We start from the raw sequence: 55658 nt of genomic DNA, 5'->3' as shown, positions 1-55658 counted from the left end.
ACGGTGAGGGCGGACAGGCCCATGGACACGCCGATCGCCTTGTTCGACTGGCCCTCCGCGACCAGCCGCAGCACCTCGACCTCGCGTCCGGACAGCTCCCGGTAGCCGCCCGGGTGGCTCGGGGCACCCGGGGGGCGGCGGTGCATACGGGCGGCGGCACCGAGGGGAGCGGCGCCGGGACGGGTGGGGAGCCCGATGTTGGTACGGGTGCCGGTGACGACGTAGCCCTTGACGCCGCCGGCCAGCGCGTTGCGGACCGCGCCGATGTCGTCGGCGGCGGAGAGTGCCAGTCCGTTGGGCCAGCCCGCGGCCCGGGTCTCGGACAGCAGGGTGAGGCCGGAGCCGTCGGGGAGGTGGACGTCGGCGACGCAGATGTCGCGCGGGTTGCCGATGCGGGGACGAGCCTCCGCGATGGACGAGGCTTCGATGACATCGCGCACGCCGAGCGCCCACAGATGGCGGGTGACGGTGGAGCGGACGCGCGGGTCGGCCACGACCACCATGGCGGTCGGCTTGTTCGGGCGGTAGGCGACCAGGCTTGCGGGTTGCTCAAGGAGAACGGACACCAGGCCTCCTGGGTGGGGGACGGGGCCGGCTTGTGGGGATGAAGCCGGGACGAACCGTGCTTTCAAGGTCACAGTCGTCTTCGGCAGCAAACTCGTCCGCCTTTAGGGAGTGATCACGATCTAGTGAGTAACAATCCGTGCGCTTCGGACACACGATCGATCAACCGAAGATCGAGTCGGTTCGAGCCAGTGCGATTCGAGTGCGGAAAGTGGCCGTATCGACAAAGAGATGGTCAATACGGCGTTTCACGACGACCCCTTGGCGGGATTGCGGAACGGCGCAGGTCTCCGGACGGGCTGCGGACGCGGATACGGATGCGGATCGGCGCAAGCCCCCGGGCAGGCCGCGCACGCGGATCGGTGCCCCTCCCCGGGCAGGCCGCGGACGCGGACCGGGGCAGGCCGCTCGGCATGTCGCGTGCGCGGATCGATCGCGGCCCCTCGGCGGAACCGCGAGATGGGCGTGGCGGGCGCCCGCTCAGCGGGACTGCGGGCCCCGGCGCTGCGGCAGCGTCACCACGGACGCGTCCCCGGGACCGGCCGGCGGCAGGCCCGCGACCTGCGCCAGCAGATCGCACCAGGAGGCCAGGTGCGCGGCGGTGTCCGGCACCCCGCCCAGGCCCTCACGAGGCGTCCACGAGGCGCGGATCTCGATCTGCGAGGCCGCGGGCCGCTCCGCCAGCCCGCCGAAATAGTGCGAACCCGCCCGCGTGATCGTGCCGCTCGGCTCGCCGTAGGCCAGCCCGCGGGCCTGGAGCGCCCCGGTCAGCCACGACCAGCACACCTCCGGCAGCAGCGGATCGGCCGCCATCTCCGGCTCCAGCTCCGCCCGCACCAGCGTCACCAGCCGGAACGTGCCCTGCCAGGCGTCATGCCCGTCCGGGTCGTGCAGCAGCACCAGACGCCCGTCGGCCAGCTCCTGCTCGCCGTCGACCACCACCGCCTCCAGCGCGTACGCGTACGGGGCGAGCCGCTGCGGGGCGGGCGTCGGCTCCACCTCGACCTGCGGCCGCGGCCGCGCCGCCCGCAGCGCGTCGACCGCGGCCCGGAACGCCGGCGGCAGCCCGCCGCCCGCCCGCGCCTGAGCGGTGTCCTCCGCGTCGTCCATTCCGTCAGCGCCGTCCGACAGTCGTCCCTGAGCCGCAGCCATGCGGGGAAGAGTAAGGGGAAGCGGGCCGTCGCGCAGGGCAAGACACCCCGCGCCACCCCTCCCCGGTGTCATGCGAGACTTGCCCCGTGACCGCGAACGACACCTCCACGGGCCAGGGGCCCGCAGCCACGTACGACAGCGCGTTCCTCAAGGCGTGCCGGCGCGAACCCGTGCCGCACACCCCCGTGTGGTTCATGCGCCAGGCCGGCCGCTCCCTGCCCGAGTACCGCAAGGTGCGCGAGGGCGTGCCCATGCTGGAGTCCTGCATGCGGCCCGAACTGGTCACCGAGATCACCCTCCAGCCGGTGCGCCGGCACGACGTGGACGCGGCGATCTACTTCAGCGACATCGTCGTCCCGCTCAAGGCCATCGGTCTCGACCTGGACATCAAGCCCGGTGTCGGCCCGGTCGTCGAGCAGCCCATCCGCACCCGCGCCGACCTGGCCCGGCTGCGCGACCTCGCCCCCGAGGACGTGCCGTACGTCACCGAGGCCATCGGCATGCTCACCCGCGAGCTGGGCGCCACCCCGCTGATCGGCTTCGCGGGCGCGCCCTTCACCCTGGCGAGCTACCTGGTCGAGGGCGGCCCCTCGCGGACGTACGAGAACGCCAAGGCGATGATGTACGGCGACCCCGAGCTGTGGGCCGACCTGCTGGACCGCCTCGCCGACATCACGGCCGCCTTCCTGAAGGTGCAGATCGAGGCCGGCGCCAGCGCCGTCCAGCTCTTCGACTCCTGGGCCGGCGCGCTGGCCCCGGCGGACTACCGGCGCTCGGTCATGCCGGCCTCCGCGAAGGTCTTCGACGCGGTCGCCGGGTACGGCGTCCCGCGCATCCACTTCGGCGTCGGCACCGGCGAGCTGCTGAAGCTCCTGGGCGAGGCCGGCGCGGACGTCGTCGGTGTCGACTGGCGCGTCCCGCTGGACGAGGCCGCCCGCCGCGTCGGCCCCGGCAAGGCCCTCCAGGGCAACCTGGACCCGACCGTGCTGTTCACCGACAAGGACACCGTCGAGGCCAAGGCCCAGGAGGTGCTCGACGCCGCCGCCGGGCTGGAGGGGCACGTCTTCAACCTCGGTCACGGCGTCATGCCGAACACCGACCCGGACGCGCTGACCCGGCTCACGGAGTACGTCCACACCGCGACCGCGCGCTGACTCACCAGGTGTGACGGGGCCGCGCCCGCCTGCCGAACAGCAGGCCGGGCGGCTCCGGCGGCGGTGGCGTGCCGGGCTTGAGCGGCCAGGCGAGCAGCATGCCCGCCACGAAGCCGACCACGTGCGCCGCGTACGCCACCGTGCCCGCGCCGGACACGCCGAGCCCGGAGGAGTACACCGCCTGGAGCCCGAACCAGAACCCGAGCACCAGCCAGGCGGGCAGCCGCAGCGGCAGGAAGACCAGGAACGGCACCAGCACCCACACCCTGGCCCGCGGATACAGCACCAGATAGGCGCCGAGCACCCCGGCGATCGCCCCGGACGCGCCGATCAGCGGGTCCGCGGAGGCGTCGTTGAGCAGCGCGAAGCCGTACCCGGCCGCGTAGCCGCACACCACGTAGAAGAGGAAGAAGCGGATGTGGCCCATCCGGTCCTCGACGTTGTTGCCGAAGATCAGCAGGAACAGCATGTTCCCCAGCAGGTGCGGCCAGCCGCCGTGCAGGAACATCGCCGTGAACACCGACAGCGGCGGCGACTTGTCGTAACCGGGCGGCGCCACCACGCAGCCCGGCCCTTGCGGGCCCAGGCCGACCTCCCCGGTCGGCACCAGCCGGGGCAGCCGATCGTGGATCAGCTCCCGGGGCACCGCCGCGTAGCGGTCCAGGAACGCCTGGAGATCGCACAGCTGCGCCAGCTTGGTGCCGCCGGTCACGGAACCGGCCATGCCGGGCATGGTGACGAACACCAGCACATTGGCGGCGATGAGCGCGTACGTCACCCAGGGGGTGCGGCGCACCGGGTTGACGTCATGGACGGGGATGACCACACACAAGTAGTGCCCGCGATCCGACCCGCCTATCAGCGCGTCCGCCGTCGGTGGAGCCCACCGCCGCGGGTCAGCCCGACCGCACCTTCGAGGCGGCCTTCCGCGCGGCCACCAGCACCGGGTCCCACACCGGTGAGAACGGCGGGGCGTACCCCAGGTCCAGGGCCGTCATCTCCTCCACGGTCATCCGCGCGGTGAGCGCCACCGCCGCGATGTCCACCCGCTTCGCCGCCCCCTCCCGGCCGACGATCTGCACGCCCAGCAGCCGTCCCGTACGGGCCTCGGCGAGCATCTTCACCGTCATGGGGGCGGCCCCCGGGTAGTAGCCGGCGCGGCTGGTCGACTCGATGGTGACCGTCTCGTACCGCAGGCCCACCCGGCGGGCGTCCTTCTCCCGCAGGCCGGTGCGGGCGATCTCCAGGTCGCACACCTTGCTCACCGCCGTGCCGACGACCCCCGGGAAGGTGGCGTAGCCGCCGCCCGCGTTGGTGCCGATGACCTGGCCGTGCTTGTTGGCGTGGGTGCCGAGCGGAACGTACTGCTGCTGCCCGGAGACCAGGTTCAGCACCTCCACGCAGTCGCCGCCCGCCCAGATGTCCTCCTGCCCGCGCACCCGCATCGCCAGATCGGTGAGCAGCCCGCCGTGGGCGCCGAGCGGCAGCCCGGCCGCCCGGGCGAGGGCGGTCTCCGGGCGGACGCCGATGCCGAGGACCACCACGTCCGCCGGGAACTCGGCGTCCCGCGTGGCCACCGCCCGCACCCGGCCGTCCCGTCCGGTGCGCACCTCGGTCACCTCGGCGTCGTCGACCATGGTGATGCCGAGGCCCTCCATGGCCCGGTGCACGAGCCGGCCCATGTCCGGATCCAGCGTCGACATCGGCTCCTGGCCCCGGTTGACGACCGTCACCTCGAAACCCCGGCGGATCAGCGCCTCGGCCATCTCGACACCGATGTAGCCGGCGCCCACGACCACGGCCCTGCGGCCCCGCGTACCGGCCAGGGTGTCCAGCAGCGCCTGGCCGTCGTCGAGCGTCTGCACCCCGTGTACCCCGGGCGCGTCCACGCCGGGCAGGTCCGGGCGGACCGGCCGGGCACCGGTGGCGATGACCAGCTTGTCGTACGACGTCCAGTACTCGGCGCCGGAATCGACGTCACGCGCGCGTACCCGCTGCCCGGCCACGTCGATCTCCGTGACCTCCGTGCGCATGCGCAGGTCGATGTCCCGCGCGCGGTGCTCCTTTGCCGTCCGGGCGATCAGCCGGTCCCGCTCCGGGACCTGACCGCCCACCCAGTACGGGATGCCGCACGCCGAGAAGGAGGTGAAGTGGCCGCGCTCGAACGCCACGATCTCCAGCTCCCCGGGGCCCCGCAGCCGCCGCGCCTGCGAGGCCGCGGACATGCCCGCGGCGTCGCCCCCGATCACGACCAGCCGTTGTCTGCCGCCAGCGATGCTCATGGGAACACGCTACGGGGCACGGCGGGTCCGGCCCCTGTCGGCCCCCGCCGGCCGGACGCCGGGCCCCGGCCGGAGTGTCAGTGGGGTCTGAGAGAGTGGGGGACATGAGCACAACGGGTAGGGGCCTGGGGCACGTCGTCGTCATCGGGGCCGGCATCGCCGGGCTGGCCGCCGCGCACCGGCTGCTGGCGCGCGGCGCGCGCGTGACGGTGCTGGAGGCCGGCGACCGGGTCGGCGGCAAGCTGCTGCCCGGCGAGATCGCCGGCGTCCGCGTCGACCTCGGTGCCGAGTCCATGCTGGCCCGCCGCCCGGAGGCGGTGACCCTCGCGCGCGAGGCGGGCCTCGGCGCGGCGCTCCAGCCGCCGGCCACCGCGACCGCCTCGATCTGGACCCGGGGCGCCCTGCGGCCCATGCCCAAGGGCCATGTGATGGGCGTGCCCGGCACCGCCGCCGCGCTCTCCGGCGTCCTCTCCGCCGAGGGCCTGGCCCGCATCGAGCGCGACGCCGACCTGCCCCGCACCGAGATCGGCGACGACGTCGCCGTCGGCGAGTACGTGGCGGCACGGCTCGGCCGCGAGGTCGTCGACCGCCTGGTGGAACCGCTGCTGGGCGGGGTGTACGCGGGCGACGCCTACCGCATCTCGATGCGCTCGGCCGTCCCGCAGCTCTTCCAGGCCGCCCGCGCCCACACCTCCCTCACCGAGGGCGTCCGCGAGATCCAGGCGAAGGCCGCCGCGAACCAGCAGTCCGGGCCGGTCTTCATGGGCATCGCCGGCGGCGTCGGGCGGCTGCCGCTCGCGGTCGCCGAGTCGGTGCGCGCCCGCGGCGGCGAGATCCTCACCAACGCCCCCGCCCACGCGCTGCGCCGGGAGCCGGACGGCTGGCGGATCACCGCGGGCGAGCGCGTGCTGCGCGCCGACGCGGTCGTGGTCGCCGTACCCGCCCCGGCCGCCGCCCGGCTGCTGCGCGCCGAGGCCCCGGGGGCCGCCGCCGAGCTGGCCGCCGTCGAGTACGCCTCCATGGCCCTGGTCACCCTCGCCTACCGGCGCGCCGACGCGCGCCTGCCCGAGGGCAGCGGCTTCCTCGTGCCGCCCGTCGACGGCCGCACCATCAAGGCGTCCACCTTCGCCTCCCGCAAGTGGGGCTGGATCGCCGAGGAGGACCCGGACGTGCTGGTCCTGCGCACCTCCGTGGGCCGGCACGGCGAGACGGAGATCCTCGGCCGGGACGACGCCGGCCTGGTGGAGGTCTCCCGGCACGACCTGCGGGAGGCCACCGGCCTGGACGCCGTCCCGCTGGAGACCAGGGTCACCCGCTGGACCGACGGCCTGCCCCAGTACCCCGTCGGGCACCACGCGCGCGTGGCCCGCGTCCGCGAGCACGTCGCCAAGCTCCCGGGGCTCGCGGTGTGCGGCGCCCAGTACGACGGCGTCGGCATCCCGGCCTGCGTCGCGAGCGCCTACGCCGCGGTGGACCAGCTGGAGGGCGACGACAGGGGCGTCCGGGACCTGGCGGCCCACCCGGTGCAGAGCCTGCACGGCGGAGCGGGAGAATAGGGACCATGAGTGACGACGCCCCCATCACCGAGTCCGGCAGGATCCCGAACAAGGGCAAGCTGGCCAAGGACCTCAACGAGGTCATCCGCTACACCCTGTGGTCGGTCTTCAAGCTGAAGGACGCCCTGCCGGAGGACCGTGCGGGTTACGCCGACGAGGTCCAGGAGCTGTTCGACCAGCTCGCCGCCAAGGACGTCACGGTCCGCGGCACCTACGACGTCTCCGGTCTGCGCGCCGACGCCGACCTCATGATCTGGTGGCACGCCGAGACCAGCGACCAGCTCCAGGAGGCGTACAACCTCTTCCGCCGCACCAAGCTGGGCCGCGCGCTGGAGCCGGTCTGGTCGAACATGGCGCTGCACCGCCCGGCCGAGTTCAACCGCTCGCACATCCCGGCCTTCCTCGCCGACGAGACGCCCCGGAACTACGTCAGCGTCTACCCGTTCGTGCGCTCCTACGACTGGTACCTGCTGCCCGACGAGGACCGCCGCCGGATGCTCGCCGACCACGGCAAGATGGCCCGCGGCTACCCGGACGTGCGCGCCAACACGGTCGCCTCGTTCTCCCTCGGCGACTACGAGTGGATCCTCGCCTTCGAGGCCGACGAGCTGTACCGCATCGTCGACCTCATGCGCCACCTGCGCGCCTCCGAGGCCCGCATGCACGTCCGGGAGGAAGTCCCCTTCTTCACGGGCCGCCGCAAGGACATCGGCGACCTGGTGGCGGGGCTGGCGTAAGCCGCCCCGAAGGGGCGCGGGGAACGGCGCGAGCAACCGGGACGTCCCGCACCCGCCCGACGGGCATGACAGGGCATCCCACTAGGCGCCCTTGCCCGGCCGGGCCTCCGGAGGCCGGCGTGGCGCGCAGGACGCGTGCCGGGCCGGCACCCGGCCCTCCAGCAGGTACGCGTACAGGTGCCCGTTGACGCAGGCGTTGGGCCCGCCCGCGATCCCGTGCGTGCCCGCGTCCCGCTCCGTCACCAGCACCGACCCGGCCAGCCGCCGGTTCATCGACAGCGCCCCCTGGTACGGCGCCGCGGCATCCCGCTCGGCCGCCAGGATCAGCACCGGCGGCAGCTCGCCCGGCCCGGTCCGCACGTCCAGCGGCTGCTGCCGGGGTGCCGGCCAGTAGGCGCACGGCAGGTTCGTCCAGGCGTTGTCCCAGGTCTCGAAGGGCGCCACCCGGGCGAGGCGGGTGTTGTCGCGGTCCCACACCGCCCAGTCCGTCGGCCAGGGGGCGTCGTTGCACTCGACGGCGGTGTACACGGCCGACGCGTTCTCCGCCCCGGCGGCCGTCTCCGGGCGCGGCGCGGCCAGCCGGACCAGCGGCCCCGGGTCGCCGTGCAGATAGGCCGACAGGGCCGCGGCCCGGCTCGGCCAGTAGTCCTCGTAGTACCCGGCGGTCAGGAACGCGTTCTGCAGCTGGCCGGGGCCCACCTTCCCGCCCGCCGCCTTCCCGGCCAGCCGCTCGCGCGCGGTGTCGTAGGCGCGCTGCACCCGCGCGGAGGTGGTGCCGAGCCGGTACACGTCGTCGTGCCGGGCGATCCAGTCCCGGAAGTCCGCCCAGCGGTCCTCGAACGCCGCCGACTGCTCCAGGTTGCTGCGGTACCAGATCTTCTCCGGGTCCGGGTCCACCGGCGCGTCCAGCACCATGCGCCGCACGTGGGAGGGGAACATCGCCGCGTACAGCGCGCCGAAGTAGGTGCCGTACGAGGCGCCCATGAAGGTCAGCCGGTCCTCGCCCAGCGCGGCCCGCAGCACGTCCAGGTCCCGGGCGTTGTTCAGCGAGGTGTAGTGGCGCAGTCGGCTCCCGGACCGCTGGGCGCAGCCGCGCGCGTACGCCCGCGCCTGTGCGACGCGCTCCCGCTTGTACGCCTCCGACGGGTGCGTCGGTGCCTCGGTGGGGGCCTTGAAGAAGCGTTTGGGGTCCTCGCAGGACAGCGGCGCCGAGCGGCCCACCCCGCGCGGGGCGTAGCCGACCAGGTCGTAGACGGCGGCGATCCGCTGCCAGCCCGGAACCGTGCCGATCAGCGGGAAGTACATGCCGGAGGCGCCGGGGCCGCCCGGGTTGAAGACCAGGGCGCCCTGCCGGGGGAGCTTGCGCTTGCTGTTGTGCGGGTCCTTCTGGGTGGCCCGGGCCCGGCTGACGGTCAGCTCGATCCGCTTGCCGTCCGGGTGGGCGTAGTCCAGCGGGACGCTCACCGTGCCGCACCGCACACCGGTGGGCGTGCCCGGCACCTCGGCCGCCGGGCACGGGCCGAAGTCGATCCCGGCCGCCTGGGCGCGGGCCGCGGCCACCGCGGTGCCGCGCGACTCGGCCGCGCCGGGGGCGGCAGGGGCATGCGGGGCGGCATGCGGGGCGTGAAGGGCATGAGGCGCCTGCGGGATCCCGGGGGTGCCGGGGGTGCCGGGGGTGCCGCCCGCCGGGGCCGCGGCCAGGGTGGTCAGCAGCAAGGACCCGGCGGCCGAGCAGAGGGCGGCAGCTTTCATCGCGTAATCCCTTCGGCGCGCGGCGGCGGTGGCACGGCTGCCACGGCCCGGCGCGAACACAAGGGATATTTGGTACGCCCGTGGGGGAAGGCAAGGACCGCCCGGCCGGTGTCGGCGTCAATGCCCCCTGTGCGCCCCCGGCGCCTGCCGGGCCGCCAAGCCCCGGATGCTCCCGGTCACTCGCGCAGCGGCTGGTCGCGGTGGGTGAAGGCCGCGCGCAGCTCCGGTTCGCCGATCGCGCGGATGCCCCGTATGGCCACGGAGGTGAGGAACGAGCGCTCGTCCCCGGCCGGCTTGCCGGTCAGCGCGCGCAGCAGCCGCTGCCCGGCGGGGGAGGCCCAGGGCGAGTAGGGGTGCGCTTCGAACCGGGCGATGGCCAGGCTGCCCAGCGTCAGGATGAGGGGCAGCGCGAACCACGCGCCCACCAGCGGGCGCGGTGCCCCGGTGTCGCCGGGCAGCAGCACGGCCGTGCCGCCGAGTGCCGCCACGGCGAGCGCGGCGGCGCGCACGTGCCGGACGGCGGACGCCACCGTGTCCGAGCACTCGGGTACCGCGAGCCCCGCGTGCACCAGGCCGTCGGCCAGGCGGCGCACGGCCTCCGCGTCGGCCGCCCGCGTCCGCACCGGGGCGATCCGCGACTGCCCCCCGGGCCCTATGGCCCCTATGACGGACTGTTCGATCTCGTCGCGGCCCCGCGGGTCCACCACCGTGGCCCAGCCGGTGTGCGCGAGCAGCAGCCGGCGCTGGCGGGCCATGGAGACGAGGGCCACATCGGCGACCCGCGAGGGCCCGCCGGAGAGGAACGCCGCCTCGTACAGCGTCAGATCGCGGTCGGAGACCGTCGGCGCGTCGGGTACGTACGGCGCGTCGGATGCGTCCGGCGCGTCCGACGCGTCCGTGCGTACGGCCGCCAGGCAGAGGCGAGCGCAGGCCGTACCGGCGAAAGCCCAGGCCAGGAAGAGGAGAAGGACCCAGAACATGAGCTGTTTGTATGTCAGGAGTCTGGGTACGCACCATGCTCTGTTCACTATCCGGACGCACCGTTGCCGGTACGTGACGTTCCGTTTTCCTCGCTGGTCAGGAGCCGTGACGCCGCAGTACCCGCCCCAACAGCCCCCGTTTCCGGGGCGCCGGGCCCGCTCGGTCCAGCCACCACTCCCGCAGGGCGCGGCGGGCGCGGGCGTCCTCCGGCCGGCCCAGTTTCAACAGGTGACCGGCGAAGTCCAGCGCGTCCTGCCGGTAGCCGCCCCGCATCGGACGCCGACGCGCGTACTCCAGGAACGCCTCCCGATACCCCGCCCCCAGGATCACCGGCAGTTCGGGCGCCACCTTCGCCACCACGCCCGCCCGCTTCGCCGCGAGCGCCCGCGCCTGCACCCCCATCCGGACACGGTCGAACCCCTCCGGCACCGGCGTCCCCGCCACCAGCGCCGACAGTACGGCGGTCTGCGCCACCCCGAGCCGTTCGCGCACACCGGCCACCGGCCGCGCCAGGACCTTGACGCCCCCCGCCCCGGCACCGGCGGCGCCCCTCACCGGAGCACGCTCCGCCGCCCGCTCCCCGGCGAGCTCGCGCCCGGCCGACACCGCCTCCCGGATGTCCGCCAACTCCCGCTCCAGTTCCGCCGGTTCCGGGAAGTTCTCGTCCCGCTCCAGCAGTACTCCCGGCGGTGCGACCCGGGTGGCGAGGCCGGTCAGGATGTCGAGCACCGGGCGGGGCACGGGGTGCGCGTGGCTGTCGTGCCAGACGCCGTCGCGCTCGAATCCGCCCGCGACATGGACGTAGGCGATCGCCTCCACCGGCAGCGCGGCCAGCGCCTCGGCGGGGTCCTCGCCCCGGTTGACGTGGTTGGTGTGCAGGTTGGCCACGTCGATCAGCAGCCGTACCCCGGTCCGTTCGACCAGCTCGGACAGGAACTGTCCCTCCGTCAGCTCCTCGCCCGGCCAGGAGAACAGCGCGGCGATGTTCTCCAGGGCCAGCGGCACCGGCAGCGCGTCCTGGGCGATGCGGACGTTCTCGCACAGTACGTCCAGCGCGTCCCGGGTGCGCGGCACGGGCAGCAGATGACCGGCCTCCAGCCGGGGGGACGCGGTGAGTTCGCCGCCCGCCCGGACGAAGGCGATGTGCTCGGTGACCAGCGGGGACGCGAGGGCCTCCGCGCGCTCGGCGAGCGCCGACAGCCGCCTGGCGTCGGGCCGGTCCGCGCCGCCGAGGCCGAGGGAGACGCCGTGCGGGACCACCGTCACACCGCGCTCGCGCAGCCGCAGCAGGGAGTGGGGGAGATGGCCGGGGCAGACGTTCTCCGCCACGACCTCCACCCAGTCGATGCCCGCCATCGCCTCCACGGCGTCCGCGATCTCCGGCCGCCACCCGATCCCGCTCCCCAGCCGCATGACACCTCCCCCTCCTCGGCCCGCGCTTCGTACGTCGAGTGAGGGGGATATGGCCCCACCAACCGCCCACGAACCCCGGCCCTGAGGCGTTCAGAGCAACATTTGAGGTTCGGGCGGCCGGGACGGGACGAGCGGACACACCTGGCGCCGCCGGCCCGGCCGGACCGAGCCGACAGCCGGGTACCGAACCGAGAAGAGCCTGCCCCCGAATCCGCCATCGGCGTTCCCTCGGGCGGCGGGGGCGATTCACGGTGCCGGGCGGCGACCGACTGCCAGTAGGTGGGAGCTTGCGGCGAGCAGCTCTGGATAGGGCTCCGCCATGCGCGCGGCCGTGAGGGCGGACTCGAACAGGGGCGTATCGCGGAAGTCGTCGCCGGTGTTCCGTTCGGCCGCCGCGAGCATCGACCAGGCCGGTCCCTCGACTCCGTAGACCTCGGCGCCCTCGAATCCGGCCGAGGCCACCTCGTCGCGCAGTTGCTCCCCGCTGTGGAAGTACGCGGCGGTGAACGCCTTCTTACCGTCGTGGACTTGGCTGCCCAGGATGCTGCCGATGCTCCCTTGGATCGCTTCCTTGTGGAGGTGCGCGAAGGCTGCGTGCTCGAAGAGGCTGGCGTACCGATTGATACCGGCCGCTGCGAGCAGTCCGCCCGGCTTGAGCACTCGGCGTGCCTCGGCGAGGGCTTGGCGCCGTTCCGCGGCGTCGATGAGGTGATACAGGGGACCGAGGAGCAGAACGACGTCATATGACGAGTCGTCGGCGGTGAGGCGGCGGGCGTCGCCCAGTTCGACGGTGGCACCGGTGCTCTCGGCTTGCTCGATGTGGCGCTGGATCGGGTCGACGAGATGCAGCGAGTAACCCTCCTCGACGAGCCAGCGTGCGTGGGCGCCTGGCCCGCCGCCTACGTCCAGGATCCGGGCCGGTGGTGAGGGAAGGTGGCGGTGCAGCAGTTCCTGGGTGCGCACCATCTCCAGCTGACCGTCCGCTGTCGCGGTCAGCCGGTCCGCCTCGTCGATGGTCTCGGTGTAGAACCTCACGATCTCCGGCGCTAGCTCGGGAAGTGTCATAGGGGGCATTCTGTTCCCGCAAGGTGGACCAGTCCAGTGATCGGAAAGACACCCATGCCGTTGCTGAAGTACGAGCAGATCGCCGACGATCTCCGCACCCGGATCGCGGCCGGCGAGTTCGGTCCAGGTGAACTGCTGCCGTCGGGCCGTGACCTGGCCGAACAGTGGCAGGTATCCAGGGCCACCGTGGTGAAGGCGTACGAGGTGCTGAGGGCCGACGGTCTGGTCGTCGCCCGGCAGGGCTCCGGGTTCACGGTCGTGGACACGCCGGTCGCGCGACCGGCAGGCCGCCGTCGTGCGGGCTCCAGTCGCGTCGCGGGCGGCGCACCGTACCGTCGGCTGGGCATGCCGGACCGGCTCACGCCACCGCCGCACATCGCTGACGCCCTCGGCTTGGGACCGAGTGAGACGGCGTTGCGGCGCATGAGGCTGGTGCTGCTCGACGACGGCTCGCCCGGAACCATCGTCACGGCCTGGTTCCCGCCCGCCGTCGCCGACGTGGCACCCCGTCTTGCGTTGCCCGGGCCCATCGCCGAAGGCACCACGCACTACGTACGCCGGGAGACCGGTCGTTCGCCCGCCGAAGGCGTCGACACCACCACGGTCCGGCTGGCCAGCGACGAGGAGGCCCGCTTGCTCGAGGTGGAACAGCCGGCTGCCGTGGCCGTGGTGCTGCACATCGCCTATGACATGGAGCATCTTCCGTTGGTGTGCGAGGAAGGCGTCACGCCGTCGCACGTCTACGAGGAAACCGATACATACCCGATGAGGTAGTAACTCGCCCTGGTGGCTTGACTGGACCGGTCCACCGGTCCAGTCTCTTCGTTGTGCCGGGCAGATGTGCCGCGAAAGCGGCCGTGCTGTGCCCGGCTGTCCGCACACGAAGCCCGGCGACCGCTGCCACGGTCCCGGGCGCGGCCAACGCCACCGAGGAGCGTCGACATGACGAACGGTACTGCCCGTCCCCAACTCAGCGCACGGGGCAGCGGGATGACGATGCATGTGTACACCGTGGACCGGTACGGCACGGTCGTCCAGGACCGCGGTACGGTCACCGTGGTGATCGGTGACGGGCCGCCACCCCTCACCCTGAACACCGCCTTCCCGCCGTGCGCCTGCCCGCGCCATCGCTCGGGGCCGGCGGTGGGTTCGGGGACGGCACGATGAAGTCCCGTGTCGGGGAGGTGCCGCCCCGATGACGGTGCGAATTCCCGAGGAGCTGGCACGGCTGCACCGGCTTGTCTCCTGGTTCGAGGTACCCCGGCGGCTACCGGCGGCGGCCCTGGCCGGCGAGGCGTGCGTCTGGTGCGCCGACCCGGCGGACGCCGTCGCCGTGGAACTGGTCCCGTCGGCCGTTCTTCCGCGACTGGCCTGCCTGCGCTGCTACTTGTCCCGACTCGCCTGGTACATCACCTGGTACGACTGGCACGCGCACGTCGAGGTGTGCGCAGCCTGCCAGCGGCGCCGGATCTGCCACGTCGGTCACGGCCGTCGCGTCCTGCACGAGCGGACGGCGCTCCCGATCGACAAGAAGCCCCGGTGTGTCGCCTGCCCCGCCCCGCTGCTGGCGACGGAACTCGTGGCACCCGTGCGCTGGGAGGGCAGCTCCAGGTTCCACCTCGGGTACGCCCACCTCCGGTGCGTCACCGAAAGGTTGAGCGCCTGAGGACATCGGTCCGGGAGGGCGGGGCGTCGCGTGCCTCCGTCCTCCCGGTGCTGGCGGCCGGACGCCGGCCGTTTCGGGGCTGTTCGGTTGGGCCTACGGTTCGAGGTTTCGTGTGAAGGTCGTCGAGGTGTCGGCGGGGCGCATGATCCTGAAGTTGTCCGTGTACGAATCGTCCTTGCACGTCACCGTGGCCACGGCGTCCCGGCCCTTCCTGGCGATGTTCTTGAAGGTCACCGAGTACCTGTTGTTGCTGGTCACGGTCCCGCTGTCGTCGGTCTGGGCTTCCTTGCTCGTGGTGATCGTCACGCTGACGGGAGAGGCGTCGTTCTCGCAGTCGGCGACCCTGCCGGTGACCGTGACCGTCGCCTTGTTCGGGTCGGCGGCCGCCGGACCCGCTGCTGCGAGCGAGGTGAGGCCGGTCAGGGGGAGCACTGCCGCGGTGGCGAGAATCGCGAGGCGATTGCGCATGACTTCTTCTATGCCTTCTCCTGGGGTGTCTGCGTACAAGCGGATGCCTGTGATACGAGCGGGATACGCAGAGGGGTTCGTCCGGCAGCCAAGGGGTGCGGCGAAACGCCGTGCCGACCGAGTGGCTTGCCCCTCCCACGGTCCTTGCTCCGGCCACGGCGGACAAGAGGTGCAAGCACCCACCCGGCACGGGGCGCGGGCGGGACTACCCACCGCGCAGTACCCGCCCGACGGAACGGCGGTTCACGGCCGCCGCAGCGCCGGGTGGTCCGCCACCACCGTGCAGGAGCCCGGTGCGATCTCCGTGTAACCGGCGTCGCGCACCAGGGGGAGTCCGGCGGCCGTCAGCCCGGGCCAGTCGGCGGGGGCGGCGGTGCGGACGGACAGCGGGAAGCCCGCCTCGCGCCACGCGGTGCGCTCCGCGTCGGACAGCGCCCACCAGGCCAGCTGGGCGCCGTGCCCGGCCTGGGCCATCGCCTTGCCCGCCGACATCTCCAGATCCGGGTTGAGCCACAGCACCGGGTGCGCCGGATCGGCGGCACCGGGGGCCTCCGGGTCGTCCAGCTCGGTGCCCGACACCTGGAGCTTCGCCAGGTCCTTGGGCCAGCCGTCCAGCGGGATCGGCGGGAACACCCGGACCTCGGCCGACCTGCCGGTCAGCGTGATCCCGGGCAGTGCCTCGGCGCGCCGCCACTCGGCGCCCCGGGCCCGCCGGACCACCTTGCGGATCCGCGCGTCCTCCCAGTTCCGCACCGCCTCGGCCCACTCCCCGTCGCCGTGCGCCCGCTCGTCGGAGAGCAGGACGAGCACGGCCCGGGCGGCCGTCCGCAGCGCGTCGGTCCGCGCGGGCGGGGCGCCGCGCTCGATGCGTACGACGAGCGGCAGCACGTACTGCGGCGCCTCGTCACGGGGGTCGGACCCGGCGCGGAACGGGCGGGCACTGGAGGGGGCGGGATCGTGGTTCACGAGAGCCCAGCCTACGAACCCGCCGACGCGCCGATCAACGCGCGGTCCCCGGTGCGTCCCGGGACCCGTCGAAACCCGGGGCAGGGTCGAAGAAGCCGCTGCCGCCGGGCGAGAATGACCTCCATGAGTCAAGGCCGTGAGCTGTGCCTGACCGCCGTGGGCCGTCGCTACGGCGTGCGCGGGCCCTGGGTGTTGCGCGGGGTGGACCTCGTCGTCGCGCCCGGCGCCCTCGTCCGGATCGAGGGGGCGAACGGCAGCGGGAAGTCCACGCTGCTGCGGCTGCTCGCCCGGCTCGACGTGCCCTCCGAGGGCCGTGTCACCGGCCGGCCGCGCACGGCGTACGTGCCCGAGCGGTTCCCCTCCGCCCTGCCCTTCACTGCCGCCGGCTATCTGACCCACCTCGGCACCCTCCACGGCCTCGGCCGCAAGGCCGCCGCCCGCGCCGCGCACGCCTGGCTGGAGCGGTTCGGCGCGGGCCCGTACGCCGGCACCCCGATGGCGCGGCTGTCCAAGGGCGGCAGCCAGAAGGTCGCCGTCGCCCAGGCCCTGCTCGGCGACCCGGAGCTGCTGGTGCTGGACGAGGCGTGGACCGGGCTGGACGGGCCGGCGCGGGCCGAGCTGGACCGGGCGGTGGCCGAGCGCACGGCCGCCGGGGGCTCGGTGGTGTTCGTGGACCACGACCCGCGCCGGCTCGCCGGTGCGGCGGACGCGGTCCACACGGTGGCCGACGGCGCCCTGCGGCGCCGTACCGGGGGCGCCGGCCCGGCGGTGGACGGGCCGGTCACCGTCGTCGTCGTACAGGGCCCGCCGGACGGGCGGCTGCCCCCGGAGGCGGTACGGGCCGCCGTCGCCGTGGCGGAGACGGCTCCCGGCGGTCACCGCCTCACCGTCCCCGCCCCCCACTCCGACCTCGTACTGCGCGCCCTGCTCACGGCCCGCCCGCCCTGGCACGTGGTGCGCGTCGAACCCGCCGGCGCCCCGCCCCCCGACCCCGGAAGCCGCCCATGACCGCCTTGCTGCGCTACCAGGCCGACCTGCTGCTGCGCTCCCAGCGCTGGCTGCCCCCGGTGCTCCTCTACGCCGCCTTCCTGGCCGTCGGCGTGCGCGGCGGACAGCCGGTGCTGGACTCGCTCGGCTACACCGCCGCCGCCCTGCTGCCGGTGGCCGCCTGGCTGGTACGGATCTGTGCCACCGGCGAGCCTCCCGCGGCCCGGGCGTGCGTCGCCGCCGCGCGCGGCCCCGCCCGGGCGCACCTCGCCTGCCTGCTGACCGCGCTGCTCGCGGCCGCGCTGCTGGGCGTGGCCGCCGTCGTGGTGGTGACGCTGATCAGCGATCCCGCGAGCACCGGCCACCGGGTGCGCGTCCCGCCGGCGCGGGCGCTGGCCGCCGGGCTGCCGGCCGCGCTCGTCTGCGCCCTGCTCGGCACCGCCGTCGGCGCGCTCACCGGCCCGCCGGTGCTGCGCTCCACCGGGCGCGCGGTGCCCGCGATGCTGCTCGGCGCGCTGCTCGCGGTGGTCGCCTCCGGCTCCCCGGCGCGGGCCGCCGTCAGCGGTCTGGTCACCGGCTCGCACAGCGGGCGGGCGCCGGTGCCGCTGCTGCCGCTGGCGGGCGCGGCCCTGCTCGCGGCAGCCGCCTGCGCCGCCGCTGCCTGGCTCACCGGTCGCCGGTCACCCTGAGCAGGCCGTGCGCTGGGCCTCCTGCCACTCGCACACCGGGCACAGCGTGATGCCCTTGTACGACTCCGGGTACTCGGTCGGCTCCTGGCACAGCACGCAGTCCGCGTACGGCGGGCCGTCGGCCTTGGGGGGCCGGGCCGCCTCGGCGATGGTGCAGTAGTCCTCGTCGCTCATGCCTTCAGCGTAGGACGGCGGTTGTCGGCGTGGGTCAACGGCCGGTGCCGGTCTCGCCGATCAGCTCGGAGACCTTCACGAACCGGTAGCCGCGCTCGCGCAGCTCCGGTACGACCGTACGGACCACCTGCTCGGTGGTCGGGGCGGCGCTGCGGGTGCAGTGCAGTACGACCACCGAGCCCGGCCGCACCCCGTCGAGCACCTGCCGGGCCACCGCGTCGGCGTCCGTGGCGAACGCGTCACCGCTGACCACGTCCCACTGCACGGCGGTCACCCCGAGCCCGCTGAGCGCGCGCAGCGCCTGCTGGTCGTAACAGCCGCCGGGGAAGCGGAAGTACGGCATGGGGTGCGGCACGCCGGCCGCGCGCAGGGAGGCGTACGCCCGCTCGACGTCCGCCCGCATCGCGGCGGCGTCCACGGTCGGCAGGCCGTAGCAGTCGGCGGTGAAGGCGTAGTGGCTCCAGGAGTGGTTGGCCACCTCGAAGCGCGGGTCGCGGCCCAGGTCGCGGGCCTCGGCCGGGTACTGCTCGGCCCAGCTGCCGGTCATGAAGACCGTCGCCGGCACCTTCAGCTCGCGCAGTGCCCGGATCAGTCCCGGGTTGTCGAAGCGCTCGCCGGAGGCCGCGCGGGACCCTTGGTCGGCGGTCATGTCGGCGTCGAAGGTGAGCGCGACCGTCTTGCCCCGGGTGCGCGGGCCGTGCTCGAAGACCGGGGTCAGCCCGCCGGGGCCAGGTGCGAGCACCGGGGTACGGGCGGGCGCGGGGGAACGGGAGGCGGGGGCGGCGGGGTGCTCCTGGTCCGCGGTGCCGCAGGCGGTGAGCGCCGCGCCGAGGAGGCAGAGGGCGGTGAGTCGACGTGCTGGTGGGATCACCCCACGAAGGTAAGGCTTATTGTCCGTTTATATGTCTATATGTGTTCGGCGTCGCAGTGGTCTCACCCGCCCGGCGGGCCGCCCCCCGCCGGTCAGTCCAGCTCCCGCCGCTCCAGCGGCTTGACCGCCGGGCCCTGGAGCACCGAACCGTCCACCGCGAACCGGGAGCCGTGGCAGGGGCACTCCCAGGCACGCTCGGCGCGGTTGAACGAAACCAGACAGCCGAGGTGGGTGCAGCGGGCCGACACCGCGTGCAGGGCGCCCTCCTCGTCGCGGTGCACGGCGAGCCGCTCGCCGCCGGAGCGGACCAGCGTGCCGTCGCCGGGCGCCAGGTCCGCCACCGAGCCCGGCGCCTTCAGCCGGTCGCCGACGAAGTGCCGGGCCACCTCCGCCTGCGTCTTCAGCAGCGACGGCGCCTCCCGGACCACCGACTTCAGCCGGCGCGGGTCGTACAGCTCCCGCCACAGGCAGTCCCGGCCGGTGATCAGCGCGGTGAGCAGCAGCCCGGCCATGATCCCGTTGCTCAGGCCCCAGCCGCCGAAGCCGGTGGCGACATAGGTGTGCCGGGCGGCCGGATGGAACGGGCCGACCAGCGGGACGGTGTCGGTGGACTCGTTGTCCTGGGTGGCCCAGGCGTGGTCCAGGCTCACCCCGGGGAAGTGCGTCTCCGCCCAGGCGGCGAGCCGGTCGAACCCGGCCCGCGGATCGCCGGTGCCGGGCGTGAAGTGCTCCCCGGTGACCACGAGCAGCCGCCGCCCGTCCGGGCCGTAGGGGGCGGTGCGCACCGAGCGGGTGTTCTCGTCCGGGGTGATGTACATGCCGTCCGGATCCGGGCCGTCGCCCAGCGGCCCGGCCACCACCAGCTCCCGGCGCGGGGAGAGCCGGGTGAACAGCAGCGCCCGGTCGAACAACGGGTAGTGGGTGGCGATCACCACGTCCCGGGCGGTCACCACGGGGCCCGCCTCGGTGGTCAGCCGGCACGGCTCGCCCTCCGTCAGCCCGGTCACCCGCGTGTGCTCGTACACCCGGCCGCCGAGCCGCAGCAGATCGGCGGTGAGCGCCCGCAGGTACTTGACCGGATGGAACTGCGCCTGCCCGGTCACCCGCACCGCGCCCGCCACCGGGAACGGCAGGCCGGTCTCCGTGGTGAACGACGCGGGCAGCCCCGCCTGCCGGGCGGCGTCCGCCTCCGCGCGCACCTCGTCCACCCGCGACGGGTCCCGGACGTAGGTGTAGGCGTCCCGGGTCTCCCACTCGCAGTCGATGCCCAGCTCCGCCACCAGCTCCGCCGCGTGCTCGATCGCCTCCGACTGCGAACGGGCGTACAGCCGGGCGCCGTCCGGGCCCCGGGTGCGCCGCAGCCGGTCGTAGACCAGGGTGTGCTGGGCGGTCAGCTTGGCGGTGGTGTAGCCGGTGACCCCGGCCACCGCCCGCCCGGCCTCCAGCACCGCCACGCGACGCCCGGCCCGGGCCAGCGCGTGGGCGGTGCTCAGCCCGGCGATGCCCGCGCCGACGACGGCCACGTCCACCTCGAGATCCGCGTCCAGGGCGGGGTGGTCGGGCCCGGGCGCGGTGTGCAACCAGTACGAATCGGTGACCTTCCGCTGCTCACGCATGCCCGCCGAGTACCCCGGCCGCCCCGGCTCACATCAGAGGCGGGGGCCGGTCGGCGGTCACGTGACCTGCGGCGTGCTGTCGGTGCTGGTCAAAGGGGTCTGCGGCGGGTCACCTGTGTCGATGACAGGGGCCTGCGGTGGGCCACCGGCGCCGGTCACAGGGACCTGTAGCGGGCCGCCGGTGTCGGTCACAGGGACCTGTGGCGGGCCGCCGGAGTCGGGCGTCGGAAGCCGGGAGGTGCCGTCGGTGTGCCGCTCCGGTCCGCCACCGGTGCCCTGCTCCGGTCCGCCGTCGGTGTGCCGGGGCGTGGCGCCCCGGTCCTGGTCCGGCGGGGAGGGCCGGCCGCCGCGTTCCAGGAAGTGCAGCAGTTCCACCGGGATCGGCAGCACGAGCGTGGAGTTCTTCTCGGCCGCCACCGCCATCACCGTCTGGAGCAGCCGCAGTTGGAGCGCGGTCGGCGTCTCCGCCATCTGCTGGGCGGCCTCGGCGAGCTTCTTCGACGCCTGGAGCTCGGCGTCGGCGTTGATGATCCGGGCCCGGCGCTCCCGGTCCGCCTCGGCCTGGCGGGCCATCGACCGCTTCATCGTGTCCGGCAGGGACACGTCCTTGATCTCCACCCGGTCGACCTGGATGCCCCAGCCCACCGCCGGGCTGTCGATCATCAGCTCCAGTCCCTGGTTGAGCTTCTCGCGGTCGGAGAGCAGGTCGTCCAGGTCGCTCTTGCCGATGATCGACCGCAGGGACGTCTGCGCCATCTGCGACACCGCGAACTTGTAGTCCTCGACCTTCACCAGGGCGCTCGTCGCGTCGATCACCCGGAAGTAGACCACCGCGTCCACCCGGACGGTGACGTTGTCCCGGGTGATGCCCTCCTGGGCCGGCACCGGCAGCGTCACGATCTGCATGTTGACCTTCTGCAGCCGGTCCACGAAGGGAATGACCAGGTTCAGGCCCGGCGGCCGTACGTCCCCGCTGACCCGGCCGAGCCGGAACAGCACCCCGCGTTCGTACTGCTTGATCACTCGAACCGCCGCCGCCAGATACACGACACCGGCGGAGCCCGCCGCCGCGACGGCCACCAGCAGGTCCTCGACCATGGCGACCTCCTCGCCCAGAGGTCGGTTTTGTCTGCTGTTGCCACGATAGGCCCGTGGGGCCGGGAAGCCGAGAGGTTACGGCGTCCCGGCCCCACGGGAGGGCTGTCAGGCGGCCGTGACCAGCTTCACCGGGTCGGTCCCGGCCGTGCTGTGCCGCGCCGCCCAGTTGTCCATGGCCATGCGGCAGGCGTGGTCCACGTGGTGCAGCCCGGACAGGTCGAGCCGGACCGGACGGTCCTGGGGCAGCGACTCCAGGCTGTCCAGGATCTTCGGCAGCCGCAGGAAGGTGGCGTTGCCCGTCAGGCGCGCCTCTATCGGCCCCGTGCCCTCGTCCACGACGTCCAGCTTGACGTGCGAGGCCTCCCAGGCGGACTTCGCCACCGCCAGCGCCAGACCGATGAGCACGCCCTCGAACATGCTGACGGCGACGATGGAGACGGCGGTGACGGCGAGGACCACCGCCTCCCCCCGGTGCTCGCGCCACAGCGAGCCCAGCGACCGCACGGGGATCAGCTTGGCACCCGCGTGGATCAGGATGCCCGCGAGGGCCGGGATCGGGATGTAGGCGAGCACGTCGGGCAGCAGCGCCGCGAACAGCAGCAGCCACGCGCCGTGCAGCACCCGGGACGCCTTCGTACGGGCACCCGCCTGGACGTTGGCCGCGCTGCGCACGATCACCGCGGTCATCGGCAGCGCGCCGAGCGCACCGCACACCATGTTGCCGGTGCCCTGGGCGATGAGCTCCTTGTTGTACTCGGTGCGCGGCCCGGTGTGCAGCCGGTCCACGGCCGCCGCGCTGAACAGGGACTCGGCGGACGCGATCAGGGTGAACGCGACGACCGTGCCCAGCAGTCCGATGCCGGCGAGTTCGCCGAAGGCGCTCAGCGGCGGCGGCTGGACGGAACCGAGCAGGCCCTGCACCTCGACCGTGGCGACGGGCATGTCCAGCGCGAACACGGCCAGCGTGGCGAGCCCCACCGCGGCGAGCGGGCCGGGCACCGTGCGCACCTTCTCCGGCGCGTGCTTCCACAGCAGCAGCACCGCGATGGTGCCCGCGGCCACCGCCAGGGAGGACAGCGCGCCGGTGTCACCGAAGGAGTCCACGAGCGTGGCGGGCAGTTCGGCGATCTTGTCCAGACCGGAGTCGGGGGCCTTGGCCGCCATCGCCGGGTAGAGCTGCCCGGCGATGATCACCAGGCCGATGCCGGCCAGCATCCCCTCCACGACGGAGACGGAGATGGCACGGAAGTACCGGCCCAGCCGCAGCAGGCCCATGGCTATCTGGATGGCGCCGGAGGCGAGCACGATCACGCCGAGCACCGGCAGGCCGAACTCCTGCACCGCCTCGTAGACGAGCACGGTCATACCGGCGGCCGGCCCGGACACCTGGAGGCTGCTGCCGCGCATGAATCCGGTGATGAGTCCGCCCACGATGCCGGTGACCAGGCCGAGTTCGGCCGGTGCCCCGGAGGCGACGGACACGCCCACGCACAGCGGGACGGCGACCAGGAAGACGACGAGCGAGGCGGCGAAGTCCTGCTTCAGGTGCGGGTAACGGGGTGTGAGGGTGCGGTTGTCGGTCATGGGCGGACTCACAGGGCCTCGAAACTGTCGGTCTGCTGGCGGTGCGTCCGTACCGTGCCGGTGTGCACCTCGTAGTACCAGGCGTGCAGGCCCAGTTCGCCCTCGGCCACCTTCCGCTCGACGCAGGGGTACGAGCGGAGCCGCAGCAGCTGGGTGAGGACATGGCTCTGCACGCCCTCGGCGACCTCCGGGTCCTCGGCCTTGCCGGACGGGCGCGGGGTGGCCGAGACCAGCCAGTCGCGCACGGCCGGCACGGCGGTGAGGTCGTCACCGCGCACCAGCGCGCCGACGGCGCCGCAGTGCGAGTGGCCGCAGACCACGATGTCCCGGACGCCGAGCACTTCCACGGCGTACTCGATGGTGGCCGCCTCGCTGGTGGGGTGCTCGGAGGCGTAGGGCGGGACGATGTTGCCCGCGGTGCGCAGCTCGAACAGTTCGCCGGGGCGGGCGCCCGTGATGAGGGCGGGGACGACCCGGGAATCGGAGCAGGTGATGAACAGGACCTGCGGGGACTGGCCTTCGGCGAGCTTGGCGAACTCCTCAGGGCGTTGTCCGAACGTACGGGCGTTGTCGATGAGGGGCTGCATGTGTGTGGGTTCCTCCTGGCGCGCCTGCCTGGCGCGTCGGACTCGAACGATGGTCGTGGGGGGTGAGAGCGCGTGGCGCCCGCCTCTCAGCAGCGGAAGACCTGAAGCGCTGCCGGATTGTGGGCTCTGGTGGCTCTCGGGGAAGAGTGGCGCGTTCCGTCGGGCGGTCCCGACGGGGCCTCTCCGGCCCCCCGGCCGGAGTCGAGGATGCTCTCTTCGGGCCATCCGGCCGCCGGGCCGCGATGCCGGTCGCGAAGGTGCGGGGTGCCCACGGGCGCGTCCGGGCCGCCGGGTGCGCGGACGGTGTCCGCTCCGGCGCGCGCCGACAGCGCGGAGGGAACAATTCCGGTCTCCGCCTTGAGCAAAGTCTGGCCGAACGTGTGCGCGGATGCGAAGTTTTCGGCGCCCGCGCGCAGTTGGAGCGCGAGCAGCACCGAGGCGAGGGCGGCCAGCAGACCGCGTACGGCTGTACTGCGGAACATGAGCCCCCCCTCCGCCTTGTTCATGTTTCTAGTACGGACCAAGTCTTGGTCAACTGATGGTCAAGAAACACCTTAGCCTGGCAAAGACCTTTGCTGGGTTAACTGGAAGTTAACGGGCTGAGAGAGCGTAAAAAACGCGGGTCAAGTGGCGTGAAGTAGCCCTTGACCCGCGTTAGTTGATGGATTATTGGATGACGCCGACTACGAGTCGGTCAGCCCCTTCGCGTCCCGGGCCAGCGCGGTGAGCCGGGAGATGGCGCGGAAGTACTTCTTGCGGTAACCGCCGTTCAGCATCTCCTCGCTGAACAGCCGGTCGAACGGCAGCCCCGAGGCCAGCACCGGGACCTCGCGGTCGTAGAGCCGGTCGGCGAGGACCACCAGCCGCAGCGCCGTCGACTGGTCCGGCACCGGCCGCACGCCGGTCAGGCACACCGCCCGCACCCCGTCGGTCAGCGCGCCGTACCGGCTCGGGTGCACCCTGGCCAGGTGCTCCAGCAGGCTCGGGAAGTCGTCCAGCGAGGCGCCCTCGGTGGTGAACGCCGTCTTCGTGACCTCCTCGTCGGAGAAGGGCGCCGGTGCCTCGGGCAGCCCGCGGTGGCGGTAGTCCTCGCCGTCGATGCGCAGGGTGCGGAAGTGGGCCGACAGGCCCTGGATCTCGCGCAGGAAGTCGGCGGCGGCGAAGCGTCCCTCGCCCAGCTTGCCGGGCAGCGTGTTGGAGGTGGCGGCGAGCGCCACGCCCGCCTCGACCAGCTTGCCGAGCAGCGACGACACCAGGACCGTGTCGCCGGGGTCGTCCAGCTCGAACTCGTCGATGCACAGCAGGCTGTGCCCGGACAGCGTGCGCACCGTCTGCTGGAAGCCGAGCGCGCCGACCAGGTTGGTCAGCTCCACGAAGGTGCCGAACGCCTTGCGGGACGGCTCCGCCGGGGCGGCGTGCCACAGGGAGGCCAGCAGGTGGGTCTTGCCGACGCCGTAGCCGCCGTCCAGGTACACCCCGCGCGGGCCGGCCGGGGTCTTGGGCGCCTTGGCCCTGCCGAACCCGAAGAAGCCGCGCCGGCCGGTGCCGGACGCGCTCGGCCCGCCCAGACCGGCGGCGAAGCCCTCCAGGACCCGGACGGCCTCCGTCTGGCTGGGCTGGTTCGGGTCCGGGAGGTACGTGGCGAAGCGCACCGAGTCGAAACGCGGCGGCGGCACCATCTCGGCGACCAGCCGGTCCGCGGGCACGTGCGGCTCGCGGGCGCACAGGGAGAGGGGGCCCGCGTCGGTCAGGGGGCCGGAACCGGGGGCGGTGCTGGAGGAGGACACGGTCATCCATGCTAAGCGCCGTGTCACACTGCACGAATGCGACGCCTCTTCCCTGTGACCGAAGAAACAGCAGCCCAGGCCCGCACCGACGGGGGAGCGCCGGCCGCCCCGGGGCGGGCCGCGGACCGGGAGTGGGGCCTCGCCGAACTGGCCGCCGCCTATGCCTACCCGGATCCCGGGCCGGGCGCCCCGCGCCCCTGGCTGCGGGCCAACATGGTCTCCTCCCTCGACGGCGCCGCCCAGCACGAGGGCCACTCCAAGCCCATTTCCAGCGCCGCCGACATGCGGATCTTCGGCACCCTGCGGGCGCTCGCGGACGTCGTGCTCGTCGGTGCCGAAACGGTACGGCAGGAGGGGTACCGCCCCGCCCGGGCGCGCGCCGAGTTCGCCGGGGCGCGCGCGGCCGCCGGACAGGCCCCGGTCCCGGCGATCGCGATCGTCAGCGCCAGCCTGGACCTGGACTTCACGCTGCCCCTGTTCACCTCGCCCCTGGTCCCCACGCTGATCCTCACCGGAGCCGCCGCCGCGCCCGACCGGGTCGCCGCCGCCGAGAAGGCCGGCGCCCGGGTGCTGACCGCCGGGGAGGGCATGGGCGTGGAGCCCGCCCGCGCGGTCGAGGCCCTCGCCGGCCTCGGACACACCCGGCTGCTCACCGAGGGCGGCCCCCGGCTGCTCGGCCAGCTGATCGCCGCGGAGGCGCTGGACGAGCTGTGCCTGACCGTCTCGCCGACGCTGACGGCGGGCGGCGCGCAGCGCATCGCCGGGGGGCCGTCGGTCGCCGTTCCGCACCGGTTCGAACTCGTGTCCCTGCTGGAGGAGGACGGATTCCTCTTCGGGCGCTACCGTCGGCCTTGATATCGACGGAATCATCCGTTCCGGTTAGCTTCCGGCGGGCAGACTTAATGCGGCAGTACCCGTGCGATCACGGGGAAGGATGGTTTCCGCAGGGGCCCTGCCGGGCCCTCTAAGGAGAAGAGGCGCCTGGTGTTCACAAGCGTTCTGATGATCGAGAAGGCCCTGACGTCCGCCGACGTGGAGTTCGTCACCACCTTGCACGGAGACGAGCCCGTCTCCTTCCACGTGCTGCTCCAGCCGCGCGGCGAGCAGGCGGACCGGCTGCTGCGGGCCATCGACGACATCGCGCTCGGCGAACTCGACGAGGCGGTGCGGGAGGGCGAGACCCCGGAGGGCCACGAGGCGCGCAGCGTGGGGCGGCAGGCCCTCGACGTGTCGCTCCAGGCGCTGCGCTCCGCGGGGAGCGAGGCGGCGGGGCGGCTGGTCGAGGACCACCCGCTGGACGCGCTGAAGGCGCTGGTCGCCGAGGTGGACGCGGACGAGGTGATCGTGCTGACCGATCCGCACTACGTGGAGGAGTTCTTCCACCGGGACTGGGCCTCGCGGGCGCGGCACAAGGTGGGGGTGCCGGTGCTGAAGCTGTTCTCCCACAGCAAGGCATAGGCGCGGGGGCCGTCGCGCGCGGGCCGCGGGTCCCTCGTGGCCGAGCCCGCCCTCCCGCGCCCCTTGCGGGGCGACCGGTGCTCCAGCGCATAGGCTAGCCCTGCTCTAGCTCGTACCGTCTCTGGGGAGAAACGCATGGCACCCGGCCTTCCTACCGCCATGGACCGACCGCACTTCATCGGCATCGGCGGCGCCGGGATGTCCGGAATCGCGAAGATCCTGGCCCAGCGCGGGGCCCGGGTGGCCGGCAGCGACGCCAAGGAGTCGGCGACCGCCGAGGCACTCCGGGCGCTGGGCGCCACCGTGCGCATCGGACACGCCGCCGAGCACCTCGCCGACGACGCGAGCTGTGTCGTGGTGTCGTCGGCGATCCGCGCGGACAACCCGGAGCTGCTCCGCGCCGCCGAGCTGGGCATCCCGGTGGTGCACCGCTCCGACGCGCTGGCCGCGCTGATGACGGGGCTGCGGCCGATCGCCGTGGCCGGCACCCACGGCAAGACCACCACCACCTCCATGCTGGCGGTCTCCCTGACCGAGCTGGGCCTGAAGCCGTCGTACGCCATCGGCGGCGACCTGGACGCGCCCGGCTCCAACGCGCTGCACGGCGAGGGCGACATCTTCGTCGCCGAGGCGGACGAATCGGACCGCAGCTTCCACAAGTACGCGCCCGAGGTCGCCATCGTCCTCAACGTCGAGCTGGACCACCACGCCCACTACGCCTCCATCGACGAGATCCACGAGTCCTTCGAGACCTTCGTGGACCGGATCACCGAGGGCGGCACCCTGGTCGTCTCCGCCGACCACGAGGGCGCCCGGGAGCTGACCCGGCGGGTGCGCGGCCGCGCGGTGCGGGTGGTGACCTACGGCGAGGCCGAGGACGCCGACGTGCGCGTGCTGTCGATCGTCCCGCAGGGGCTCAAGAGCCGGGTGACGGTGGTGCTGGACGGGCGGGAGCTGACCTTCGCCGTCTCCGTACCGGGCCGCCACTACGCGCTCAACGCGGTCGCCGCGCTCACCGCCGGCGCCGCCCTCGGCATCCCGGCCGCCGAGCTGGCGCCCGCGCTCGCCGCCTACACCGGCGTCAAGCGCCGCCTCCAGCTCAAGGGCGAGGCGGCCGGCGTCCAGGTGATCGACTCCTACGCCCACCACCCGACCGAGATGACGGCCGACCTGGAGGCCATGCGCGGCGCCGCCGGCGACGCCCGGATCCTCGTCGTCTTCCAGCCGCACCTGTTCTCCCGCACCCAGGAGCTGGGCAAGGAGATGGGCCAGGCGCTGGCCCTCGCCGACGCCTCGGTGGTGCTGGACATCTACCCGGCCCGCGAGGACCCGATCCCGGGCGTCACCAGCGAGCTGATCATCGAGTCCGCGCGCGCGGCCGGCGCCGACGTGACGGCCGTCCACGACAAGGCGGACATCCCGGCGGTGATCGCGGGAATGGCGAAGCCCGGTGATCTCGTTCTCACCATGGGCGCGGGCGACGTGACCGACCTGGGCCCGCTGATCCTGGACCGACTCGCGCAGTGACAAGGGGCTGAGAGCTGATGGCGTACGACGTCGAGAAGCCGGACGAGCAGTGGCGTGCGGAGCTGACCCCGGCCGAGTACGCCGTGCTGCGCCGGGCCGCCACCGAGCCGGCCTTCACCGGTGAGTACACGGACACCAAGACCAAGGGGGTGTACTCCTGCCGGGCCTGCGGCGCGGACCTGTTCACCTCCGAGACCAAGTTCGAGTCGCACTGCGGCTGGCCGTCCTTCTACGATCCGAAGGACTCCGACGCCGTGGAGCTGGTCGAGGACCGCTCCCACGGCATGGTCCGCACCGAGGTGCGGTGTGCCCGCTGCGGCTCCCACCTGGGGCACGTCTTCGCGGGCGAGGGCTACCCGACGCCCACCGACCAGCGGTACTGCATCAACTCGATCTCGCTGCGGCTGACGTCCGCGGAGGACTGAGGGCGCGTGGCGGCCCCGGCCCCGGCCGACCGGGGCCGGGCGGAGCCACCGCCGCCGGTCCCGGCCGCGACGCGCCGTTTTCCCGCCAAGGTGTCGCGACACTCGCGGTCTAGACTCTCCCCGCATCAGCCCAGAGCGGACGGACCGAAGGGTACGCGGCGTTTTGATACGGATAGATGCAGTCACCAAGCGGTACCCGGACGGCACGGTCGCGGTCGACCGGCTGTCGCTGGAGATACCGGACCGCGCGATCACCGTCCTCGTCGGGCCGTCCGGCTGCGGCAAGACGACGACCCTGCGGATGATCAACCGGATGGTGGAGCCCACCGAGGGCAGCATCCTCCTCGACGGTCAGGACATCCGGCGGCAGCCGGTCAACACCCTGCGCCGTTCGATGGGTTACGTCATCCAGAACGCCGGTCTCTTCCCGCACCGCACCATCCTCGACAACATCGCCACCGTGCCCCGGCTGCTCGGCCGGAGCAGGCGGCAGGCCCGGGAGCGGGCCGCCGAGCTGATGGAGCGGGTCGGACTCGACCCGGCGCTCGCGCGGCGGTACCCGTACCAGCTCTCCGGCGGCCAGCAGCAGCGCGTCGGCGTGGCCCGCGCGCTCGCCGCCGATCCGCCGGTGCTGCTGATGGACGAGCCGTTCTCCGCCGTCGACCCGGTCGTCCGCAAGCAGCTCCAGGACGAACTCCTGCGCATCCAGGAGGAACTGGGCAAGACCATCGTCTTCGTCACGCACGACATCGACGAGGCGATCAAGCTCGGCACCCGGGTCGCCGTCCTGCGCACCGGCGGCCGGCTCGCCCAGTACGCCCCGCCGGCCGAACTGCTCAGCGCGCCCGCCGACGCCTTCGTGGAGGACTTCCTCGGCGCCGACCGGGGCATCCGCCGGCTCTCCTTCTTCCCGTCCGCCGGGCTGGAGTTGCAGACCGCGCCCCTGGTGCCGGCCGACGCCGACGCGGGCACGCTCGCCGCCCGGGCCGGTGCCGCCCCGTACCTCCTCGTCACCGACCCCGACGGCAGGCCGCTCGGCTGGAGCGAGCCCGGCCGGCTCACCGCCGGCGCCGTCGACCGGGACGAACTCCTCGACTACGGGCGGCCGTTCGTGCCCGGCACCGACTCGCTGCGGGCCGCGCTGGACGGGGCCGTGCTCTCGCCGACCGGCTGGGCGGTCGCGGTGGACGGCGAGGGGCGCGCCGTCGGTGTCGTGTCCCAGCAGGTCATCGGCGAGGCGATCCGGGCCGCCCACGGCCGCGTGGCCGAGCGCGCCGGGGAGGCGGCCGGACGATGAGCGGCTTCTTCGACCTCCCGAGCGACCTCGGGCAGAGCTGGCTCGGTCTCGTCGGGCTGCACCTGCGCGAGGCCCTGCTGCCGGTGCTGGCCGGGCTGCTCGTCTCGCTGCCCGTGGCGCAGCTGTGCGTGCGCTTCCGCTGGATCTACCCGCCCGTCCTCGGCATCGCCACGATCCTCTACGCCATTCCCTCGCTCGCCTTCTTCGTGGTCCTCATCGACTACTTCGGCCAGAGCGAGACCACGGTGATGATCCCGCTCGCGCTCTACAGCCTGGTGGTGCTGGTACCGGCGATCGTGGACGGCGTCCGCTCGGTGCCGCCGGAGACCCTGGCCGCCGCCCAGGCCATGGGCTTCGGCGCCGTACGCCGGTACTTCCAGGTCCAGCTGCCCCTCGCCGTGCCCGCCATCATCGCCGGCCTGCGGGTGGCGACCGTCTCCAGCATCTCCCTGGTCAGCGTCGGCATGCTCATCGGCAACCAGGGCGCCCTCGGCAACATGCTCTACGCCGCCCAGACCTACGGCCGCCCCGCCCTGGCCGTGAACGCGGTGCTGACCATCGGGGTGCTGGGCATGCTCGCCGACGCCGCGCTGGTCCTCCTCCGTCTCCTGCTCACCCCCTGGATGCCGCGGAAGGGGGCCCGCCGGTGAACGTCCTCGACTTCGCGCGCGCCTTCTTCGCCGACAGCGCCCACTGGCACGGCTACGACGGCATCCCCACCCGGTTCGCCGAGCACATCGGGTACTGCCTCGAAGCCCTGGCGATCGCCGCCGCGATCGGTCTGCCCGTCGGCCTGCTCACCGGGCACACCGGCCGGGGCGGCAACGCCCTGGCGCTCCTCGCCACCGCCGGGCGGGCCCTTCCCAGCTTCGGCCTGCTGGTGCTGATGTTCATCTGGATCGGCCTGGGACTGCTGCCGGTGATGATCCCGCTGGTCGTGCTCGCCGTCCCGCCGATCCTGGTGACCACCTACGAGGCGGTCCGCTCCGTCGACCCCTCCCCGGTGGACGCCGCCCGGGGCATGGGGATGCCCGAGGCGCGGGTGCTGTTCCAGGTGGAGGTGCCGGTCGCGCTCCCGCTGATCCTGAGCGGCCTGCGCACGGCGGCCGTCCAGATCGTCTCCACCGCCACCATCGCCGCCTACGTCAGCCTGGGCGGCCTCGGCCGGTACATCATCGACGGCCTCTACCAGAAGGACTACGCGAAGGTCGTCGGCGGTGCCGCCTTGGTCGCCGGGCTCGCCCTGGTGACCCTGGCCGTGTTCTGGGCGGTGTCCCGGCTCACGGTGTCCCCGGGAGTGCGCCGGAGCGGCCGGGCCTGACGGCCGCCGCGACGACGCGCGCGGAACGGCGGCTGTTTCCGGCCGGGGGCACTTGACTGACCGAGAAGCGGCTGGCTTGGATCGACGGGTGACTTCAACGACCCATATCAGCAGGTCCATCCGGGGGAGCAGAGGCGCGGCGGTGGTCGCCCTGACGGCGACGGCTCTGCTGGCGGGCTGTTCCTCCAGCACGGACAAGGCCGACAACCCCCTCGTCGGCGGCAAGGCGGACGGCGACAGCGTGGTCGTCGGCTCCAACAACTTCCCCGAGAGCACCCTGCTCGCCGACATCTACGGCGAGGCCCTCAAGGCCAAGGGGATCAAGGTCACGTACAAGCCGAACATCGGCAGCCGCGAGACCACCTACGGCCTGATCAAGAACGGCTCCCTCACGGTGATGCCCGAGTTCAACGGCGCCCTGCTGGCTCACCTCGACAAGAAGGCCACTCCGAAGACGCTCGAGGAGACCCAGGCCGCCATCAACGCCAAGCTGGACTCCCAGCTCACCCTGCTCGACCCGGCGCCGGCGCAGTCCAAGGACTCCGTCACGGTGAACGCGGCCACCGCCGAGAAGTACCACCTCACGGACAAGTCCTCCATCGCCGACCTGAAGGACATCGCGGGGGACCTGGTCATCGGCGGCTCGCCGGAGTTCCAGGCCCGGCAGCAGGGACTGGAGGGCCTGAAGTCCGTCTACGGCCTGGAGTTCAAGTCCTTCAAGGCGCTGGACAGCGGGGGCCCGCTGACGCTGGCGGCGCTGAAGAAGAACGCCGTCCAGGTCGCGGACGTCTTCACCACGGACCCGAACATCACCAAGGAGAAGTTCGTCGTCCTGCGGGACCCGAAGAACCTCTTCGGCTTCCAGAACGTCCAGCCGCTGGTCCGCAAGGGCGCGCTGCCCGAGAAGGGCGCCGACGCGCTCAACGCGGTCTCCGCGAAGCTCGACACCAAGACCCTGCTGGAACTGGACACCCAGGTTCAGGCGGAGAAGAAGGACCCGCTGGACGTCGCCCGAGCGTGGCTGAAGTCCGCCGGGCTCGTCTGACCCACCGGCAGCCCATGGCGCCCGCCGCGGGTGTCCCCGTACCCGGGGGCACCCGCGGCGGGTTTCCGGCCTGTGCTCAGAGGTCGAACTCGTGCGGCGGCAGGTCCAGCGCGTAGCACGCCTCACGCACCACGGCCTGCTCGCTCTTGTCGAAGTCGCCGTCCGCGCCGCCGATGACGATGCCGATCTGCACGACGGCCCGCGCCTCCGCGGGCTTCTTCTTCGCCTTGGCGATCTCCTGGAGCACGCTCACCTTGCCGAAGGCGAAGTCGGCCGTCAGCTTGTTCAGGTTGTCCTCGAAACGGCGCCGCAGGTCGTCCGCCGGGAAGTTCTGCAACACCTCGTTGCTGGCGATGAGCTGGGCCACCCGCTGCCGCTCCGAGGGATCCACCGTCCCGTCGGCGGCGGCCACCAGCGCGCACATCGCCATGCTCGCATCGCGGAACGCGCCGCTCTTCAGGTCGTTCTTCTTCGCCACCAACTGGGTCTGCATCTGCGACGCCGACTCCTTGATGCGGTCCCACAGGGCCATGTCCACTCCTCGCAACAGCCGTGGGGTGCCCTCGCGGCACCCCACGGAATTTCTACAGCACTGTAGAAACTAGCGGACCGGCCGGGAAGTTCCGCGGACCCCCACCGAGTCCGCGGCGACAGTGGGCACGCTCGCAGTTGTACAGTTGCGCAATGCGGCAACTGTCCGTGCCGCAGGCCGAGACGAAGAAGGGGCCGTCATGTTCCGTAACGCCATCGAGCCCTGGCATCTGCTGGTCGTCGCGCTCGTGTTCGTCGTGCTGTTCGGTCACCGGAAGCTGCCCGACACCGCCCGGGCGCTGGGGAAGTCCGTGCGGATCCTCAAGAGCGAGGCCCGGGCGATGAGGGACGGCAACGGTACGGGCGGCTCCGCCGGCTGAGGTCAGGCCTCGTCCGCGTCCTCCTCCTCGCCCTCGAAGAAGTCCCCGATCTCGTCCACGGCCTCGGCGGCCACCATGCCGCCGACCACGCCCACGGCGAGGCCCGCCGCGCCCGCCGCCACCGCCGTGCCCAGGCCCGGACCGGAGTGGTGGCCGGACCCGGGCACGCCGTCGTGGCCGTATGCCGTGTGACCGCCGTGGCCGTACGCCGCGTGGCTGCCGTAGGCGTCGTGGTGCTCGGTCATCCGGCGGATCCAGCCGTCCACCTCGGCCTGCCAGTCCAGGGCCGGCGCGTCCTCGTGGCGCACCGTGAACCGGGTCAGCGCGTCGTGTCCCGCGGAGAACAGTCCACCGCGCTTGTCCGCCTCCAGCACGACCTCGACGCCGGCGGGGGCGGCGAGGAAGGTCAGCTCCAGCTCGTTCATCGCGTGCGCGTACTGCGGGGCCGGGGTCAGCTCGATCTCCTGGTAGAACGGCAACCGCTGGCCCGTACCGCCGATGTGGCCGTACTCCAGGTCGGCCGAGCGGAAGCCGAAGCCCAGGCGGCCGAAGGCCTCCAGCACCGCCTCCTGCACGGGCAGGGGACCGACGGCCAGCGGGTCCAGGTCGCCCTTGTCCCGGGCGCCCGCCACCGCGACCTCCGTGCGCACGCCCAGCACGACGCCGAGCGGCTGCCCGTGCAGCTCGGTCACCGGCGTCTCCCAGGGCAGCGGCACGCTGAACGGCAGCTCGCGCTCCTCCTCCTCGCCGAGCCGGAAGCCGCCGCCCACGGTGAACCGCTCGAAGACGACCGAGCCCTCGCTCTCGCCCTCCGCGTGCTCCGCCTCCACCCGGGCGATCAGCTCCAGACCGATGTGCTCGATGTCCACGGCCGACTTGCCGCCCCGCAGCAGCACCCGGCCCGTCAGGGCGCCGCCGGGCAGCGCCGTGCCCCCGTCCAGCACCGTGTCCACGGAGGGGCCGCCGACCCCGATCGCACCCAGCAGCCTCTTGAACACCATGCCGTGACTCCCTTGCGCCTCGCCTTGTCCGGACGGCACTCCTCGACCGTCCCGCTGCCCGGTGAACTCCCGGCGAGGACGCAGAAGTTCCCAGGTCACCCGTTCGAAGGACCCGTGGCGTGACGGGTGACGACAGGGCGGGGCGGCGAGGTGGCCCAACCGGCGGGCGGGAAGGCGGGTTTCGCCCTCGGGGACGTGAAAGCACCGACCGGTCCTGCCGTTTTGCGGCTGCTCCGGCACCCCGTTGAAGACCGGGCGTCCGCCTCGTATCGTGACGGATCGAGAGTGCGGCTCCCGTCGCCCGGAGCCCGCCGAGCGCTGTTCTACCGCTGACACGGGGCGTATCGCGTGTGTGGCCCTCCGGACTCCCATTCCCGTGCGGTGAGTTATCGTATGCGGGGGGTTGAAAACAAACCGCATGTCCTGTTCTTTTGAGGTGCGAGGAGGGGTCCCGGGATGGCGAGGCAGTTACGCGCGGAGCAGACCCGCGCAACCATCATCACGGCCGCCGCCGACCTGTTCGACCGGCACGGCTACGAATCCACCAGCCTGAGCGATATCGTCGCGCACGCGAAGGTCACCAAGGGTGCCCTGTATTTCCACTTCGCGGCCAAGGAGGACCTCGCCCAGGCGATCCTGGAGCTCCAGGCCAAGGCGGCCCGGCAGCTCGTGGCCGACGTGGAGAGCCGTGGCTGCTCGTCGCTGGAGGCGCTGATGCGCACCACGTTCGGGATCGCCCGGCTCGCCGTCGAGGATCCCGTGCCGCGTGCCGGGCTCCGTCTGGCCACCGCCGACATCGCCGTACGGCCGCCGCTGCGGCACCCGTTCACCGAGTGGCTGGAGTTCGCCACCCGCAAGTTCGGCGGGGCCGTCCGCGAGGCCGACCTGCACGGGGACATCGACGTCGGGGTGGTCGCGCACTCCCTCGTCTGCTTCTTCGTCGGCACCCGGGTCGCGGGCCGTTCGCTGGAACCGGTCGGGCGGCTGCCGCGCAGGGTCGCGGAGATGTGGCACCTGGTGATCCGCGGTCTGGTCCCGGTGCACCGGCGTCCCCGCTACGTCACCCTGGCCACCCAGCTGGAACGGGAGGTCCGTGCCGCCTGACACCCACGACACGGCGACGGACCGGTCGCCCGGACCCCTTCGCGCCCCTGGTCCGTCAGACAAGGCGCAGCGGCAGTGACTTGACGCCGTTGACGAAGTTCGACACCAGCCGTCCGGCCGGTCCCGCGAGCACCGGCGGGCCCGGCAGGACGCGCGGCAGCTCCTCGTACAGCAGCCGCAGTTGCAGCCGGGCGAAGTGGGCGCCCAGACAGACATGGGGGCCGTCCCCGAACGAGACATGCGGGTTGGGGGAGCGTGCCGGGTCGAGCCGGTCCGGGTCGGCGAACACGCGCTCGTCCCGGTTGGCCGAGGCGTGGAACACCACGACCTTGTCGCCCGCCCGGATCCGGCGGCCGGCCAGCTCGGTGTCCCGCACGGCCGTCCGGCGGAAGGTCAGCACCGGCGGATGCCAGCGCAGCAACTCGTCGACGGCCGACGGCAGGACGGCCGGCTCGGCGCGCAGCCGCTCGTACGCCTCGGGGTGCTCCGCCAGCGCCAGCAGCCCGCCCGGGGCCGCGGCGCGCACCGTGTCGTTGCCCGCCACGGTGAGCAGGAAGAAGAACATCTCCAGTTCCGCGCGGGCGAGTCCGGCGTCATGGGCGAGCGTCGTCATGATGTCGTCGGCGGGGTGCCGGCGCTTGTGCGCGGCGAGCTGCCCGGCGTAGTCGAACATGTCCCGCAGCATCGCCGGCGACCGGGGATCGACCGGCCTGCCCGCCCGGTCCGGCACCGGCGGGGCGGCCTCGTCCGGGTCCTGGTAGCCGATGACCCGCCGGGTCCAGTCCAGCAGCAGCCCCCGGTCGCTGCGCGGGACGCCCAGCAGATCCGTCAGGTTCAGCAGGGCGTACTCGTCGGTGACGGCGGCCACCAGATCGACCGTGCCGTCCCCCTCCCGCGCCCGCGCGAGGGCATCCGCGAGCAGCACCCGCGCCCGCTCACGGGCGACGGCCGTGAACCGCTCCACGCGCCCCGGCGTGAAGGCCCGGCTCACCAGCCTGCGCAGCCGCCCGTGCGCCGGCGGATCCTGGTTGAGCATCATCCGCCGGATGAACGGCAGGTCCTCCGGATCGGGGTCGCGGATCTGGGTGGCGCCCGCGTACGAGGAGTACGCCCCCGCGTCCTTCAGTACGCGCACGACGTCCGCGTGCCTCGTCACCGCCCAGAACCCGGGCCCGGCCGGCCAGCCCAGCACCTCCGGCTCCTCCTGCCAGGCCACCGGATGATGGTCGCGCAGCACGCGGTAGTCGTCGTGGGGCACCCCGGCGGCGTACCGGCGCGGATCGAAGACGTCCGGGACCGGCGGTGCCCCGCGCCCGCTCACGCCCGCCCGTCCCGGCCCGCGCCATCCGCCTCCTGGACACCCTCCGCCTCCGCGGTGCCCTCCGTCTCCTCGGCGCCGTTCGCCTCTTCGGCGTCGTCCGCCTCTTCGGTGACATCCGCCCGCAGGAAGTCCTCGACCACGCGCACCAGGTCCAGCGGGGTCTCGTCCATGGCGTAGTGACCCGCGCGGGGGAGCACCGCCAGCCGCCCGCGCGGGTACCAGGACAGCCAGGTCCGCCGCATGACCTCCGGTGACAGCGCCGGATCGAGCGCACCGGCCACGGCCAGCGCGGGCACCTCGCTGCCGGCGACCTCGGCGCTGAAGTCGTCGCCCGACCACGAGTCCAGCCAGGCCCGGAACGCCTCGGCGTCGCTCCGCTCCAGCGAGCGGGCGACCATCCGGTCCAGCCAGGCTGCGGGCCGGTCGCCCCCGGTGGTGAAGTCGATGATCGCGCGCCGGTTCTCCGCGCGGTGCGCCGCCCCGGCGAACAGCGCCGCCTGTTCCCCGGCCAGGGGCAGGCCTGAGGCGGGCACGGGCGAGACGCCCACGATCCGGCGCAGCCGGTCCGGGGCCAGCGCGAGCAGCCGCTGGGCCACCGCGCCGCCCATCGAGTGCCCGAGCACCGAGAACCGCCGCCAGCCGAGCCGGTCCGCCAGCTCCACCAGGTCCGCGGCGGCCTCGGCGGTGGTGTACGCGCCGGTGGCGTCCCGGGCCTCGCCGTAGCCGCGCAGGTCGACCAGCGCGTAGGAGAAGGACGCGCGGTCGAGGTCCGGCAGCACGGGGTCGTACGCGGACCGGTCGGCGAACCAGCCGTGCACGGCGAACACCTTGTGGGCGCCGTCGCCGTGCACCTCATGGGGAAGCGGGAAGGAGGCCATGCGCCTACCGTGGCCCCCGCGCGCGGGCACGGCAAGGCGGCCAACACCACACCACCCGCCGGAGTTCCGGTTTCGCCCACGGTTCACGCGATGGTGTGATCATGTGCCTTGGTGCGGATGGGGTTTCGGGGACACGGGTAGGGCCCCGGCCATGACGCAGCCGTTCGAACTCCCGCACTTCTACATGCCGTATCCCGCGCGGCTCAACCCGCACCTGGACGAGGCCCGCGCCCACTCGACCCGGTGGGCGCGCGAGATGGGCATGCTGGAGGGCTCCGGGATCTGGGACCAGGCAGACCTGGAGGCGCACGACTACGGACTCCTGTGCGCCTACACCCACCCCGACTGCGACGGACCCGCCCTCTCGCTGATCACCGACTGGTACGTGTGGGTGTTCTTCTTCGACGACCACTTCCTCGACATGTACAAGCGCACCCAGGACCGCGCCGCCGGCAAGGCGCACCTGGACCGCCTGCCGCTGTTCATGCCGCTCGACCCCGGCACGCCCGTGCCCGAGCCGGAGAACCCGGTGGAGGCGGGCCTGAAGGACCTGTGGGCGCGTACGGTGCCGGCGATGTCCGTGGACTGGCGGCGCCGCTTCTCCGTCGCCACCGAGCACCTGCTCAACGAGTCGATGTGGGAGCTGTCCAACATCAACGAGGGGCGGATCGCCAACCCCGTCGAGTACATCGAGATGCGCCGGAAGGTGGGCGGCGCCCCCTGGTCGGCCGGGCTCGTGGAGTACGCGACCGCCGAGGTGCCCGCCGCTGTCGCCGGCACCCGGCCGCTGCGCGTCCTCATGGAGACCTTCTCCGACGCCGTCCACCTGCGCAACGACCTGTTCTCCTACCAGCGCGAGGTCGAGGAGGAGGGCGAGAACAGCAACGGCGTGCTGGTCCTGGAGACGTTCTTCGCGTGCACCACCCAGGAGGCCGCCGACATCGTCAACGACGTCCTCACCTCCCGGCTGCACCAGTTCGAGCACACCGCGCTCACCGAAGTGCCCGCCGTCGCCCTGGAGAAGGGCCTGTCCCCCGCCGAGGTGGCCGCCGTCGCCGCCTACACCAAGGGGCTCCAGGACTGGCAGTCCGGCGGCCACGAATGGCACCTGCGCTCCAGCCGCTACATGAACAAGGGCGCGCGCACCGGATCACCGTGGCAGGTGCCGAGCGGCCTCGGCACCTCGGCGGCCGACATCGGCGCGCTCCTCGCCTCGGCCGCGCAGGACCGCCTGCGCTCCTACTCCCACGTGCCCTACCAGAAGGTCGGCCCGTCCCGCATCCCCGACCTGTACATGCCCTTCGAACTCCAGCTCAGCCCCCACCTGGACCAGGCCCGCGGCCACCTCGTCGACTGGTGCCATCGCATGGGCATCCTCCAGGAGGGCGTCTGGGACGAGGACAAGCTGGCCGCCTACGACCTCGCGCTGTGCTCCGCCGGCCTGGACCCCGACGCCACCCCCGAGGCCCTCGACCTGAGCGCGCACTGGCTCGCCTGGGGCACCTACGGCGACGACTACTACCCCCTGGTGTACGGCCACCGCAGGGACCTGGCCGCCGCCCGCCTGACCACGGCCCGGCTCTCGCAGTGCATGCCGGTCGAGGGCGAGGCGGCCGTCGTCCCCGGCAACGCCATGGAACGCGCGCTGATCGACCTGTGGGCACGCACCACGGCCACCATGACCACCGACCAGCGGCGCACCCTGAAGGCGTCCGTCGACGTGATGACCGAGAGCTGGGTCTGGGAGCTGTCCAACCAGCTCCAGAACCGCGTCCCGGACCCGGTCGACTACCTGGAGATGCGCCGCGCCACCTTCGGCTCGGACCTCACCCTGAGCCTGTGCCGGATGGGGCAGGGCCCCGCCGTCCCGCCCGAGGTGTACGCCAGCGGCCCGGTGCGCTCCCTGGAGAACGCCGCCATCGACTACGCCTGCCTCCTCAACGACATCTTCTCCTACCAGAAGGAGATCGAGTACGAGGGCGAGATCCACAACGCCATCCTCGTGGTCCAGAACTTCTTCGGCGTGGACTACCCGTCCGCGCTGACCGTCGTGCACGACCTGACCACCCAGCGCATGCGGCAGTTCGAGCACGTCGTCGCCCATGAACTGCCCGTTCTCTACGACGACTTCGCGCTGTCGGAGGAGGCCAGGGCCGCGATGGGCGCCTATGTGCTGGACCTGCGCAACTGGCTGGCGGGCATCCTGAACTGGCACCGGTCCGTCGACCGGTACAAGGCCGAGTGGCTGGGCCGCCGCGCCCACGGCTTCCTGCCCGGCCGGCCGCCCGCGGTGCCCGCCCTGTCGCTCGGCTGACGGTCGCCGAATCTCCTCGTACGGAATCGGGCATTCAGGGAACTTCGGTGACTCCTCGGGAGTCTTCAGGAGCAAGGGGAACAACAAGTCGCCAACACGGGGGGTGTTCGGCCTTGACCGAGATGATCGAGAGGCTCGCCGCAGACACCGGGCGCGTGCCCGCGCCGACCACGAGGGAACTGACGCCGTACCTGGCGCCGCTGACCGTACCGCCGGTCCTGCGGCCCGCCACGGACGACGTCCTGCGCGAGACCGAGATCGCGCTGCGCCCGACCTGGGTGCGGCTCCACCCGCAGCTGCCGCCGACCCTGATGTGGGGCTACGACGGACAGGTGCCGGGTCCGACCATCGAAGTGCGGCGCGGCCGGCGCGTCCGCATCGCCTGGACCAACCGCATTCCCAGGGAGAGCGAGTACCCGGTCACGGCGGTGGAGGTGAAGCGGCGCGCGGAAGGGGCGCAGCCCACCACGGAGCCCGGCCGCGGGGGCGTCGAGCCCAACAAGGACGTCGCCGCCCTGCCCGCCTGGCTGGTGACCCATCTGCACGGCGCGCAGACCGGCGGCGGCAACGACGGCTGGACGGACAACGCCGTGGGCCCCGGTGACGCCCAGCTGTCGGAGTACCCGAACGACCACCAGGCGGTCCAGTGGTGGTACCACGACCACGCTATGAACATCACGCGCTGGAACGTGATGGCGGGCCTGTACGGCACCTACCTGGTCCGGGACGACGAGGAGGACGCCCTCCATCTGCCGTCCGGGGAGCGGGAGATACCCCTGCTCATCGCCGACCGCAACATCGACACCGACGAGGACGGCCGGCTCAACGGCCGGCTGCTGCACAAGACGCTGATCGTCCAGGACCGCAACCCGGAGACGGGCAAGCCGGTCTCCATCCCGTTCACCGGCCCGTACACCACGGTCAACGGACGGATCTGGCCGTACGCCGAGGTGGACCCGGCCTGGTACCGCTTCCGGCTGGTCAACGCCTCCAACGCGCGCATCTTCCACCTGGTCCTGATCGACGAGGACGGCGAGCCGGTGCCCGGCATCGTGCACCAGATCGGCAGCGACGGCGGCCTGCTGCCGCGCCCGGTGCCGGTCGACTTCGACGCGGAGCTGCCCGACCTGACCGCCGCGCCGGCCGAGCGGTTCGACCTGCTGATCGACTTCCGCGCCCTGGCCGGCCGGACCCTGCGCCTGGTCAACAAGGGCCCCAACCAGCCCGCCGGGGTGGCCGACCCGGTTGGGGACGTGCCGTATCCGGACGTGCTCGAGTTCCGGGTGCGGGACAGCCGCGAGGAGGACACCTTCGAACTGCCCGAGGTGCTCTCCGGCTCCTTCCGCCGCCTCACCCACGACATACCGCACGGCCACCGCCTGATCCTGCTCACCCCGCCCGCCACCAAGGGCGGTGGCGGGCACCCGGAGATGTGGGAGATGACCGAGATCGAGCGTCCGGCGGGCCTCAGGCTCCCGGCCGACGGCATCGTGCAGGTCACCGGGCCCGACGGCACCACGAAGACGTACCGGCGCACCGCGCGCACCTTCAACGACGCCCTCGGGTTCACCATCGGCGAGGGCAGCCATGAGCAGTGGAGCTTCCTCAACCTCGCCCCCATCGAGCACCCGATGCACATCCACCTCGCCGACTTCCAGCTGCTGGGCCGCGACGCCTATGACGTCTCCGGCTTCGACCCGGCGGTCGGCGGCACCCGCACCCCGATCCGGTACGACGCGAGGACGGCGATACCGCTCGCGCCCAACGAGCGAGGCTACAAGGACGTCTTCCGGGTGCCGGGCAACCAGATGCTGCGGATCATGGGCCGCTTCGACGGCGCGTACGGCCGGTTCATGTACCACTGCCATCTGCTGGAGCACGAGGACATGGGCATGATGCGACCCTTCGTCGTCATGCCGCCCGAGGCCCTGAAGTTCTCCCACGACGGGGCGCACGACGGCCACGGGCACACGGGCTGAGCGACGGCGGTCCCACCGGCCGGGTGGCCGGGTGGCCGGGGCGGCGGTCAGGCGGTGCGGGCGGGCCGGGAGGCCGCGTGCTCGACCGCCGCGCGGGCCAGCGCCCGGACCATCGGGTGCGGATCCGAGCCGTCGCCCGCCAGCTCCGGCTGGAACAGCGACGCCAGGAAGAACGGATGGCCGGGCAGTTCGGCCATCCGGACCCGGCCGTCCTCGTCGTGCCCGGAGAACCGCAGCCCATGGGCGCCGAGCGGGTCGAGACGGCGGGCGGGGCCGTAGGCGCAGAAGTACCGCTCGACCGTGCGCGTCGCGCCGATCACGGACGCGGCCAGCGAACCCGGCGCGATCGTCACCGCGGCCGAGTGGCCCACCAGCGAGCAGGCCAGCGGCTCGATGAGCGGCGCCGCGGCGTCCGGGTCGGTCTCGGCGTGCGCGGCGCCGGCCAGCCCGCACACGTTCCGGGCGAACTCCAGCAGCGCGTGCTGGAAGCCGCCGCACGTGCCCAGGAACGGGATGCCCTCCTCCCGGGCGGTACGGATCGCCGCGAGGACGCCCGCCTCGCTGCGGTACGGGCTGCCCGGCAGCACCCATACGGCGTCGAACCCGCGCACCGCGTCGCCGCCCCCGGCGTCCTCGGAGGAGATCCAGTACGCGTCCAGGACCAGCCGGTCGCGTGCGGCCAGGGCGTCCAGCAGGAGCGGTACGCGCGTGTGCGAGGCGACGTGGGGGGAGTGGTCGCCGACGAGGGCGAGCGTGGCGGTGTGCGTCATGGCCACCATCCTCCGCGTGGCCGGGTGTTCACGTCCAACGATGGTTTCCGCACGTTCCATAAGCGATGCTGATGCGATGGGATGCTGGACGGCATGGACCCGCATCTGCTGCGCACCTACGTCACCGTGGCGCGCCTCGCCTCCTTCTCGCAGGCCGCCCGCGAGCTGGGCTACACCCAGTCCGCGGTCTCCCAGCACATCGCCGCCCTCGAACAGGGCCTGGGCGCAACCCTGTTGACCCGCCGGCCGGTCGAGCCCACCCCGGCCGGCGCACGGCTGCTGGAGCACGCGGAACCCCTGCTGCTGCGCCTGGACGCGGCCCGCGCCGACGTCGTCCGCCTCGCCGCCGCGCCCCGGCACGGCCTGACCCTCGCCACCACCCCGACCGCGCTCGCGCCCGCCGTCCTCGCCGCCCTCCCGCCGACCGGCGTCGTCCTGCGCGTCCTCACCCGCGCGGAGATCCCCGCCGCCGTCGCCACCGGCGCCGCCGAACTCGGCCTCGTCGACGGCCTGGCCGCGCCCAGCGATCCGCTCCGGCTGCCCGACGTGGCACCACTGACCACGCACGGCATCGCCGAGGAGCCGGTCAGCGTGCTGCTGCCCGCCGGACATCCGCTCGCCGGACGGACCGGCCTGCGCCTCGGCGATCTGCGCGACGCCCGCTGGCTGGACGCCCCCGACGCCGCCCTGCCGCTCGCGCAGGCGCGCGCCGCGACCGCGGGCGGCGCCTTCCGGCCCGCCCTGCGCTACGAGGGCACCGACCTGCACACCCTCACCGCCCTCGTGGCCGCCGGGCACGGCCTCGCCCTGCTGCCCCGCTCGGCGGCCACGGGCGCCGCCGGCACGGTCGCCGTCCCCCTCACCGCCCCCCGCGTCGCGCACCGCACGGAACTCCTCCACGGCGGCGCCCCGGCGGGAGCGGCGGGGGAGGTGGTGCGCGGGCTGCTGAGCGGGGGAGCCGAGCGCGGTTGAGAGACGGGGTGCGGTCACACCGGCCGCGGTCGGTCGTGGCCGGTCGTGGTCAGGCATGACTACCCTCCGCCACCCTCCGGCCAGTCTCACCCTTTCGTGTCTCGTCACGGCCCGTCGTCCCGGGTAGAGCACCACCCGGAGGCGAGAGCGAACCATGGAACAGACTGTGTTGCGTCCCAAGCCGATGCCCGGACAGAGCCCGCAGGAAGCGGGCGGCCAGGGCCCCGTCCGCCGCCCGCATGCCGCGCCCCGGCGCGCACGGCGGTCGCGGACCCTGCTGCTCGGCCTGGGCGCCGGGGCGGCACTGCTGCTCTGCGGCATCGCCATCGGCTTCGCCGTCGCCGCGGTGACCGGCGTCGGCGGACCGGCCGGGCCGTCCCGTCAGGCCCCGCCGCCCGCCCCCGGGGCCCACGCCACCCCCACGGCCGCCCCCGCCCCGCCCGCCGCGACCCTCGGCGTGGAAGTGGCCGACGGCGAGAAGGCGGGCGCGCTGGTGGTGGCCGTCCATGTGCCCGGCCCCGGCTACACGGCCGGCCTGGTCCGCGGCGACATCGTGCTCCAGCTCGGCGCGGACCGCGTGGACACCGCCGCCGACCTCGCCCGCGCCGTCAGCCGGTCCCGCCCCGGCAGAGCGGTGCTCCTCACCGTGCGCCACGGCAGCGGGGCGTACCAGCAGCTGACGGTGACCCCCGGACTGGTCACCTGACGCCTCCGCGACCGGCACGGTGCCCCACCACACCCCGTGAAACCGCTGGTCACTATCCGTCCCACGCGTCATCATGGGCGCATGCCGAGCCGTTTCGCCGCGTACCGCGGGACGCCCGTTCCGGGGATCCGGTCGCGTGGGTCCGGCCGGACGGGCAGGATGCTGCCCGAGACGTCAGCGCCCCCTCTCCCCAGCAGTGCCCGGAGGCCCGGATGACCGGTACCACGCCCGCGCCCTTCACCGCCGCCGACTACCGGGCCCGCATGGACCGCGCCGTGCGCTCCGCGGCCGACGCCGGTCTCGCCGGACTGCTCGTGGCCCCGGGCCCGGACCTGGTGTGGCTCACCGGCTACACCCCCACCGCGATCACCGAACGGCTGACCGTGCTCGTCCTCGCCCCCGGGCGCGACCCCGTCCTCGTCGTGCCCACGCTGGAGGCCCCGGACGCCGAGCAGGCACCCGGCGCCCCCGCGCTGACCCTGCGCGACTGGACCGACGGCACGGACCCCTACACCGTCACCGCCGGCCTCCTCGACGACCGCGGCCGGTTCGGCATCAGCGACAACACCTGGGCGATGCACCTGCTGGGCCTCCAGCGGACCCTGCCCGGCACCTCCTACGCCGCCCTCACCGACGCCCTGCCCATGCTGCGCGCGGTGAAGGACGAGGCCGAACTGGAGCTCCTGGCCGCCGCGGGGGCCGCCGCCGACCAGGCGTTCGAGGAGATCCGCGAGCTGCCCTTCGCCGGCCGCCGCGAGTCCGACGTCGGCCGGGACCTCGCCGCCCTGCTGCGCCGCTTCGGCCACGAACAGGTCGACTTCACCATCGTCGGCTCCGGCCCCAACGGCGCCAACCCGCACCACGAGGTCGGCGACCGGGAGATCCGGCCCGGCGACATGGTCGTCCTCGACTTCGGCGGCCTGAAGGACGGCTACGGCTCCGACACCACCCGCACGGTCCACGTCGGCGAACCCACCGAGGAGGAGCGCCGGGTGCACGACGTCGTACGCGCCGCCCAGGAGGCCGGCTACCAGGCCGTACGCCCCGGCGCGGCCTGCCAGGACGTCGACCGGGCCGCCCGCGCGGTGATCGCCGACGCCGGGTACGGCGCGTACTTCATCCACCGCACCGGGCACGGCATCGGCGTCACCACGCACGAACCGCCGTACATGATCGAGGGCGAGGAGCAGCCGCTCGTGCCCGGCATGTGCTTCTCCGTGGAGCCCGGCATCTATCTGCCCGGCCGCTTCGGGGTGCGCATCGAGGACATCGTCACGGTCACCGAGGACGGCGGCCGGCGCCTGAACAACACCACCCGCGAGATGGTCACAGTGGACTGACGACACCCCGCGAGATCCCACCCCGACGACACCGGAACGGCGACGCGCGCACCCATGACCCAGGCACCGACACCCACCGCGGACACCGTCCGCAGACTGGTCCGTTCGCTGCTCAAGGAGGGCCGCGACGGCACCGGTGGGCCCGACGTGCGGCCCGTCACGCCGGGGCGGGAGTACACCTGGTGGGTCGGCGACCGCCATGTGCTGCGCCTCGCGCCCGACCGGGAGGCGTCCACGCGCCGCCGCCGGGAACTGCGGCTGCGCGACCTGGTCCGCCCGCACCTGCCGGTCGCCGTCCCGGTCGGCGTCGCGCACGGCGACTGGGCACCCGGCCTCGCCTACACCCTCGACACGCGGGTGCCCGGCGGCACGGCCGACGAGCACGACGTGTCCGCCGTCGGGGAGGCCGATCTGGCCGGGCTGCTCGGCGGGCTCCGCGCGGTGCCCGCACGGCAGGCGGAGACGCTGGGCGTGCCCCGCACCGCACCGCGCTCGCTGGAGGCGCTGCGCCGGATGGCCGTGCACGCGGCCGAACGGCTCGCCGCGGCCGACGAGTTCGACGCCGCCCGGCTGCACCAGTTCTCCCCGGCGAACGCGGCCCAGCTCACCGCGCAGCCCGGTGCCGCCGTCCTCACCCACCACGGGCTGACCGGCGCGCACGTGGTGGTGGGTGCCGACGGCCGGGTACGGGGCGTCCTGGACTGGACGCGGGCGGCCCTCGGCGACCCCGCCGAGGACATCGCCGGGCTGGCCGCCGCCGTCGGCTCCCCGGCGGCCGTCCGCGCCGCCACCCTCGCCGGCTACGGCGCCCGCCCCTGCCTGCGCGGCCTGTGGCTGGCCCGCTGCGACACCGTCATCCGGTTCGCCGACCACCTTCAGGGCCGCGCGGCCGGCTCCCCGCCCGTACTGCGCGACCGGCTGCGGCGCGCCTGGGAGCCGATCCTGCTGGAGCGGGTCACCGACCTCCCGGAGCACGAGCCGGAACCCTGACGGCGGGCGGCGTCCACGCCCATCAGGGCGGGATCCACCCGCCTCAGGGCTGGGCCAGGACCACGCAGGACTCGCCGGGGACGTGGAGCAGACCGTCCGGGCCCGGTGCCGGGACCGGCTCCCAGGCCGCCAGAATCTCTCCCCGGCCGGTGCCCAGCGGGATCGCCGCGGTCTGCTTGCCGAGGTTCACCGCCACCCGTACGTCCCCGCGCCGCAGGGCCAGCCAGCGGGCCTCCTCGTCGTAGGCCACCCGCGTCGCGGCGAGGTCGGGGCCGGTGAGGTCGGGCTGGGCGCGGCGCAGCGCGATCAGCCGCCGGTACCAGGCCAGCACGCGCGCGTGCGGCTCGCGTTCCGGTTCCGACCAGTCCAGGCACGACCGCTCCCGGGTCGCCGGGTCCTGCGGGTCCGGTACGTCCTCCTCGGCCCAGCCGTGCGCCGCGAACTCCCGCCGCCTGCCCCGCCGTACCGCCTCGGCCAGCTCCGGGTCGGTGTGGTCGGTGAAGAACTGCCAGGGTGTGCCCGCCGCCCACTCCTCGCCCATGAACAGCATCGGCGTGAACGGCGCGGTCAGGGTCAGCGTGGCCGCGCAGGCCAGCAGGCCGGGGGAGAGCAGCGCGGCCAGCCGGTCGCCCTGGGCGCGGTTGCCGACCTGGTCGTGGGTCTGGCTGTAGCCGAGCAGCCGGTGCCCGGCCACCCGGGTGCGGTCCAGCGGACGGCCGTGGTGCCGGCCCCGGAACGACGAGTACGTGCCGTCGTGGAAGTAGCCGCCGGTGAGCGTCTTGGCGAGCGCGGCGAGCGGCTCCCGCGCGAAGTCGGCGTAGTAGCCCTGGGACTCGCCGGTCAGCGCGGTGTGCAGGGCGTGATGGAAGTCGTCGCTCCACTGCGCGTGCAGCCCGAGCCCGTTCTCCGCGCGCCGGGTGATGAACCGCGGGTTGTTCAGGTCCGACTCGGCGATCAGGAACAGCGGCCTGCCCACCTCCCCGGCCAGCGCGTCCACGGCAGCCGACAGCTCCTCCAGGAAGTGGCACGCGCGCGTGTCGTACAGCTGGTGCACCGCGTCCAGCCGGAGCCCGTCGATCCGGTAGTCCCGCAGCCACGCCAGCGCGCTGCCGACGAGGAACGCCCGTACCTCGTCCGAGCCGGGCGCGTCCAGGTTCACCGCCGAGCCCCAGGGAGTGGTGTGCGTGTCCGTGAAGTACGGCCCGAACCGCGGCAGATGATTGCCCGACGGGCCCAAGTGGTTGTGGACGACGTCCAGGACGACGCCCAGCCCGAGTTCATGCGCCCGGTCCACGAACCGCTTCAGCGCCTCGGGCCCGCCGTACGGCTCGTGCACCGCCCACAGCGACACGCCCTCGTAGCCCCAGCCGTGCCGTCCCGGGGAGGGGCAGAGCGGCATCAACTCCACGTGGGTGACGCCCAGTTCCACCAGGTGGTCCAGCCGGGCCGCGGCGGCGTCCAGGGTGCCCTCGCGGGTGTACGTGCCCACGTGCAGCTCGTACAGCACCGCCCCCGGCAGCCCGCGCCCCGCCCACCGCGCGCGCCACTCGTGGCGCCCGTGGTCCACGACCGCGCTCAGCCCGTCCGGGCCGTCCGGCTGGCGGCGCGAACGCGGGTCGGGCAGCACCGGCCCGTCGTCCAGTGCGAACCCGTACCGCGCGCCGTCCGCCGCCTCCGCCTCACCCGTCCACCACCCCTCGCGCGCGGGATCGCGCGCCAACGCGCGCGTGGTGCCCTCGCAATGGAGCGTCACCCGGTCTGCCTGCGGAGCCCACACCTCGAACTGCACGGACGGTTCCCCTTCGTCTGCTCACCGTGATGTCCAGCGGCCCCCATCGTGCCGTCCCGGACGATCGATCCGCGCGTCAATTCGCCCCCGGCGGGCTGGTGTCGCGGAAGTACCGGCACCGCGCCACCGGTTCCGCGTTTCCTGGACACCCGGAGTTCACTGCCCGACAATCACCAGCGTGACGTCGTCATTCGAGTTCTCCACCTACCCCGCGCGCCTGTCCGACGCGGAGCGCGACAAGGCGCTGCGGGTGCTGCGCGACGGCGTCGCCCTGGGCCGGCTCTCGCACGACACGTTCGTCCGCCGCATGGAGCTGGCGCTCGCCGCGCGCCGCTCCGACGAACTGGCCGTCCTCCTCGCCGACCTGCCCCAGGAGAACCGCCTCTCCCGGGCGGTCCTCGGCACCGTGGAGGCCGTGTCCGGGTTCACCGTACGGCTGCGCCGCGCCTGGCAGGCCGAGCGGCTGCCCAAGCTGCTGCTGCCGCACCCGGACCACACCCACCCCTTGCGCATCGGCCGCGATCCCGCCAACGGGCTGCGCCTGACCCACGAGACGGTCTCCCGCGCGCACGCCGAACTCCGCCGCCAGGGCGGCCTGTGGGTGCTCAGGGACCTGGGCTCCACCAACGGCACCACCGTCAACGGCCGCCGGGTCACCGGCGCGGTCGTGGTCCGCGAGGGCGACCAGGTCGCCTTCGGACGGATGGCGTTCCGGCTGGCGGTGGGATAGGAAGTCGACGAGTCCTTCTCGAACGAGTGAACGAGCGCGAGCGCGTGCCGCCCCGAACGGGAGAGCGGGTACGCGGGTGGGCCGTCCCGAACGGGTGAGCGGCCCTCGGGTAGGCGGGGCGTCGTGCCGATGGAACCGGCATGACTCACCTCACCAGAGCGACAGCGGTTGCCGGTGCCCTGCTGTCCGTCGCGGCCCTCCTCACCGCCGGGCCGGCCCGGGCGGCCACCCGGGAAGCCCGCGCGGACACCTGGCTCTACCTGACGGTCACCAAGGGCGGCGCCCGGACCGGAGCGGTGCGCGGCACGCTGCTGCGCTGCGACCCGCCCCGCCTGCACGCGCGCGCGGCCGAGGCATGCGCCGAACTCGCCACCGCCGGCGGTGACATCGGGCGCATCCCGGCCGACGACGTCTTCTGTCCCATGATCCACGCCCCGGTGACCGCCCGGGCGCTCGGCCGGTGGAACGGCCGGACGGTCGACTTCCGGGAGACGTACACCAGCGCGTGCGTCATGAAGGCGCGCACCCGGCACGTCTTCGCCTTCGACGGCTGAGAGACGGGGACCGGGGGCGGGGCCGGGCCACGGCCCGTGGCCCGGCGGGGGCGGGCGGTGCGCCGGCCGCACCGGCTCACGCCACCCGCTCCCGGGCCTGCCGCGCCGCCACCAGCACCGTCCGCGACTGGTGCTCCACCTGGTGTTCCAGCGGCACCCAGCGGGCCCGGAACCGCTGCGCGAAGGCGTCGCACCAGGCGGCCACGAGCCGCTCCAGGCGCGGCGCCGCCCGGTCGTCCGCCTCCCGCAGCACCCGCAGCAGCATCGCCGCGGCCCGCAGCGGCAGCCGCCGCCCGAAGGCGTCCACACTCCCGACGTACGCCATCGTGGTGCCCGCCGGAGAGGTCTGCGCCCAGTCCTCGGCCAGGCCCGGGATCAGCTCCAGCGCCCACCGCGCGGCCCGCAGCAGCGGACCGTCCACGCCCTCCAGCCGGGGCAGCGCCTCGGCGAGGACCCGCTCCACCTGCCGGGCGTCCCGCAGCAGCCGGGCGGCCAGGCCGCGCAGGGCCGCCGCGGGCTCCGGGTGCGGGGCCGGGTCGTCCACCAGGTCGCTGGCCCACATCGGTACCTCCACCACGGCCGTCAGACCGCCGTACCGGTGCGCGTGGTACCAGGTGCTGTGCCGGGCGTCGTCCGGCATGCTCGGATAGGGCACACCGCTGTCCGGGCCGGGCATCACATGCACCCCGGGGCCGGAGGCCGGCCAGCCCGCCGCGTCCGAGGCCCCCGTCTCCACCGGGATGTGCAGCTCCGCCGCGGACTTGGCGAACGGCTCGGCGAGGCCCGGCACGTCCTTGGTCAACTGCACCCAGCTGCCGCCCAAATCGGTGCCGTGCAGGGTCACTTGCAGATACGGCCGCAACTCGTCTATCACCCTGGTCAGCGTCCGGGTCTCGGGCGGCAGCCGGTCCGGCGGCAGCACCGACGGCGACCACTCCGGCTGCTCCGCGCCCGTCGGCCGGTAGAAGCCGAGGTGGTAGTCGAGCAGGCTGCGCGGCGCCGGGGTCACATGCAGGCTCGCGCCGTCCGGGTCCGCGCACAGCAGGAAGTGCCAGGAGGTGCCGGTCCGCAACTCCCGGCAGGACAGCACGCGTTCGGCGAGCACCAGCAGGGTGGAACCGCCCGTCGGCTCATTGGCGTGCGCTCCGGCGACGACCAGCACCGCACGGCGGGCGTGTCCCACCGACAGCAGGTGCAGGGGTCTTCCCGCGCGCGAGACACCCACCTGGCGCAGTGCGCACAGCCCGGGTTCCCGGGCCGCCAACGCCTCGGCGCCGACGATCAGTTCGGGAACGCTGGGATAGCGCGGCTCCGGCAGAGGACTCACCCCCGACTTGTCCGACCGGCTTCGCCCTCCCAGTCCCGCACGCGGCGGGGGAACTGTCAAGCAGTCGGCGGGGGAGGCGCCCGGGGGCGTGCGGGGGCGCGGAACCGACGGGAACCGCGCCACTGCGTGCCGCGAGCGCACTACCGGTACGACACCCCTCCCGTTGCCTCAGTGCCAGTGCCAGTGCCAGTGCCAGTGCCAGTGCTAGTGCTAGTCCAGCCTTCGAATCTCGGTCCTCAGTCCTCCGTGACGCGCTCCAGCAGGGCCACCGGGGACCGGTCCAGCAGGTCCGCCACGCGCGCGTGGCCGGTGAATTCCCGGCCGGGAGCGAGCACATCGGCCCAGCGGCCGGGCGGCAGCGGCAGCAGCGTCTCGCGCCAGCCGCCCGCCTCCGCCAGCCGCAGCGACAGCCGCGTCACCACCGTGACCACCTCACCGGAGCGCGCGAACGCCAGACAGTGATCGGCCGCCGGACCCTCGGCGTCCAGCGGCTCGTACGACGCGTCCGCGCCGAACGCGTCCGGGCGCCGGGCGCGCAGCCGCAGCGCCGCCGTCGTCAGCGCGGCCTTCTCGCCGGGCGCCTCGGGCGGGAACGCCACCGGCCGCCGGTTGTCCGGGTCCACCAGCGCCCGGTACTCGCCCTCCGTGCCCTGGTACACGTCCGGCACCCCCGGCATCGTCAGGTGCACCAGCGCGGTGCCCAGGACATTGGCCCGCACCTGCGGATCCAGCGCCTTGCGGAACGCGGCCACCCGCTCGCCGGGCGGGCCGCACGGTCCGGCGGAGACGAAGGCGGCGACCGCGTCCTCGTAGGGCGGTTCCCGCTCCGTCCAGCTGGTGTACATGCCCGCCTCGCGCGCGTGCTTCAGCAGCGCCTGCTGCACCCGGTCCTCCTCGGCCGGGCCCAGCCCGAACACCGTCTGCCAGGCCGCCCAGGCCAGCTGTCCGTCCGGCGCGCCCTCCTCGGCCAGGCTCACCTCGGCGAGCAGCTCCGCCCAGCGGTCCGGGCACTCGGTGAGCACGGCCAGCGTGGCGCGCACGTCCGCGCTGCGCTTGGTGTCGTGCGTGGAGACGACCGTGCCGGTGAGCGGCCGGTCGCGCTGCACGCGCGCGCAGTACGCGTGGAACTCCTCCGGGGACACGCCCGGGCTGCCCGGGTCGCCGCCCACCTCGGTCGCCGACAGCAGCGGCACGTAGCGGTAGAAGGCGGTGTCCTCCACCGACTTGGCGCGCAGCGCCGACGCGGTCTGCGCGAACCGGGTACGGAACTCCACCCGGTCGGCGTGGTCCGGCGCCGCCGGGTCGCCGGGCGGCTCGACCAGCAGCCGGCGCACCACGGAGACGGCCTCGGCCTCCTCCGGCACCACGAACGCCAGCCGGGCCTCCTCGGCGGCCTCCTCGGTGATCACGGCGGCGGCGTCACCGGAGGCGTACGGCCGGTAGACCCGCAACCGCACCAGCAGCTCCTCCACGGCCGTGCGCAGCGCCCAGGGGGCGCGGTCGCGCAACGAGAGGTCGGGCGAGGTGGCGCACAGCCGGGCGGCCACCCGGGTGAGCCGGTCCGTCTCCGTGGCCAGCTCGTGGGTGAGCACCTTGTACGCGGCCCGGCGGACCGTGGCCTCCCAGTTGCCGCCCCGGTCCGTCTGCGGGGCCGCGAACGCCCGGTAGCGGCCCAGCAGTTCGTACGCCCCGGTGCGGTCCGTGAACAGGCCGTCGACGTGCCGCAGGGCGTCGTAGCCCGTGGTGCCCGCGACGGGCCAGGAGGCCGGCGGGTGCTCGCCGTCGGCCAGGATCTTCTCCACGACCGTCCAGCGCCCGCCGGTCGCCTCGTGCAGCCGGGCGAGATAGCCGTCGGGGTCGGCGAGGCCGTCGGGGTGGTCGATCCGCAGCCCGTCGAGCACCCCCTCGTGCAGCAGCCGCAGGATCGTGGCGTGGGTGGCGTCGAAGACCTCGGGGTCCTCCACCCGCAGCCCGATCAGCTCCGAGATGCTGAAGAACCGCCGGTAGTTCAGCTCGGTACGGGCCAGCCGCCACCACACGGGGCGGTACCACTGCGCGTCCAGCAGCTCGGGCAGCGGCAGGCCCTCGGTGCCCGGGCGCAGCGGGAAGGCGTGGTCGTGGTAGCGCAGCACGTCGCCGTCCACCCGCAGCCGCTCCAGCTCCGCGCCGACCGGGCCGCCGAGCACCGGCAGCAGCACCCGGCCGCCGTGCGCCGCCCAGTCGATGTCGAACCAGCGCGCGTACGGCGACTCGGGCCCGTCGCGCAGCACCTCCCACAGGGCGCGGTTGTACCGGGGCACCATCGCCATGTGGTTGGGCACGATGTCCGCCACCAGGCCGAGGCCGTGCTCCCGCGCGGTGCGGGCGAGCGCGCGCAGGCCCTCCTCGCCGCCCAGCTCTTCGCGCACGCGCGCGTGGTCCACCACGTCGTAGCCGTGCGCGGAGCCCGGGACGGCCTCCAGGACCGGGGACAGGTGCAGGTGCGAGACGCCGAGCGACGCCAGGTACGGTACGGCCGCTTCGGCGGCGGCGAACGGGAACGCTGGCTGAAGCTGTAGCCGGTAGGTGGCCGTGGGCACCCCCGGTCCGGTACGCGCAGGACTCATGGAGCCTACGTACCCCGCCCGCCGCCTTTCGTGTCATCGGCCGGTGCCCGGATCACGCCCGCGTGTCCAGGTTCGGCCGAGGGCGCGCTCGCGCTCGGCGCGCCGGCCGGGCCGCCGTACTCACCCGTCCGGCCCACGCGCCGGCCGCCGCGGCGTCCCTGCCGGCCCCCCGCGACAGGTCCCTCGCGACCGGCCCCGCGGTTGACGCGCGCCACGCGCGCGTGGCGGACGCGCGGCCCCGCCAAGGGCCGCGCGCCCTACTCCGCGCTCGTTACTCCGCGGGCCGTTGCAGCACCGTCAGGCTGCGGTCCGGGAGGGTGAGGCGGTCGCCGGCCGCGACCTTCTCGCCGGTCCCCGGCTCCACCCCGTCCGGGCGGGCCGTGTCGACCACCACCTGCCACTGCCGGCCGTGGTCGACCGGCACCACGAAGTCCAGCGGTTCGGGGGAGGCGTTGAACATCAGGAGGAAGGAGTCGTCGGTGATGCGTTCCCCGCGCGGGCCGGGCTCGGAGATGGCGTTGCCGTTGAGGAACACCGTCAGCGCGGAGGCCCGTGCCGGGTCCCAGTCCCGCTGGGTCATCCCGGCGCCCTCGGGAGTGAACCAGGCGATGTCGGACAGCTCGTCGTGGGTGCCCTCCACCGGACGGCCGTGGAAGAAGCGGCGCCGCCGCAGGACGGGATGCTCCCGGCGCAGCCACACCATCGCGCGCGTGAACTCGAGCAGTTCGCCGCCGTCCCCCGGCCAGTCGATCCACGACAGCTCGTTGTCCTGGCAGTAGGCGTTGTTGTTGCCGCGCTGGGTGCGCGCGAACTCGTCGCCGTGGCTGATCATCGGCACGCCCTGGGACAGCATCAGGGTGGCGATGAGGTTCCGCATCTGCCGGGCGCGCAGCCGCAGCACCCCGGGATCGTCGGTGTCGCCCTCCACCCCGCAGTTCCAGGACCGGTTGTGGCTCTCGCCGTCCCGGTTGTCCTCGCCGTTGGCCTCGTTGTGCTTGGCGTCGTACGCCACCAGGTCGTGCAGGGTGAAACCGTCGTGGCAGGTGACGAAGTTGATGGAGGCCAGCGGGCGGCGGCCGTCGTGCTGGTAGAGGTCGGAGGAGCCGGTGAGCCGGGAGGCGAACTCGGCCAGCGCGCGCGGCTCGCCCCGCCACAGGTCGCGGACGGTGTCCCGGTACTTGCCGTTCCACTCGGTCCACAACGGCGGGAAGTTGCCCACCTGGTAGCCGCCCTCGCCCACGTCCCACGGCTCGGCGATCAGCTTCACCTGGGAGACCACCGGGTCCTGCTGCACCAGGTCGAAGAACGACGACAGCCGGTCCACCTCGTGGAACTGCCGGGCGAGGGTGGCCGCGAGATCGAAGCGGAAGCCGTCGACGTGCATCTCGGTGACCCAGTACCGCAGCGAGTCCATGATCAGCTGGAGCACGTGCGGGGACCGCATCAGCAGCGAGTTCCCGGTGCCCGTGGTGTCCATGTAGTAGCGCGGGTCGTCGGCGAGCCGGTAGTACGAGGGGTTGTCGAGGCCCTTGAAGGAGAGCGTCGGGCCCAGATGGTTGCCCTCGGCGGTGTGGTTGTAGACCACGTCCAGGATGACCTCGATCCCGGCCTCGTGCAGCGCCCGGACCGCCGACTTGAACTCCAGCACCTGCTGGCCGCGGTCGCCCCAGGAGGCGTACGCGTTGTGCGGGGCGAAGAAGCCGATGGTGTTGTAGCCCCAGTAGTTGCTCAGCCCCATGTCGGCCAGCCGGTGGTCGTTCACGAACTGGTGGACGGGCATCAGTTCGAGCGCCGTCACCCCGAGTTCGGTCAGGTGCTCGATGACCGCCGGGTGGGCGAGGCCCGCGTAGGTGCCGCGCAGTTCCTCGGGCAGCTCCGGGTGACGCATCGTCAGCCCCTTGACGTGGGCCTCGTAGATCACCGTGTGGTGGTACTCGGTGCGCGGCGGCCGGTCGTCGCCCCAGTCGAAGTACGGGTTGATCACCACCGACGTCATGGTGTGCGGCGCCGAGTCCAGGTCGTTGCGCCGCTCCGGCGCGCCGAAGTGGTAGCCGTACACCTCCTCGCCCCACCGGACCGACCCGCTGACCGCCTTCGCGTACGGGTCGAGCAGCAGCTTCGCCGAATTGCAGCGCAGCCCGCGC

Annotated in this window: 53 protein-coding genes (2 of these 53 cut by a window edge); 26 read left to right on the top strand and 27 right to left on the bottom strand. The window is 73.5% G+C overall.

What is annotated here, in order from left to right; all coding sequences use genetic code 11:
- Positions 1-566, bottom strand: the 5' portion of a protein-coding gene (locus ACSURM_RS08965) for a response regulator transcription factor (RefSeq protein WP_030777669.1). It extends 94 nt beyond the left edge of the window; 566 of the gene's 660 nt are visible here — the first part of the coding sequence; it begins with the start codon at positions 564-566; its stop codon lies beyond the left edge, outside the window.
- A gap of 478 nt (positions 567-1044) precedes the next feature.
- Complete coding sequence (locus ACSURM_RS08960; protein ID WP_381556467.1) at positions 1045-1716, bottom strand: DUF3000 domain-containing protein; 672 nt, start codon at positions 1714-1716, stop codon at positions 1045-1047.
- An 86-nt stretch (positions 1717-1802) separates the two neighbouring features.
- On the opposite strand from ACSURM_RS08960, the gene hemE reads away from it, so the two are divergent.
- The gene (gene hemE / locus ACSURM_RS08955) at positions 1803-2870 is read left to right on the top strand and encodes a uroporphyrinogen decarboxylase (protein WP_436954468.1); all 1068 of its coding nucleotides are present in this window, start codon (positions 1803-1805) and stop codon (positions 2868-2870) included.
- A gap of 1 nt (position 2871) precedes the next feature.
- Here hemE and ACSURM_RS08950 read toward each other — a convergent pair whose 3' ends face one another.
- Both ACSURM_RS08950 and ACSURM_RS08945 read right to left on the bottom strand, forming a co-directional pair.
- Entirely contained in the window at positions 2872-3696 is an 825-nt protein-coding gene (locus tag ACSURM_RS08950) for a rhomboid family intramembrane serine protease (protein WP_436954467.1), read from the bottom strand.
- Between the two features lie 70 nt (positions 3697-3766).
- On the bottom strand, positions 3767-5152 hold the full coding sequence (locus ACSURM_RS08945; protein WP_436954465.1) for an FAD-dependent oxidoreductase: 1386 nt from the start codon (positions 5150-5152) through the stop codon (positions 3767-3769).
- Between the two features lie 104 nt (positions 5153-5256).
- Here ACSURM_RS08945 and hemG point away from each other — a divergent pair, with 104 nt between their 5' ends.
- Positions 5257-6708, top strand: coding sequence for a protoporphyrinogen oxidase (hemG, locus tag ACSURM_RS08940; RefSeq protein WP_436954463.1), 1452 nt, complete (start codon positions 5257-5259; stop codon positions 6706-6708).
- A 5-nt stretch (positions 6709-6713) separates the two neighbouring features.
- The gene (hemQ, locus tag ACSURM_RS08935) at positions 6714-7445 is read left to right on the top strand and encodes a hydrogen peroxide-dependent heme synthase (protein ID WP_359041956.1); all 732 of its coding nucleotides are present in this window, start codon (positions 6714-6716) and stop codon (positions 7443-7445) included.
- A gap of 81 nt (positions 7446-7526) precedes the next feature.
- On the opposite strand, the gene ACSURM_RS08930 is transcribed toward hemQ, so the two are convergent.
- From ACSURM_RS08930 to ACSURM_RS08915, 4 genes are all read right to left on the bottom strand, one after another.
- Positions 7527-9197: an alpha/beta hydrolase gene (locus ACSURM_RS08930; protein ID WP_436954461.1), complete on the bottom strand. Its 1671-nt coding sequence runs from the start codon at positions 9195-9197 to the stop codon at positions 7527-7529.
- A 176-nt stretch (positions 9198-9373) separates the two neighbouring features.
- Positions 9374-10177 carry a TIGR04222 domain-containing membrane protein gene (locus ACSURM_RS08925; protein ID WP_436954460.1) on the bottom strand — a complete coding sequence of 268 codons (804 nt, stop codon included), beginning with the start codon at positions 10175-10177 and terminating at the stop codon, positions 9374-9376.
- Between the two features lie 97 nt (positions 10178-10274).
- Positions 10275-11591 (bottom strand): DUF692 domain-containing protein, encoded by a 1317-nt coding sequence (locus tag ACSURM_RS08920; protein ID WP_436954458.1) that lies wholly within the window; start codon positions 11589-11591, stop codon positions 10275-10277.
- A gap of 246 nt (positions 11592-11837) precedes the next feature.
- On the bottom strand, positions 11838-12656 hold the full coding sequence (locus ACSURM_RS08915; RefSeq protein WP_436954456.1) for a class I SAM-dependent methyltransferase: 819 nt from the start codon (positions 12654-12656) through the stop codon (positions 11838-11840).
- A 54-nt stretch (positions 12657-12710) separates the two neighbouring features.
- On the opposite strand from ACSURM_RS08915, the gene ACSURM_RS08910 reads away from it, so the two are divergent.
- From ACSURM_RS08910 to ACSURM_RS08900, 3 genes are all read left to right on the top strand, one after another.
- Entirely contained in the window at positions 12711-13430 is a 720-nt protein-coding gene (locus ACSURM_RS08910) for a GntR family transcriptional regulator (protein ID WP_436961003.1), read from the top strand.
- A 168-nt stretch (positions 13431-13598) separates the two neighbouring features.
- Positions 13599-13823 (top strand): hypothetical protein, encoded by a 225-nt coding sequence (locus ACSURM_RS08905; RefSeq protein WP_436954455.1) that lies wholly within the window; start codon positions 13599-13601, stop codon positions 13821-13823.
- A 28-nt stretch (positions 13824-13851) separates the two neighbouring features.
- The gene (locus tag ACSURM_RS08900) at positions 13852-14322 is read left to right on the top strand and encodes a hypothetical protein (protein WP_436954453.1); all 471 of its coding nucleotides are present in this window, start codon (positions 13852-13854) and stop codon (positions 14320-14322) included.
- 93 nt (positions 14323-14415) lie between these two features.
- Here ACSURM_RS08900 and ACSURM_RS08895 read toward each other — a convergent pair whose 3' ends face one another.
- Positions 14416-14790, bottom strand: a complete 375-nt coding sequence (locus ACSURM_RS08895; RefSeq protein WP_436954451.1) for a hypothetical protein — start codon at positions 14788-14790, stop codon at positions 14416-14418.
- A 243-nt stretch (positions 14791-15033) separates the two neighbouring features.
- Positions 15034-15756 carry an aminoacyl-tRNA hydrolase gene (locus tag ACSURM_RS08890; RefSeq protein WP_436954450.1) on the bottom strand — a complete coding sequence of 241 codons (723 nt, stop codon included), beginning with the start codon at positions 15754-15756 and terminating at the stop codon, positions 15034-15036.
- A 123-nt stretch (positions 15757-15879) separates the two neighbouring features.
- Between ACSURM_RS08890 and ACSURM_RS08885 the strand changes: the two genes are divergently transcribed.
- Complete coding sequence (locus ACSURM_RS08885) at positions 15880-16764, top strand: ABC transporter ATP-binding protein (RefSeq protein ID WP_436954448.1); 885 nt, start codon at positions 15880-15882, stop codon at positions 16762-16764.
- Complete coding sequence (locus ACSURM_RS08880; RefSeq protein ID WP_436954447.1) at positions 16761-17432, top strand: ABC transporter; 672 nt, start codon at positions 16761-16763, stop codon at positions 17430-17432. Before ACSURM_RS08885 ends, ACSURM_RS08880 begins: the two co-directional genes overlap by 4 nt.
- Here ACSURM_RS08880 and ACSURM_RS08875 read toward each other — a convergent pair.
- The 8 genes from ACSURM_RS08875 to zapE all read right to left on the bottom strand — a co-directional run bounded on the left by ACSURM_RS08875 (position 17424) and on the right by zapE (position 25149).
- Positions 17424-17606, bottom strand: a complete 183-nt coding sequence (locus ACSURM_RS08875; RefSeq protein WP_436954445.1) for a hypothetical protein — start codon at positions 17604-17606, stop codon at positions 17424-17426. The two genes, ACSURM_RS08880 and ACSURM_RS08875, sit on opposite strands and share 9 nt — an antisense overlap.
- Before the next feature lie 34 nt (positions 17607-17640).
- Positions 17641-18477 (bottom strand): polysaccharide deacetylase family protein, encoded by an 837-nt coding sequence (locus tag ACSURM_RS08870; RefSeq protein ID WP_436954443.1) that lies wholly within the window; start codon positions 18475-18477, stop codon positions 17641-17643.
- Between the two features lie 92 nt (positions 18478-18569).
- Positions 18570-20093 (bottom strand): FAD-dependent oxidoreductase, encoded by a 1524-nt coding sequence (locus tag ACSURM_RS08865; protein WP_436954441.1) that lies wholly within the window; start codon positions 20091-20093, stop codon positions 18570-18572.
- Between the two features lie 57 nt (positions 20094-20150).
- Positions 20151-21191 (bottom strand): SPFH domain-containing protein, encoded by a 1041-nt coding sequence (locus ACSURM_RS08860; protein WP_436954440.1) that lies wholly within the window; start codon positions 21189-21191, stop codon positions 20151-20153.
- Positions 21192-21296: 105 nt separating this feature from the next.
- Complete coding sequence (locus ACSURM_RS08855) at positions 21297-22775, bottom strand: SulP family inorganic anion transporter (protein WP_436954438.1); 1479 nt, start codon at positions 22773-22775, stop codon at positions 21297-21299.
- Between the two features lie 8 nt (positions 22776-22783).
- On the bottom strand, positions 22784-23362 hold the full coding sequence (locus ACSURM_RS08850; RefSeq protein WP_189990152.1) for a carbonic anhydrase: 579 nt from the start codon (positions 23360-23362) through the stop codon (positions 22784-22786).
- Between the two features lie 86 nt (positions 23363-23448).
- Complete coding sequence (locus ACSURM_RS08845; protein ID WP_436954437.1) at positions 23449-23844, bottom strand: hypothetical protein; 396 nt, start codon at positions 23842-23844, stop codon at positions 23449-23451.
- Positions 23845-24045: 201 nt separating this feature from the next.
- Complete coding sequence (gene zapE, locus ACSURM_RS08840) at positions 24046-25149, bottom strand: cell division protein ZapE (protein WP_436954435.1); 1104 nt, start codon at positions 25147-25149, stop codon at positions 24046-24048.
- Positions 25150-25185: 36 nt separating this feature from the next.
- On the opposite strand from zapE, the gene ACSURM_RS08835 reads away from it, so the two are divergent.
- The 8 genes from ACSURM_RS08835 to ACSURM_RS08800 all read left to right on the top strand — a co-directional run bounded on the left by ACSURM_RS08835 (position 25186) and on the right by ACSURM_RS08800 (position 32222).
- The gene (locus tag ACSURM_RS08835) at positions 25186-26004 is read left to right on the top strand and encodes a pyrimidine reductase family protein (RefSeq protein ID WP_436954434.1); all 819 of its coding nucleotides are present in this window, start codon (positions 25186-25188) and stop codon (positions 26002-26004) included.
- A gap of 129 nt (positions 26005-26133) precedes the next feature.
- Entirely contained in the window at positions 26134-26607 is a 474-nt protein-coding gene (locus ACSURM_RS08830; protein WP_436954432.1) for an indole-3-glycerol phosphate synthase, read from the top strand.
- Between the two features lie 135 nt (positions 26608-26742).
- Entirely contained in the window at positions 26743-28134 is a 1392-nt protein-coding gene (gene murC, locus ACSURM_RS08825) for a UDP-N-acetylmuramate--L-alanine ligase (protein ID WP_436954430.1), read from the top strand.
- Between the two features lie 17 nt (positions 28135-28151).
- Complete coding sequence (gene msrB, locus ACSURM_RS08820; RefSeq protein ID WP_436954428.1) at positions 28152-28559, top strand: peptide-methionine (R)-S-oxide reductase MsrB; 408 nt, start codon at positions 28152-28154, stop codon at positions 28557-28559.
- A gap of 163 nt (positions 28560-28722) precedes the next feature.
- Positions 28723-29856: an ABC transporter ATP-binding protein gene (locus ACSURM_RS08815; RefSeq protein WP_436954427.1), complete on the top strand. Its 1134-nt coding sequence runs from the start codon at positions 28723-28725 to the stop codon at positions 29854-29856.
- Positions 29853-30506, top strand: a complete 654-nt coding sequence (locus tag ACSURM_RS08810) for an ABC transporter permease (RefSeq protein WP_436954425.1) — start codon at positions 29853-29855, stop codon at positions 30504-30506. Before ACSURM_RS08815 ends, ACSURM_RS08810 begins: the two co-directional genes overlap by 4 nt.
- Positions 30503-31177 carry an ABC transporter permease gene (locus ACSURM_RS08805; protein WP_436954423.1) on the top strand — a complete coding sequence of 225 codons (675 nt, stop codon included), beginning with the start codon at positions 30503-30505 and terminating at the stop codon, positions 31175-31177. Before ACSURM_RS08810 ends, ACSURM_RS08805 begins: the two co-directional genes overlap by 4 nt.
- Before the next feature lie 88 nt (positions 31178-31265).
- Complete coding sequence (locus ACSURM_RS08800; protein ID WP_436954421.1) at positions 31266-32222, top strand: ABC transporter substrate-binding protein; 957 nt, start codon at positions 31266-31268, stop codon at positions 32220-32222.
- A gap of 76 nt (positions 32223-32298) precedes the next feature.
- Here the strand turns inward: ACSURM_RS08800 and ACSURM_RS08795 are convergent, their stop codons facing one another.
- A complete protein-coding gene (locus tag ACSURM_RS08795; protein WP_436954419.1) occupies positions 32299-32754 on the bottom strand; it encodes a tellurite resistance TerB family protein in 456 nt (151 codons plus the stop codon).
- Positions 32755-32953: 199 nt separating this feature from the next.
- Here ACSURM_RS08795 and tatA point away from each other — a divergent pair, with 199 nt between their 5' ends.
- Complete coding sequence (gene tatA, locus ACSURM_RS08790) at positions 32954-33133, top strand: Sec-independent protein translocase subunit TatA (protein ID WP_436954417.1); 180 nt, start codon at positions 32954-32956, stop codon at positions 33131-33133.
- Positions 33134-33135: 2 nt separating this feature from the next.
- Here the strand turns inward: tatA and ACSURM_RS08785 are convergent, their stop codons facing one another.
- A complete protein-coding gene (locus ACSURM_RS08785; protein WP_436954415.1) occupies positions 33136-34134 on the bottom strand; it encodes a sporulation protein in 999 nt (332 codons plus the stop codon).
- A 456-nt stretch (positions 34135-34590) separates the two neighbouring features.
- Between ACSURM_RS08785 and ACSURM_RS08780 the strand changes: the two genes are divergently transcribed.
- Positions 34591-35238, top strand: coding sequence for a ScbR family autoregulator-binding transcription factor (locus ACSURM_RS08780; RefSeq protein ID WP_436954413.1), 648 nt, complete (start codon positions 34591-34593; stop codon positions 35236-35238).
- A gap of 55 nt (positions 35239-35293) precedes the next feature.
- Here ACSURM_RS08780 and ACSURM_RS08775 read toward each other — a convergent pair whose 3' ends face one another.
- Together ACSURM_RS08775 and ACSURM_RS08770 are read right to left on the bottom strand one after the other, a co-directional pair.
- Positions 35294-36559 carry a cytochrome P450 gene (locus ACSURM_RS08775; RefSeq protein ID WP_436954411.1) on the bottom strand — a complete coding sequence of 422 codons (1266 nt, stop codon included), beginning with the start codon at positions 36557-36559 and terminating at the stop codon, positions 35294-35296.
- Entirely contained in the window at positions 36556-37437 is an 882-nt protein-coding gene (locus tag ACSURM_RS08770; RefSeq protein WP_436954409.1) for an alpha/beta fold hydrolase, read from the bottom strand. Before ACSURM_RS08770 ends, ACSURM_RS08775 begins: the two co-directional genes overlap by 4 nt.
- 151 nt (positions 37438-37588) lie before the next feature.
- Here ACSURM_RS08770 and cyc2 point away from each other — a divergent pair, with 151 nt between their 5' ends.
- Positions 37589-39751, top strand: coding sequence for a germacradienol/geosmin synthase Cyc2 (gene cyc2 / locus ACSURM_RS08765; RefSeq protein WP_436954407.1), 2163 nt, complete (start codon positions 37589-37591; stop codon positions 39749-39751).
- Positions 39752-39873: 122 nt separating this feature from the next.
- Positions 39874-41730: an O-aminophenol oxidase PhsA gene (phsA, locus tag ACSURM_RS08760; RefSeq protein ID WP_436961001.1), complete on the top strand. Its 1857-nt coding sequence runs from the start codon at positions 39874-39876 to the stop codon at positions 41728-41730.
- 47 nt (positions 41731-41777) lie between these two features.
- Here phsA and ACSURM_RS08755 read toward each other — a convergent pair whose 3' ends face one another.
- Complete coding sequence (locus ACSURM_RS08755) at positions 41778-42500, bottom strand: CTP synthase C-terminal region-related (seleno)protein (RefSeq protein ID WP_436954405.1); 723 nt, start codon at positions 42498-42500, stop codon at positions 41778-41780.
- A 93-nt stretch (positions 42501-42593) separates the two neighbouring features.
- On the opposite strand from ACSURM_RS08755, the gene ACSURM_RS08750 reads away from it, so the two are divergent.
- The 4 genes from ACSURM_RS08750 (at position 42594) to ACSURM_RS08735 (ending at position 46508) form a co-directional block, all read left to right on the top strand.
- Positions 42594-43472 (top strand): LysR family transcriptional regulator, encoded by an 879-nt coding sequence (locus ACSURM_RS08750; protein ID WP_436954404.1) that lies wholly within the window; start codon positions 42594-42596, stop codon positions 43470-43472.
- Between the two features lie 154 nt (positions 43473-43626).
- Complete coding sequence (locus tag ACSURM_RS08745; RefSeq protein WP_436954403.1) at positions 43627-44178, top strand: PDZ domain-containing protein; 552 nt, start codon at positions 43627-43629, stop codon at positions 44176-44178.
- A 212-nt stretch (positions 44179-44390) separates the two neighbouring features.
- Positions 44391-45518, top strand: coding sequence for an aminopeptidase P family protein (locus tag ACSURM_RS08740; RefSeq protein ID WP_436954402.1), 1128 nt, complete (start codon positions 44391-44393; stop codon positions 45516-45518).
- 54 nt (positions 45519-45572) lie between these two features.
- Entirely contained in the window at positions 45573-46508 is a 936-nt protein-coding gene (locus ACSURM_RS08735; RefSeq protein WP_436954401.1) for an aminoglycoside phosphotransferase family protein, read from the top strand.
- A 43-nt stretch (positions 46509-46551) separates the two neighbouring features.
- Here ACSURM_RS08735 and treZ read toward each other — a convergent pair whose 3' ends face one another.
- Positions 46552-48297 (bottom strand): malto-oligosyltrehalose trehalohydrolase, encoded by a 1746-nt coding sequence (treZ, locus tag ACSURM_RS08730; protein ID WP_436954399.1) that lies wholly within the window; start codon positions 48295-48297, stop codon positions 46552-46554.
- Between the two features lie 178 nt (positions 48298-48475).
- On the opposite strand from treZ, the gene ACSURM_RS08725 reads away from it, so the two are divergent.
- Positions 48476-49027, top strand: a complete 552-nt coding sequence (locus ACSURM_RS08725; RefSeq protein ID WP_436954398.1) for an FHA domain-containing protein — start codon at positions 48476-48478, stop codon at positions 49025-49027.
- Between the two features lie 140 nt (positions 49028-49167).
- On the top strand, positions 49168-49581 hold the full coding sequence (locus ACSURM_RS08720) for an SSI family serine proteinase inhibitor (protein ID WP_436954397.1): 414 nt from the start codon (positions 49168-49170) through the stop codon (positions 49579-49581).
- 76 nt (positions 49582-49657) lie between these two features.
- Here ACSURM_RS08720 and ACSURM_RS08715 read toward each other — a convergent pair whose 3' ends face one another.
- The 3 genes from ACSURM_RS08715 to glgX all read right to left on the bottom strand — a co-directional run.
- Entirely contained in the window at positions 49658-50908 is a 1251-nt protein-coding gene (locus tag ACSURM_RS08715; RefSeq protein ID WP_436954396.1) for a M14 family zinc carboxypeptidase, read from the bottom strand.
- A gap of 236 nt (positions 50909-51144) precedes the next feature.
- The gene (gene treY / locus ACSURM_RS08710) at positions 51145-53514 is read right to left on the bottom strand and encodes a malto-oligosyltrehalose synthase (RefSeq protein ID WP_436954395.1); all 2370 of its coding nucleotides are present in this window, start codon (positions 53512-53514) and stop codon (positions 51145-51147) included.
- Positions 53515-53785: 271 nt separating this feature from the next.
- Positions 53786-55658 carry the 3' portion of a glycogen debranching protein GlgX gene (glgX, locus tag ACSURM_RS08705; protein WP_436954394.1) on the bottom strand. 239 nt of this gene lie beyond the right edge of the window, so only the last 1873 of its 2112 coding nucleotides appear in the window; its start codon lies beyond the right edge, outside the window; the stop codon is at positions 53786-53788.

It is taken from the genome of Streptomyces sp. SudanB182_2057, from assembly GCF_964272715.1.
Classification (GTDB): domain Bacteria; phylum Actinomycetota; class Actinomycetes; order Streptomycetales; family Streptomycetaceae; genus Streptomyces; species Streptomyces rubradiris.
This window is presented reverse-complemented; position numbering and strand designations above follow the sequence as displayed.

What these genes read in the sequence shown, in the direction of transcription:
- ACSURM_RS08810 (WP_436954425.1), top strand. Translation starts at nt 29,853, where the DNA reads ATGAGCGGCTTCTTCGACCTCCCGAGCGACCTCGGGCAGAGCTGGCTC.
- ACSURM_RS08880 (WP_436954447.1), top strand. Translation starts at nt 16,761, where the DNA reads ATGACCGCCTTGCTGCGCTACCAGGCCGACCTGCTGCTGCGCTCCCAG.
- ACSURM_RS08750 (WP_436954404.1), top strand. Translation starts at nt 42,594, where the DNA reads ATGGACCCGCATCTGCTGCGCACCTACGTCACCGTGGCGCGCCTCGCC.
- ACSURM_RS08795 (WP_436954419.1), bottom strand. Translation starts at nt 32,754, where the DNA reads ATGGCCCTGTGGGACCGCATCAAGGAGTCGGCGTCGCAGATGCAGACC.
- ACSURM_RS08780 (WP_436954413.1), top strand. Translation starts at nt 34,591, where the DNA reads ATGGCGAGGCAGTTACGCGCGGAGCAGACCCGCGCAACCATCATCACG.
- ACSURM_RS08740 (WP_436954402.1), top strand. Translation starts at nt 44,391, where the DNA reads ATGACCGGTACCACGCCCGCGCCCTTCACCGCCGCCGACTACCGGGCC.
- ACSURM_RS08925 (WP_436954460.1), bottom strand. Translation starts at nt 10,177, where the DNA reads ATGTTCTGGGTCCTTCTCCTCTTCCTGGCCTGGGCTTTCGCCGGTACG.
- ACSURM_RS08860 (WP_436954440.1), bottom strand. Translation starts at nt 21,191, where the DNA reads ATGGTCGAGGACCTGCTGGTGGCCGTCGCGGCGGCGGGCTCCGCCGGT.
- ACSURM_RS08845 (WP_436954437.1), bottom strand. Translation starts at nt 23,844, where the DNA reads ATGTTCCGCAGTACAGCCGTACGCGGTCTGCTGGCCGCCCTCGCCTCG.
- ACSURM_RS08770 (WP_436954409.1), bottom strand. Translation starts at nt 37,437, where the DNA reads ATGGCCTCCTTCCCGCTTCCCCATGAGGTGCACGGCGACGGCGCCCAC.
- phsA (WP_436961001.1), top strand. Translation starts at nt 39,874, where the DNA reads ATGATCGAGAGGCTCGCCGCAGACACCGGGCGCGTGCCCGCGCCGACC.
- ACSURM_RS08930 (WP_436954461.1), bottom strand. Translation starts at nt 9,197, where the DNA reads ATGAAAGCTGCCGCCCTCTGCTCGGCCGCCGGGTCCTTGCTGCTGACC.
- ACSURM_RS08895 (WP_436954451.1), bottom strand. Translation starts at nt 14,790, where the DNA reads ATGCGCAATCGCCTCGCGATTCTCGCCACCGCGGCAGTGCTCCCCCTG.
- treY (WP_436954395.1), bottom strand. Translation starts at nt 53,514, where the DNA reads ATGAGTCCTGCGCGTACCGGACCGGGGGTGCCCACGGCCACCTACCGG.
- murC (WP_436954430.1), top strand. Translation starts at nt 26,743, where the DNA reads ATGGCACCCGGCCTTCCTACCGCCATGGACCGACCGCACTTCATCGGC.
- hemG (WP_436954463.1), top strand. Translation starts at nt 5,257, where the DNA reads ATGAGCACAACGGGTAGGGGCCTGGGGCACGTCGTCGTCATCGGGGCC.
- ACSURM_RS08855 (WP_436954438.1), bottom strand. Translation starts at nt 22,775, where the DNA reads ATGACCGACAACCGCACCCTCACACCCCGTTACCCGCACCTGAAGCAG.
- ACSURM_RS08885 (WP_436954448.1), top strand. Translation starts at nt 15,880, where the DNA reads ATGAGTCAAGGCCGTGAGCTGTGCCTGACCGCCGTGGGCCGTCGCTAC.
- ACSURM_RS08945 (WP_436954465.1), bottom strand. Translation starts at nt 5,152, where the DNA reads ATGAGCATCGCTGGCGGCAGACAACGGCTGGTCGTGATCGGGGGCGAC.
- ACSURM_RS08915 (WP_436954456.1), bottom strand. Translation starts at nt 12,656, where the DNA reads ATGACACTTCCCGAGCTAGCGCCGGAGATCGTGAGGTTCTACACCGAG.
- ACSURM_RS08900 (WP_436954453.1), top strand. Translation starts at nt 13,852, where the DNA reads ATGACGGTGCGAATTCCCGAGGAGCTGGCACGGCTGCACCGGCTTGTC.
- ACSURM_RS08910 (WP_436961003.1), top strand. Translation starts at nt 12,711, where the DNA reads ATGCCGTTGCTGAAGTACGAGCAGATCGCCGACGATCTCCGCACCCGG.
- tatA (WP_436954417.1), top strand. Translation starts at nt 32,954, where the DNA reads ATGTTCCGTAACGCCATCGAGCCCTGGCATCTGCTGGTCGTCGCGCTC.
- ACSURM_RS08745 (WP_436954403.1), top strand. Translation starts at nt 43,627, where the DNA reads ATGGAACAGACTGTGTTGCGTCCCAAGCCGATGCCCGGACAGAGCCCG.
- ACSURM_RS08835 (WP_436954434.1), top strand. Translation starts at nt 25,186, where the DNA reads ATGCGACGCCTCTTCCCTGTGACCGAAGAAACAGCAGCCCAGGCCCGC.
- ACSURM_RS08720 (WP_436954397.1), top strand. Translation starts at nt 49,168, where the DNA reads ATGACTCACCTCACCAGAGCGACAGCGGTTGCCGGTGCCCTGCTGTCC.
- ACSURM_RS08920 (WP_436954458.1), bottom strand. Translation starts at nt 11,591, where the DNA reads ATGCGGCTGGGGAGCGGGATCGGGTGGCGGCCGGAGATCGCGGACGCC.
- ACSURM_RS08875 (WP_436954445.1), bottom strand. Translation starts at nt 17,606, where the DNA reads ATGAGCGACGAGGACTACTGCACCATCGCCGAGGCGGCCCGGCCCCCC.
- ACSURM_RS08905 (WP_436954455.1), top strand. Translation starts at nt 13,599, where the DNA reads ATGACGAACGGTACTGCCCGTCCCCAACTCAGCGCACGGGGCAGCGGG.
- ACSURM_RS08785 (WP_436954415.1), bottom strand. Translation starts at nt 34,134, where the DNA reads ATGGTGTTCAAGAGGCTGCTGGGTGCGATCGGGGTCGGCGGCCCCTCC.
- ACSURM_RS08755 (WP_436954405.1), bottom strand. Translation starts at nt 42,500, where the DNA reads ATGACGCACACCGCCACGCTCGCCCTCGTCGGCGACCACTCCCCCCAC.
- hemQ (WP_359041956.1), top strand. Translation starts at nt 6,714, where the DNA reads ATGAGTGACGACGCCCCCATCACCGAGTCCGGCAGGATCCCGAACAAG.
- ACSURM_RS08960 (WP_381556467.1), bottom strand. Translation starts at nt 1,716, where the DNA reads ATGGCTGCGGCTCAGGGACGACTGTCGGACGGCGCTGACGGAATGGAC.
- ACSURM_RS08865 (WP_436954441.1), bottom strand. Translation starts at nt 20,093, where the DNA reads ATGCGTGAGCAGCGGAAGGTCACCGATTCGTACTGGTTGCACACCGCG.
- msrB (WP_436954428.1), top strand. Translation starts at nt 28,152, where the DNA reads ATGGCGTACGACGTCGAGAAGCCGGACGAGCAGTGGCGTGCGGAGCTG.
- cyc2 (WP_436954407.1), top strand. Translation starts at nt 37,589, where the DNA reads ATGACGCAGCCGTTCGAACTCCCGCACTTCTACATGCCGTATCCCGCG.
- ACSURM_RS08735 (WP_436954401.1), top strand. Translation starts at nt 45,573, where the DNA reads ATGACCCAGGCACCGACACCCACCGCGGACACCGTCCGCAGACTGGTC.
- ACSURM_RS08850 (WP_189990152.1), bottom strand. Translation starts at nt 23,362, where the DNA reads ATGCAGCCCCTCATCGACAACGCCCGTACGTTCGGACAACGCCCTGAG.